Raw genomic sequence first — 57,671 nt, 5'->3', positions numbered from 1 at the left:
CGAGAAAAGATCAGTTCCGAGTGTTAAAACGTTTATTTAAATTTGCTGGATTGTTCAAAAAGCAATTTGGTATCGCAGCTATTTTTGCCATAGTTTTGAGTGTCATTAACGTGTTATTGCCAAGAATGTTGCAGTATTACATGGATCATTATTTGACCAATCAAAGTACTGGCGTACAAATTATTGTTATTTTTGCGATACTTTACGGAATTGGAACTCTGATCAAAGCAGCTGTGCAGTTTATCGAAGAGTTTGCCTTTGCAATGGGGGCTGAACGAACACTCGAACAAATCAGAAGCAAATTATTTCATAAATTACACGCATTAGGTTTAAATTACTTTGACACGACACCTGCGGGTTCAATCGTGTCTCGAGTTACTAATGATACGAAGACACTTTATAACTTTTGGACATTATTCCTGTGGATTCTGATTGCCTTTTTTGCAATGATTTCGGCTTTCATAGCTATGATGTCCGTCAATGTTACGTTAGCTTTGGCAACTGCTCTATTCGTTGTCATTTTGTATTTATTAATTTGGTTATATCAAAAGTTAAGTTTTAAAATATATCAACATTTACGTGAATATTTGAGTCAAATCAATACCAAATTGAATGAATCACTGATGGGAATCAATATTATTCAACAATTTGGGCAACAACAGCGAATGACAGCTGAATTTGAGGACCGTAACGGTGCTTATTTTGAAATGCGCAACAAGATGATCAACGTCAATGCTTTTCTACTATATCCAACAATTAGTTTGATGTTTGTTTTAGCAGAGCTTATTTCGTTGAGTGGTTTTGGCTGGCAGAGTATGCATATGTTAGTTGAGGCTGGTGTGATCTATGCCTTTCTGTCATATCAACAAAATTTCTTTAATCCTTTGGGCGATGTGATGAATTACATGTCATTTTATCAAGATGGCTTAGTTGCTGGGTATCGAATTATGAAGTTGTTTGACAATGAAACGAATGCACCAGCACAAAATGAGGACAGTAAAGCAGCTATTAGTGAAGGTAAGATTGAGTTTCGTCACGTGACATTCAGTTATGTACCTGGCAAACCAGTCTTAAAAGATGTTAACTTTATCGTTCAACCTGGTCAGACTGTGGCTTTTGTTGGCCACACTGGTAGTGGTAAGAGTTCAATCATAAATTTATTGCTACGTTTTTATGAATTTGGTGAAGGACAAATATTAATTGATGATCATGATATTCGGGACTATTCAACACAGGAATTACGCCAAAAGCTGGGTTTAGTTATTCAAGAACCATATTTGTTTTATGGAGATATTGCCAAAAACATTCGAATGTTTGACGATAAAATCACTGATGCTCAAGTTGAACAGGCAGGTCAATTTGTTGATGCAGATGAGTTTATTCAAAAATTACCTGGAAAGTACCATGCCAAGGTTACTGAACGTGGAGCCAGTTTTTCAACCGGACAGAGACAATTGATTTCATTTGCTCGAACAATTGTTAGAAATCCTAAAGTTTTAATTTTGGATGAGGCCACAGCTAATATTGATCCACAAACCGAACAGAGTATTACCAAAGGACTTTCGAAGATGCGGGATGACCGAACAACAATTGCTATTGCTCACCGATTATCAACTGTTCAAGATGCCGATCAGATTTTAGTATTGAGTAAAGGTCAGATCATCGAACGAGGAACTCATGAAGAATTGTTAGCTGCAGGTGGACATTATGCAGAGCTTTATGAACTTCAAGCAGCTAATGAAACTGACTTGTAAGTGATTCAAGTTTAAATACTAAAGGTTGAAAGCATGCCGTTTCCAGAGTTGAGAGTATTCAATTGCTGCGCGGAACGGTCCGAGCCAGAAAGCGGTCTCCAACGCGCCCGGTGGTGTAATTTAAAGCACTAACGCTACTTTCGCTGCAAATGAATACTCTCAGCTCTTCCAACTGGTTTGTTTTTTTAATTGAAGGAATAATAAGACGAAAACTCCTGATTGTTTAAATAAATTAACTCTAGATTTGTAACAATAATGGTTATATTAATTTTTCGCCTTTCAATCTTCAGTTAAATATAGTTTCTTTAGAATTGAGTAAGGGTTCATTAGACTTATATAATTAAAAGACATGGATATCTATCAAGGATAAGTATTTAACATAATTAAACTTAGGATTTAAAATAATATGTAGTCTTGAAGTTATCAGTTTTGGAGACGTCATATTGCGCTACTAATGTGTAGTGCTAGAAAAAAATAATAAAAAGAACAATCAAGGAAGTATAAAATTGAGAAAACAATTTAATGAAGGTTATTTTGATGGTGAACGTCCACTATTTAAAATTCATACCGCAGATATTAAAGATTCGACTTTTGGACAAGGTGAATCACCATTGAAGGAAGTTGATGATGTTACTTTAGATGATGTTGTCTTCAAATGGAAGTACCCACTTTGGTACGCAAAACATATTAAGGTCGATAATAGTATTTTTGAAACAATGTCACGTTCAGGTATTTGGTATACACATGACATTGAAATTAAAAATTCGGCATTACAAGCACCAAAATTGTTCCGTCGTGCTTCAGATATTAAATTGGAAAATGTTCATTTTTCTGATGCTGAGGAAACAATGTGGACATGTAACAAGATTGACCTGAGAAATGTTCAGGTTAACGGAAATTACTTTGGTAAAGATAGTGAAAATATTTATGCCGAAAATTTGGATGTCATTGGAAATTACGTTTTTGATGGTGCTAAAAATGTTGAAGTTCACAATTCAACGTTTGTTTCTAAAGATGCTTTTTGGAATTGTGAAAATGTAACAGTTTACGATTCTAAAATCAGTGGCGAATATTTAGCTTGGAATACTAAAAACTTAACATTGATCAACTGTACAATTGAAAGTGACCAGGGTCTTTGCTATATCGATGGGTTAAAGATGGTCAATTGTAAAGTTTTACGCACGGATTTGGCATTTGAATACTGTTCAAACATTGATGCCGATATCACAACTAATGTTATGAGTATCAAGAATCCTATCAGTGGAACGATTAAGGTTGATTCAGTTGACAATATTATCTTCGATGATCCTGAAATTGATCCAAGCAAAACAGATATTCAAGTAAGCGCCAATCTTTCACAAAGAGGTGCCTAAATGACTTACGATTTTGAAACTTTGAATAAAAAACGTGCTGGAAATTCAGCTAAATGGGATGTTAAAAATGACGAATTGCCAATGACAATTGCTGATATGGACTTTAAAACCGCACCGGAAATTATCGCAGCATTGCAAGAAAAAATTGCTATGGGATTATTCGGATATGAAGAAGTTCCTGCGGAGTATTTCAAGGCTGTGGCTGATTGGTATGAAACAGAACATGGTGTTCGTCCCAATGAAGATTGGATGATTTTTGCCACTGGGGTTGTACCAGCACTTTCTTCGGTAGTACGTCGTTTGACTTCACTTGGAGATAACGTCTTAGTGCAGGCTCCAGTCTATAATATTTTTTATAATTCCATTGTGAATAGTGGTCGTCATGTTGTTTCAAATGACTTGGTTTATAACCCTCAAACACACCAATATAAGATTGATTTTTCTGACCTCGAAGATAAATTACGTGATCCGTTAACGAATCTGATGATTCTTTGCAATCCTCATAATCCAGTTGGTAAAATTTGGAGTGTTGACGAATTAATACAGATTGCTAGTTTGTGTAACAAATATGATGTGAAATTATTTAGCGATGAAATTCACGGCGATTTAACTTTGAACGAATCAGGTTATCATCCAATTTTTGGCCTAGATGCTAAGTATTTGAACAATGTGGTTGTGGCAGTATCACCAAGTAAAACATTTAATGTTGCTGCAATGCACGCTGCAACGATAATTGTTCCAAATGAGAATCTTCGTGGACAAGTGAGTCGTGGTTTAAACAGTGAGGAGCTGGCTGAACCTAATTTTGTTGCTATTCCGGGAACTATTGCTGCTTATACCAAAGGACACGATTGGCTTTTGGCTTTAAAAGATAAATTACGTGCTAATCGAAAATTAGTTTTAGATTTTATGGGAGAAAATATTCCTAAAATCAAATGGGTTGAAGGTGAAGCAACATACTTGTTATGGTTTGATGTTGCAGAAATTACTGAAGACGCCAATGATTTAGCAAAGTTTATTCGTGAAGACAGTGGTCTGATTGTTACACCGGGGTCCGTTTATGGCGGTGATGGTCAACACTTTATTCGGATGAATATTGCAAGTCCAACAAGTATGATTCAAGATGGCTTGAATAGACTACAGAAATCGATTTACGATTATTCAAAATCATAAATTGGCTTCCGTCTTCAGGGATGAGAATATTCACCTGCTATGCGGACCGATTCGAGCCTGAGAAGCGGTCTCGAATCTCGGTTTGAAGACTTTCCATAGACCGGAAAGTCTCCAAACGCGCCCGGTGGTGTAACGGCTAAAGCCGTAACGCCACACCCACAGCGGGTAAATATTCTCATCCCTTCCGACTAATTTGTCTGTTTTATTAGATAAAATAATTTCTGATGGATTCAAATTTTTAAATATAGACGAATCATATAAAAATGAGTTGCATTACACTTAAGGGAATAATTAGGTGTGATACAACTCATTTTTGCTGATTTTAATATTTGGACAATAATTGGCACAAAAGTTTAAAAAATAATTAATCAAATATCCTATAACTGGTTTTAAGTGAGAACTATAAATTATGGGTCTGAGGATAGTAACTTCGAAATATTAAAAATTGGCTTAATTAAAGACTATAATAATAACTGAAAATAGTTTGTCAAAGCAGGTGAATTTATGAATACTGCAGCATCAGTTATTACGAAAACTAGGGCTCAACCACAATTGCAAACCAATGCTAATAAAAAGCATGTGGGTATTCTCAGTGGAGCCTTTAATCCTATTCACAATGGACATTTGATGATTGCTGAACAGGTTTATGAACAATTGGATCTCGATAAAATTTTATTTATTCCTGATAAAATTCCGCCACATCGAGGTATCAGTCGCTATATTCCCAAAGTCAGTGTTGATGATCGAATCAATATGGTCAAATATGGAATTAGGGATAATCCTCATTTTGAGCTTGATATGACTGATATTGACCTCGGTGGTATCAGTTATACGTATGAAACTATCAAGCGCTTAAAAGAACGTAATCCTAATACAGAGTATTACTTGATTGTTGGTTACGATATGGTTGAAAACCTTCCAAAGTGGTCCCATATTGATGAACTTGTGAAAGAAGTTCATTTTGTTGGAGTCTGTCGTAAGGGCTTTGAAAAGAAGTCAGATTATCCAGTTTTGTGGGTTAATACACCAGTGATTGAAATCAGTTCGACGGTTATTCGGCAACGTGTTCGTGATGGAAAATCACTCAAGTACTTTGTACCAGATGACGTTGCTTGGTATATCAAAGATAAAGGAATCTATAAAAAATAAAGAAAATTTGTTTTATGAAGGAACTGGAAATCAGAAAATGATTGCCAGTTTTTTTTGTGTTTATACGTGACAAAGTTACAAGTAAATTTATAAAATATAATTAAGCTAAAAGTAAGTTAAGAAAATCACATAAAGGGAAGTGAGAATATGAGACGGAAAATAATTATGACAGCAACTGGATTATCAATGGGAATATTATTAACTAATTCAGTTGTACATGTACCAATGCTACATAGTTCAGTTAAAACTAGAAAAATACAAGCTACGAGTATAAATGATTTAGATCAGAGTCTTGGAACACTTACTAGAATTGATAATGATGACGTAAAAGATGGTGGAACGGTTCAAGAAGACTTTGATTCAGCAAACATGAATTGGTTGAGTTATGCGGCCTACTTCCATATTTTTGCACGTTCGGCATCTCTGACGGCTCATACTAATGGAAATCTGGCAGTGGGGGTATTAGATGGACAAGTAGATTTTGGAACAAAGAATCACACCCAATCTCTTGAGGAAGATATTCATTATATTCAAGACTTAGACATGATTGCTAAGAGTTCATTTATTGATAAGGATGATATGAGAAGCAACAAGGTCGTTTTTGGGAGTAACCTTAATGTTGATGTTTCGGGAACAAAAATGACAGTTAATGAAATAGATCTTGATCACTTGCAAAGTGATGAAATATATCAGGACAAGGGTAATAATGTGTACATTGATTTTGAAAGTATCTTTGAAGAGTTGAGTGCGAGATCAGTATATTTAATTGAGCACGATGCATACGACTTAAACGAGTATGATCTTGGGGATCGAAATAGTCGCACAGTAAATTTAAAAGATTTTACACCAAATAACCGAAATGAAATTGTTATTAATTTACCTGCACATGTTTTGAATATGGACACACCTCTTACAATTGATGGAATAAGTAGTAAGAAATCGGGAACAACAGTGATTATTAATGTTGATACTGAAGGAGCTTCAGAATATGATATGAGATCGCCTATCAAAATAAAGTATGACGATGGTACATATAGAAGCAATAAAGAAACAGATGTTTTTGATGATAATCATTTGATTTGGAATTTTTATGACAGTAACCAACCTGACAAACTATTCAAAAATTTGATTAGTATGAATGCAACTTTTCAGGGTAGTGTTTTGGCACCCCAAGCAACTGTCGATGTACATCAAAATTTGGACGGAAATATTGTTGCAAATGATGTAAATATAGTTGGAGGAGAAACACACAGGTGGGATCATCAAGATGGTTCATATGAAATTCCACAAATACCAAAACCAGAGACACCAAAACCAGAGACACCAGAACCAGAGACACCAGAACCAGAGACACCAGAACCAGAGACACCAGAACCAGAGACACCAGAACCAGAGACACCAGAACCAGAGACACCAGAACCAGAGACACCAGAACCAGAGACACCAGAACCAGAGACACCAGAACCAGAGACACCAGAGCCAGAGAAGCCAGACCCAGACCCAGACCCAGACCCAGACCCAGACCCAGACCCAGACCCAGATCCAGACCCAGATCCAGATGTAGACATTGAGGATCCAAACCTGAGACCTGATGTAGATGGTGGATCAGAGAGTCCGTTCCCTGAATTAGTTATTGATGGTGAAGACGAAGATACTTCGGACTCAGCACCGAAAATCATTCAGGGTGGCAATGATTCAGTAACTTCTCCGGCAACAACTAGAGTTGAATCACTTGTTAAAGAAACGGCTAGTAACAGTGGTAATGTTTCTACACCGAACAAAGCGATAACAAACGCGGCTAGTGAAGGTTTCTTACCAAAAACGGGCGTTGCTAGAAGTGGAGTCTTAGGTATTATTGGGACGTCATTGTTAGCGATTATTGGAGCCTTTGGATATAAGCGTAAAAAATAATAAAAAAAAGAATCCATGTTTATGGGTTCTTTTTTTTGATTAGATTCAAAGATAGGTTTACTTTATCAGCTAAAGGAAGTGTACCGTCGATAATCAAATCAGCACTATTGCTAATAAAATTTTCATGGTCTAAAAAAATTGGACGTGCAAAAGTTATATATGTTTTTAGCCATTCCATAATTTCCTCAGTCGTTTTGTTTTGATAGTCACGGATAATTTGTCTAGCTAAACAAATATCTAATGGTGTTTTAATATAAACAACTCGGTCAATATAGGGTGCTAGAATTCCATTTTCGTATCCGAACGGAAAATCAATTAGGATAAATGGAATTTGATTATAGAATTTTTTTAAATCAGCTATTAATGCACTGATGTCATACTGATTTACCGCATCTTTGACGGGTGTGTCGATTGGTGGAGCTGACGGCAGAGCATCAATACTGTAATCATCAAAAGAAATAATTTTACTAGGTAATTTCTCATGTAAAGCGTTGATCAAGGTTGTTTTACCGCTGCCCATAATGCCACTAACAACGATGACAAAACTATCTTTCAAAAAATCACCTCAATTCATTTTGCCATTAACTATACAGCTAGAAGCAAAAAAATAACACCCACAAGGGATGTTTAAGAATTGACTCTCTGACGTTGTGTCTGCATATGTGTATCAGCCAACAATAACGTATAGGAATTAACACCGAAGAAGGCGATAATTACCATCAAGCCAGTTAGAAAGAAACCAAGGAACATGAATCCTAATCCTAGAATCAGTCCAAAGATTGCAAAACAACGCATCATATTTTTAGAAATAGTAACTAAACTCTGTTCACTCTTGAAAGCATAGTGATAAATGGTATCAATTTTCTCAACATGATTGTCGATCGGCTCAGCCTTATGGACCATCAAAGTCATTTGGTATGGCTCGAAACAATCAACAACGCTATCCTCGCCATATTCGTTCGTGACAACCTTTTTAAAACTACCACCGGAAATTGCAAGTGTAGGGTACGAATCTTGTGCTAAAGCCAATTTTAAGCCTTTAGTCAAGGGAACTGTTCCAATGTTGATTATTTTGGAATTCCAGAAACGAGCTAAGACATAAACAGTATTATTAGTGACATGTAAGTCGACGTCGGCAAGATCTAAATTCTCAAGTTGATAAATTTTAAAGATAAATTTGTTTTTTAATATTTGTTTATTGTTCAAACCCTCATAAATATCTTTCGGATTAACACCGTGTACGTAATTGATATATTTTTTAACAAATGTTTCCGAATCAGCGGATAAATTGATATTTTTATTAATTAAGATAGTCATAATTCCCCCAAAAGATGTAACAACTAGAAATAGTATAACAAAAATGTATGCGCTTTTGTGGAAATCTATGAAAACGTTTTACTTTATTCACTAATTGATTGACGTAACCAATTTATTAACAACTTACTTACAATATTTTGTTGTTTAGCATTACTGATTGATGCCTTGTTATCGCCACTTTGCTTACCGTAGCTACCGAAGCCAGCGTGATTACCGCCAGAGATTTGTTCATAAACTGTATTATTTGGGAGTAATTTTTTAGCCTTTTTGTAATTGGTATAGTTTAAAACACCGTCATTAGTTCCAGTTAGTGAGATAATTGGTACTTTTATTTCATGTAAATCACCTTTTTTTTCAGGATAACTTGCTAAAAGGAAGACACCTTTAAGTTTTTTAGAATGATTTTTGGCATAACGGCAGGCCATCGTTCCACCTAGAGAATGTCCCCCAATTACATAGTTAGAATTTCCTTGAACCTTAGAAGCTGCGTTAACATTAAGAACTGCTAAATCAAGTGGGAAACGGACGATATAAACGCTGTAACCCGCTTGTGCCACCTTGTTTGCCCAGATACTGTAACTCTTTGGATCAACCAAAGCACCAGGATAAAAGATGACCTTTGGCTTACTATCATCACCGGAAAATTTGATGGTATTGTCCACAATTGTACTATTTTCAGCTGCTGAATTAGCGACTGTGGATGGTTGATACTCCTTATTTTTAACTACAGCCAGCATGATTAATACTAGAACAACGAGTGTAATGACAATGCCAAGTAGCCATTTTACTGATTTTTTCATAAATTTAACCCCATTTTTAAAATATCTATATCAATATGCATGGTGCTAGTTGACAACTTTTCACAAATATTCGCATCAATTGTATTCTATAGTTTACAAGAAGCTGTATAAAAGCAATTGAATATTTTTACATTCAATTAATAAAGATTAACTTAGTCGGAAGAGTTGGGAAATATTTGTGTGCCGTGGAAGTGGTGTTAGAAGACTTACCGGTCTGTGGTAAGTCTCCAAACCGAGGGTCGGGACCGCACTTCAGGCCCGAGCCGGTCCGCACAGCTAGTGAATATTTCCCAACTCTGTAGACGAGATATTTAACTAGCACCACGAGTATATCAATATTGTACTTTACAACCTGTATAAAAATATGCTACATTTAAGAAAATTAATATGAAGTAGATATTAAAAGAAGGAGTACTATATACTTTATCCACAGGGAGTCAAGGATAGTGAGAGCTTGGCGTGTCGGTATATAGGAAAAACATCTTTGTTTTCTTTTTAGCTGAAATTTCGAGAGTAGGCTATTACGTTGACCAGTACGTTATAATTGGCAAGTATTTAATGTACTTTGAGGTGTTTTTTTATAAAAAACTTGGGTGGTACCGCGGAAAGATTTTTCGTCCCTTTTATGGGGATGGAAGGTCTTTTTTTCGTCTATAGTATTCCGAGAATATAAGGAGAAATCAATGCAAAACGTTTTAGTTAAAGATTTATACAAAAAAGAATTTGCTGACGGTGACCAAATCACTGTTTCTGGTTGGATTCGTACAATTAGAGGTTCAAAGCGAGTTGGATTTATCGAATTAAATGACGGATCATTTTTTAAGAATGTGCAAGTTGTTATGACCAGTGATATGGAAAATTATGCTGACGTTGTTAAGTTCCCAATCAGTACAACTATCAAGGTTGTCGGTGAGTTGGCACTAACTCCTAAAGCACAACAACCTTTTGAGATCCATGCTACTGAGATTATTGAAGAAGGTGCTTCTGACGCTGATTATCCATTGCAAAAGAAGGCTCACTCATATGAATTTATGAGATCAATTGCTCATTTGCGTCCTAGAACAAACACATTTTATTCAGTATTCCGTATCCGTTCACTAGCTGCTTTTGCTATCCACGAATACCTACAACACAATGATTTCGTCTATATTCATACACCAATCATCACTAGTTCTGATGCTGAGGGTGCTGGAGAAATGTTCCAAGTTACAACCCTTGATATGAACAATGTACCAAAGACGGATGATGGAAAAGTTGATTATAGCGAAGACTTCTTTAGAAAAGAAACTAACCTAACAGTTAGTGGACAACTAGAAGTTGAACCATTTGCTTTGGCATTCAGAAACGTTTATACATTCGGTCCTACATTTAGAGCTGAAAACTCACATACTGGACGTCATGCATCTGAATTTTGGATGATCGAACCAGAACTAGCTTTCGCTGACTTGAAAGATGAAATGGATTGTTCCGAAGAGTTATTGAAGTATGTTATCAACTACGTAATGGACAATGCTAAAGAAGAACTCGACTTCTTGAACGAAAACGTAGATAACACATTGATTGATCGTTTGAAAGCTACAGCTGGCGAAGAATTTGCCCATGTAACTTATACTGACGCAATCGATATTTTGGAAAAAGCAACCGATGTTGAATTTGAAGTTAAACCATACTGGGGACTTGACCTAGATTCAGAACATGAACGTTACTTGTCAGAACAAGTTTACAAGAAGCCTGTTTTCATCACAGACTATCCAAAAGACTTTAAGGCATTCTACATGCGTGCTAATGAAGATGGTAAGACCGTCGCTGCAGCTGATTTGTTAGTTCCTGAAATCGGAGAGTTAATTGGTGGTTCACAACGTGAGGAACGTCTTGATAAACTAGAAGCAAGAATGGCTGAACTTGATATGAATGAAGACGACTACAAGTGGTACTTAGAGTTGCGTAAGTACGGTGGTACAGTTCATTCAGGTTTCGGTATCGGATTTGAAAGATTGATCATGTACATCACAGGTATGGAAAATATCAGAGATGTCATTGCTTATCCTAGAACACCGGGTAATGCCGATTTCTAGAGAGAGTGGAGACAGGACGGTCAGCTCCCGAGCATTTTCGTAGATATGAGAATTGCACGCCGGTTTTGCGATTGATTTGCATATGTATGAAAAGCGTGTGTAGCTAATTTTAAAGCCACGGCCTATATAAAAAAGAATTTAAAATAATTTACAAAAAATAACCATATCAATCTTTTTTTGATTGATATGGTTATTTTTTGTTGTTGACAATTAATACATCCTATTACATAATACTTTGTATAACGAGGTATGAAGCTTGAATACACAATTAAAAAAAGGGTTACTAGATATTTGCGTATTAGCCGAGCTAGAGCGAAAAGAATCATATGGATATGCCATCATCAACGATTTAGCTCCGTTGATTGAAGTATCAGAGTCGACATTGTATCCAATTTTAAAGCGACTGCTGGCAAAGAAGGCGATTACGACTAAAAGTAAAATCCACAATAATCGCTTCCGAAAGTATTATCAAATAACCGATGTTGGCCGACAGGAGATTGCTGATTTTGTTGGTGAATGGGGACAAGTTGAAAAAATTATTGGTTTTATAAAGGGAGCAGAGATTGATGAATAAACAAATTTTTTTGAAAACATTAAAAAAACAATTACAAAAATTTGGCGTTAAGAACTCGGATGATTATCTGGAATATTATTCAGAATATTTGGATGATTTAATTGAAAACGGATCCACCGAAGAAGAAGCGGTTCAAAAAGTTGGTGGTGTCAAAAAAGTATTAGTTGAAATCATTTCAGACAATGACGTGGAAATTCCACAAACTAGTGATCGTTTAAAGAGTGCTTTATTGATTGGATCATTGCCGGTTTGGGGGCCTCTGTTGTTGGCAGCATATTTGGTACCAATACTTTTACTGCTGGCAGTTTTACTCATTGCTGTAAGTTTTTTGCTAGCTGGTGGATGGACGCTGGTTGGTAGTTTTGTTGTTATGACTAAGGTTGGTTTATTATATGCTGGGTTTCAACTGGGGATTAGTCTGTTATTTTTAGGCGGTGCGCTTTTGATTGAGCAACTCTTTGCATTCTTAACTCAGAAACTTTTCAGTTTTAATAAATATCTATTTAGAAAATTCAATGTTGGGGGAATCAGAAATGGACTTGTTTAAATTTAATTCAAAAATTGCTTTTTGGGGAATAATTCTTGTTGTGGTTGGATTAGTGCTTGCATTCGCAACATTATTCAGTTTGGACTTTGATATCAGTGCCTTAATTAATCACGGTGGTAGCTGGTATGCTCCAATTAAATGGAAATAGGATATATAACTAAAGGTTGAAAGTATATAGTTAAGTATGCCGTTTCCAGAGCTGAGAGTATTCAATTGCTGTGCGGAACGGCCCGAGCCAGAAAGCGGTCTCGAACCTCGGTTGAAGCCTCGCAAACCCACGAGTCTTCAACACGCCCGGTGGTGTAATTGCTGAAGCAATTACACCACTATCGCTGCAAATGAATACTCTCAGCTCTTCCAACTAGTTTATTTTTTTATGGCAGGAACAAATAAAATAAATACCGCAAAATAAATACTTCTGCTTATTTAAATAAACTTGTTTATGCCTGTAACAATAATAGTTATAGTAGTTTTTCACCTTTCAACTTTTAGATATATAAAAATTAGTCAATTTTAGAATATCAAATCAAATAGGCACTGTAATCTTATTTTGAAGGATTACAGTGCCTATTTGATTTAAGGGGGAAAAGTTATTATCTTATTTTAAATATTTATCCTTCTCAACCAAAATCTTTCGAACATCATCAGTGGATTTAGCATCCATCATCGCATTTCGCAAGTCAGTTGCACCCAATTCTGGACGAGCATAGATTTTGAAGAAACGCTTGAGTGAAGGGAATCGTGGCATATCATAATGCTTGGAAAAATCGTCAAAGAGGTTTAATTGCATTTGTAGCAGATCCAATAATTCATTCAGTGAATGTTTCCTGGATTCCTTTTCAAAAGCAAAGGGATTAGCGAACACGCCACGACCAATCATGATGCCATCAAGTCCGGGATGTTCCTGTGCTAGTTTCAAACCAGCTTGATAGTTGGGAATGTCACCATTAATTTGAATCAAAGTTTCTGGAGCAATTTCGTCACGCATCTTTATCATGTCATCAATTACTTCTAAGTGTGCCGGAACTTTACTCATTTCCATCTTAGTTCGTAAATGAACTGTTAAAACGGCAACGTGTTGTTGTAATAGGAAGGGAATCCAATCCTTAAATTCTTCAACTTTACTGTAACCAAGTCGAGTTTTGGCACTGACAGCCAATCCAGAAGTCTTGGCTGCTGCAATTACATCTTGAGCCCATTGATGGTTTCTAATTAAGTCGCTGCCACCGTGATTTTTGATAACAGTACCGTCAGGGCACCCCATATTGATGTCGATAGCCTCAAAACTTTGTTCTCTCAAAGATGCAGCTGCTCTTTCAAAGTCCTCGGCCTCATTACCCCACAGTTGAACCACGGGACGTTTCTTTTCTCGAGAATCAACGTAGAGTCGACCATGAACGGGAAACTTGGTATTAGTATCAGTGATACTTTTTGCATAGACGAATTCACTGAAAAATGTATCTGGGGGACAGGCCTGTGTAATAACTTGACGAAAGACGGTGTTACTGACAGCTTCCATCGGTGCCATAGTAAAGAAAGGACGTTGCTCTGCTTTTGCTTGGTCTGAAATGGTTGACCAAAATGTTGATTCTGTCAAACTAGATTACCTCTTTAATTGTTTAAAAGTGTTTTTTCATATCCTTATATACTACTAGTTTACGACAGTAGAATCTAATGATTGATTTAAAAAAGATACTTCTAAAGTGATAATACCGTTGAAAATGATTATGGAAGCTGATCAATTTGTGTGGCACATTCAGATTTGACTTCGTTGGTGAGTTCAACTGGTGCAGAAATAATTTTAGCACCTGTTCCCAAGAACATCAGCCAACCGACAAAGTCTTCAATACGAGTTTGGTCAGCCGGATCAACGAAACATTCCAGTTTGGCAGATTGTTGAAACGCGTCGAGAAACTGAAGCGGTTCAGTTGGATGTGGATGTTGCTGAAACTTCAAAATAGATTTTCTATTAAATTGAATTGTTATATTATTATCGGGTTTTGATGATCTAATGATTTTCTTTAGTTCAGCATTTGTCAAAGAATCATTAGTTTCCAAGGGCTTTACATCTTTAATATCAGGAATGTATAATTCTTGAAATTTTTTTTCATCCAAGTTCCACGCATCAACGTACCAGCCATTCTCACGCTGGAAAATATGACGTATCCAAGCTGCAAATCTCTGATTTTTTAATGCTATTTCTACTTGTCGATTGACCAAACAAGTATTCAATAGTGTTTTTAACATAGTCGGTGCAAAGTCGACCAGTTCAATTAATCCAGTATTAGCGGGATTAGTGTGTCCAAACACTAGTAATTCTTGTAGGGTCAATAAATCATCCTGTTGATTTTGAGAAGCAATTGCCATTATTTTTTCGGTAAGAGTATTCCGATTTTTAAGATAGGGTAGTTGAGTATTCATAGTCGCGAGAAAACTGACAAATAACGACTTCAACTCTTCATTATTAAACTGAACTGCAGGCAATAACTTGTTTTGCAAGACTGCATAACCGCCGTCACGACCGACTGAAGAAGTCAGTGGCATTCCGAGTTCTTGGATATCATTGAGATCACGAATAGCAGTACTTCTTGAAATATTGAATTGTTCCATCAGCTCTTTAAGGGTAAAATATTGACGATTATTAATATATCTCATAATCGTATTTATACGCGCAGTTTTATTCATTTTGAAATTTTCTCCAAATAGTGTCAGTTTTTGAAACTATTAGTTTGTATACTGAGTCTATCAATTAAGGAGGCCAACAACAATGGCAAATTACACAATCGAAACAAAACCAGCATTTTCAGTTTTAGGATTAGGAACAATTTTAACAGGTGAATATATGGAAATGGGTCAACAGAAGTCAGCATTCTGGGACAAAATAAATTCCGATAAGTTATTAGATAAATTAAATGGATTAAACGATAATCAATACGCGGTCAATGAAGCAATTAATGGGGAATTCCACTATTACGCCGGACGTGAAGTTGCAAATAATTCTGAGGCTTCAACAGATCAACGTTTAATCGAATTTCCAGCTGGGAAGTATTTAGTTGTCAAAGCTTCAGCTGATAATCAAATGGACGTATATAATGCATTGGAAGGTTCAGCCTTTGCTGAGGTGTTACCAAGTCTGTCCGACTATGCCTATGTTGGTGGGCCAAACACATCATTCATCACTAGTAAAGATGATGCTGGGGTTCATGGTGAAATGTTAGTACCACTTGTTGAAAAATAGAAATCAAATAGGAGTAGTAGCTAACCGTAATGGGATTAGCCGCTACTCCTATTTTTTGGAAAAATAATATTTATAGAGCAAGTTTCCGGAGCTGATGGAAAACTCTCTTCAACTCTTACAATTTCATTTTTATTTGATGTAAATAATTATTAAGATTAGATTATTTAAGATTTTCTAAGCGACCATAATAAGCTAAATATGGTCGATGACTTGCATTAGAAATTTTGATTTTTGTAACACTGGCGTTATCCGGTTCAACGATATCTTCAATATTGGGTGCTTTAGTTACCAATTTAACGAATGAGCGAGTAACAAAACCATGGCAGACAATCATGATTTTCTCATCGCCTTTGCCGGTCATATCATTGATGAAATCTTGAACCCGTTTCCAAACCGCTTGATAGGATTCACCATTTTTAGCATACTTAAAGTATTCTTCCGTGATATAGCCGTTTTCGTCAAAGCCATCGGGATGCTCATCAATTACTTCATCAACGGGAAGCCCGTCCCATGAACCGTAATTTATTTCAGCCAAACGATCATCGAGTTGAATTTCATGGACACCCTGATTCAAAATTTCAGCCGTCTCAAAGGCACGTTTTAAAGGGCTTGAGTAAACTTCATCGAAATCATGAATATCGAGATGCTCTTTTAAATAGTTAACTTGTTTTTTACCAGTTTCATTCAAGCTTAAATTAGTCGCAAAGCCATTGATCTTTCCTTGATGATTGGTGTCAGTTTCACCGTGTCTGACAATATATAATTCAACCATAATGGTCCCCCTTAAAGATATGTGTTTAGTATTCCATTAATCCGCTTACATTGCAAATTGAAAAAGGATTTTATCCCGAATAGAGATAAAATCCCTCTAAATTTAAATTCGTTTTCTTAGGGCAACTGGTATGTAAATTATCAACATAACAAGAGTAACCGACAGAATAAATATCGGTAGTGACCAAATAGTACCGTTATGGATAAAACTGACGAGATAAGTTAGAAAACTGACAATCAAGTAATATCCAAAACTAAAGATGCCACTGGCACTACCGATAACATCCTCATAGCCTTTCAAAGCTAAGTTAAGTGTTATCGGTAGTGTTGTATTCAAGCCCAAAAAGATCAGGAAAAATTCCAGGATCAAAAGGTAGGCTTGGTTAAACTGCAAGCTAATTAGTAATAATAATCCTGAGAAGCAACTAAAGGTCAAACCGATAATGGCAATCGTTTCTGACTTGAGGTATTTAACTAGTAGGTTTACTAGAATCGCTCCGAGTAGACTTGCTAAAGCTAAGGTCATACCCAAACTGCCATATTGAACGGACGAATAGCCGAAGTGTTCCATAAAAATGAATGGAGCTTCTGAATAGTAACCGAAGAGAATTCCATTGATGCCACCAATTAGAATTCCATAACTCCAGACTACGGGATCTTTCAACAGACGCCAAGTTACTTTGAGTAGCGATGTTTGTTGAATATTATTGATATCACGTGTTTCAGGCAATCTAGAATAGCTATATAGCAGCACTAGTATTGCCATGAAAATTAAGGCACTGAAGACATTTCGATAACCAAAATAGGTTTCCAAAAAGCCACCAATCAAGGGACCAAAGGCAGGGGACAATGCCATGGCAGCTCCCACCTTTGAGAAAATTTTGGCACCCTCAATGCCGTCAAAACTTTCACGCATAATAGTTTGTGTGATGACGGAACCAACGCTGGCTCCAAAGGCTTGGATGAATCTTGAGGATAATAAAAATTGAAATGTTGGACTGATAAATAACCCAATATTTCCTATTAAGTAGACAACGATACCCAAATTCATTGCCAGACGGCGGCCAATTTTATCTGATAATTGGCCCCAAAATAGAACCCCGATGGCAAAAGCAATGAAGTAAATACTCATTGTCAATTGTGATGTCCCCGCTGAAACATGCATATTAATACTGATTTGCGGTAGGACGGGGGTGAAAATCGATTCACTGATCTGTGGAAATCCCACGAGAACAATAATCAATAAAAGTGATGGTACGGTGTTACGGACGTTTTTCATTTTAGACTCCTAAATTTTATTTTGCTGAAAAACGTCCTACATCATTTGCGGGCATACAAGCCATGATGTTTGTTAATTCCATGGTTTTCACCTAATTTCTTTAAAGTCTAACAAGTATGATATAGATATATTTATGATTTTGCAATACCATTAAAGTATTAGGATATTTAGTATTAATTGGGGGACTAAAGGTTGAAAGTTTAGTTAAGTATGCTGCTTCCAGAGCTGTCAGTATTCATATGCTACGCGGAACGGTTCGAGCCAAAAGGCGGTCTCGAGCCTCGGTTGAAGACTTACCAAAAATCGGTAAGTCTCCAACACGCCTTGTGGTGTAAGAATAAAGTTCTAACGCCACTTTCGCTGCAAATGAATACTGCCAGCTCTTCCAACTAATTTATTTTTTTGTCAGTAACAAATAAAATGAAAACTTCTGCGTATTTAAATAAATTTGTTCTAAGCCTGTAACAACAATGGTTATATTAGTTTTTCACCTTTCAACCTTTAGATGAAGAATAGTAAGAGAGCTTTATTTGTGATAGCTTCTGTTATGTTGTTAAGCGAACTGATGTTAATGAAATTTCAAAATAATTGATTAGTGGAGAATACTTTTGAACAAGCGTAGAAAAATTTGGATAATTGGTATTGGATTGGCAGTGTTATTAATACTTGGAATCGTAATTACTCAAAAACAGTCAAATGGTTACCAGTCTCACAAGACGATTTCCACGGGTCAATTACGTAGAACAACCTTTGCCTTAGTCAGCAGTGCCGAGAATTCCACAACGGATTATCAAAAACAGTACCGATATATTGAAGATATCCAAGATGGCCGTGGTTATACGACTGGTATTATTGGATTTACTTCAGCAAATGGTGATTTAAGACAGGTGGTTTTGGAATATCAAAAATTACGCCCAAATAATCGATTAGTACAGTATTTGCCAGCTTTAAAAAAAGTTGAGGGTACTGCCAGCCATAAGGGACTAGGTGAAGGTTTTGTCAAAGCATGGCATCAGGTTGCTAATGATAAACGATTTATTCAAGCTCAGGATATAATTTTGAATCAACAATATATGCGACCAGTGCTCAAAGCAGCTAAAGCTGATAACTTGGGTCCTTTGGGACAATATATTTATTACGATGCTATAGTCGTTCATGGTCCGGGAAATGATGCTAGTAGCTTTGGTGGGATACGCAAGAAAGCTAAGAAATTAGCTGGTTCAAAGATTCATAATCAGACTGAGTACCTCAAAATATTTTTAAAGATTCGATCAAAGGTTATGAAGCAAGAAAAGGCTCATCAGGATTTATCGCGTATAAATACGCAGAAAAAGTTTATTCGTGAACAGAACTTTCAATTGAAACGACCCTTAAAATGGAAGATGTATGGCGATAAATACGAATTAAAATAAAAATGCAAAATAAAAAGCAGTTGTTATTCACTTAATGGAATAATTTCCAGTGGATAACAACTGCTATTTTCTTATCATCAGTTACAAAGTCATTAGTATGAACTAAGCCTTAATATATCAAGGATTTACATAATCTGTGGGAACAATGTAACATTTTGTCTAGGATAAAAATGAGTCGGAAGAGCTGAGAGTATTAACCAGCTGTGGGTGTAGCGTTACGGCTTTAGCCGTTACACTACCGGGCGAGTTTGGAGACTTTCCGTTCTTTGGAAAGGCTTCAAACCGAGGTCCGAGACCGCATTGTGGCTCGGGCCGGTCCGCATAGCAGGTTAATACTCTCAGCTCTGGAGACGGCAAAGCAGGTTAATACAGTTATACATATTGTTGTGCTTCAGTCTTGTTGTGAACGATATCGGAAAAATCATTGAAAATCAGATGAGGCAAATTTATTCCTTTGACTTTAGCAATGTACCAAGCAAATATTTGAAAAGGAATTACCGCAAGTAAGGGGGATTTTAATTCATCATCAATATTCATTAATTCCAAAGTCTGACCATCATCAATTATTGGCTTTTTTCCGGTAAGACTTATTGTGAAAATATGTGTAGTTGAACGACTCTCATATTGTTTAAGTGATAATTGTTTTTTAACAATTGCAGAATTTGAATTGGTTTCAATAAAGAATTGGCGATGATTCTCATGAACCCCTAAATATGGGCCATGCATAAATGTTTCTAATTCAAATCCATTGGAAGGAATTCTAATTACTTCAGTGAATTTAGTTTGCATCTCCTTTAGTGTACCGAGAACAGCACCGCAGCCAATCGCTGTAAACTGTGGAGCAAGTTGGAAATCCGTTGCAAATCTTTGGAAAAATTCAATAGATTTCTCGATTGTTGGGCTAATATTTTGAACAATGGATTTGAATGCCATTAATTCGGATTGCTCCATGTCTGAATTTATCAAATCTAATTTTGTGGCATAACGTAATCCTAATAGCATTAAAGATAGAACCGTTGCATTGTATCCTAATGTTACATAGCCAACTTTTTCTGATCCCGTAAGGATATCTAGAGTAGTATCTGCAACCATTGGCAATTCAGTGTCAGGACGACTAGTTACACAAATCGAAAAGGGATGGTTCTGTTTAATTACTTTTTTTAAGGCAGAGATGGTTGCTGTACTCTGACCACTCTGAGAAATACCAATAACCAAATCAATATCAGGGTTTATTTTCTCATAGTTCAGGTAGTTGTATGGTTCTTCAATATCTATAAATGCTCCAGTCATTTTTTGCAAATATAATTTAGCGCTGTAGGCAGCATTGATGCTGGACCCTGTTGCCAGAATTAACCAGTGCTTAGTTGCAGGAGCATTTTTTATTACTGGGTCGATCTGTTCGGGATAAGTCGCTAAGATTGTTGACAGTATCTCAGGTTCTTGATTAATGTAAGTGAGCATTGTTGGTTTAGTCATTATGAATAATCCTTTCTGAATTCAAAAAGTTAGCTATGCCATTATTTAAATTAGAGTCAGTAATAAAATTGCCTTGTTTCTTTACTTCTTCAGGGGCATTTCCCATGGCAATTCCGATTCCCGTTTTGAACATTTCCAAATCATTAAGTCCATCGCCGAAGGATAATATTTGTTTTTTATTAATTTTTAATGATTGACAGATTTTTTCAATAGCAGTTGCCTTAGAGACTCCCGCAGGTATTAATTCGAGGTTATTCAAATTTGACGACGAAACAGATATATCCAAGGAATCTAACAGACTTTTAGCCGAAGTTAGTTTCTCAAAATGAGTGTCTTCAATCATGATGGCATTGACGATTTGATCTCCATATTGTTTCAACTGGTCCGACGAATTTACTTTGATATAATCACTTTTATTGGGACTGGCTACCCGATTTTTATCACTGTAGTTGAAATAATCGGGTAGAATTTTGGAATATAAAACGAGGTGATCAGTAAAAAAGAACGTTGCAATATTAGTCTGCAGGCTAATATTTAGAATTTGAGATAAAATGTTTGCGGGAAAGTGTTGAGCATAAGATTTATTGTTCAGTGTGAAAATACCACCATTTGAAGCAATGATTCCGACTCTGGAGTCAAGGTTTTTTTGTACAACTTGTGCTGAACGATACATCCTGCCAGTTGCTAAATAAAATTTAACTTTCGAGTCCAAAAATTTCTTGATGGTATTACTCGTATATTTTGAAATATGTTGATTATCGTCAACTAAAGTTCCATCTATATCCATAAAAATGATTTTAGGATTTATCATTATTTTCTTCCTTTAATTTATGTCCACACGATTCACGAATAATTAGTTCGGGTAAAGGGCTATCTGATTGAAAGGAATCATGGCCTTTTGGTTCAATTAATTGAATTAAGTATTTTACAGCAATTTTAGCCAAGGTTATATTATGATGGTCAATCGTTGTGAGTCGGGGTGTGAAGTAGGCACTATTGGGAAATGCGTCGCAACTTCCAATAGCAATGTCTTGAGGGCAGCGAAGATCATTGTCATTTAGTGCACGAATAGCACCAAGTGCAACTTGATCGTTAATCGTAACCAATGCATCAATCTTAAGATTTTTCTTTATTAGTTCGGACATGCCATCATATCCATCTTGAACATAATAATCATTCAAATAAATAAGTTTAGAATCAAGATTAGAATATGTAGACATCATTTTTTTATAACCTTGTAAACGTTCGTCTGTGATTTCGACATCAGGTTCGCCACCGAGAAATCCGATATTCTGGTAACCAGATGCAAGAAGGTGCTGCGTTATGATTTCGCCACTCATTTCCTGATAACGGGGGACAAATTTGCAGGTTACTGCAGAATTCGGTTGACCCACTATAACCACAGGTATTTGTTCATTCAGTTGGTTTAATGCTTTGATATATAGTTGATCAGGCTTAATTTTATCAATTTCACCACCCAAGATAATAACTCCATCAACTTTTTTTTCTTGAATTGTATGAAAGACTTCTATTTCGGTTGAGACAGAATCATTGGATCTTTGTTTACCGGCAGTCATAGTATTAAAAAGTAGTAGGGAGTAGTTAAGTCCGCGAGTAATCAGTTCAATTTGAGAAATTAAGGCCGTGAAATAAGCATTAGTAATATCAGGAACGATGATTCCCAAAGTATTTGTTTTGTTAGATATCATGCCACGAGCCAACATACTTGGCTGAAATCCTGATTCCTTAATAGCTTGTTGGACTTTGGATTTCTTCAGTGGTGTTACATTTGGTTTATTGTTGATAACTCTTGAGACGGTGGAGACTGAGACTCCAGCCATCCTTGCGATATCTTTTATAGTGATTTCTTTATTCACATTGTCACCTGCTTAGATTGTTATTTTATAATTGTAGTTAAGTATGCCGTTTCCAGAGCTGAGAGTATTCATTTGCTGCGCGGAACGGCCCGAGCCAAAGTGCGGTCTCGAACCTCGGTTGAAGCCTTACCAAATACCGGTAAGGCTTCAACGCGCCCGGTGGTGTAAGAGCTAAAGCTCTAACGCCACTTTCGCTGCAAATGAATACTCTCAGCTCTTCCAACTAGTTTATTTTTTTAATAACAGGAATATTTTTGATGATATTATTTCCGGCTTGTTTTAAATTTTAATTTGCCAAATACAATTTATGCGGATGTTTGCGATAAATTGTTAACTAGCACCACCATGTGTTAATTAAATACGTTTTATGAATTTAGTGTATTGCAGTTATTCGGTAATTTCAATAGTTTTTTGATAACGTTTTCAAAAAGCTAATAATTATATTGACAGCGTTGTATTACCGATATATTATTGACTCGTAAATAAATGAAAGCGTTTTTATATTTGACAACGTTATCAGAACGTACGGAAGTGACATTAATGGAAAATGAAACAATTTTATCGGTTGATCTGGGTGGAACTAAGATTCTGATTGGAGAAGTTTCTGCAGATGGGAAAGTTTTGACGCAGAAAAAATATCATTCAGATGTATCTTCACAATCCAGTGCCTATGAAGGAATAAGAGTGGCCTTGAAAAATTACTTTGCGACTTCAGGTTCACTTCAACAAATTAGAGCTATTAGTATCAGTGCCGTTGGTCGAATTAATGAGAAAAATGGGGATTGGTTTGAAATTGACCCTACAAAAGCTGAGCATATTGAATTAGCACAGAAGTTATCAAAGGAATTCAAGTTACCGGTTTATGCCGCCAATGATGTTTATTGTGCAACTGAAGCTGAATTAATGCTTGGAATTGGCAACGTTACCAAAAACTTTATTTATTTGAATATTGGTACTGGCATAGCTGGTCGAATGGTTATCAACGGTGAAATCATCAACGGTAAACATTTTGATGCGGGTGAAATTGGGCATATGGTGGTCGATATGAATAGCAGTGTTAAGTGTATTTGCGGTCGATATGGTTGTGTTGAACCATTAGCATCTGGTTTAGGGATGAGCAATCGTGCCAAAGATTTATTGAGCTCCCATCCAAATTCACAATTAAGTATTGATGCAAGTGGACGAATTGGGACTGATAAGTTATTTGCGGCATATGATAAAAAAGATCCTGTGGCTGTCGAAGTTGTGGGTACAGCTTTAAAGGGAATTGCAACTTTAGTAATGAATATGGTCAGAGTAACCGATCCTGAAGCTATCATTCTTGGTGGCGGAGTAACTAATGATGGCTGGTTATTGCGACATTTAGACCCCTTACTAGAAAACCAATCTACGATGCGTTTTATCAGTTTAGGAGTTAAGAATAGTAGTCTTGATCCAAATTTAATTGCACTTCGTGGTGCAGGGTTACATGGTTTTAGCAGATTGGAGGAATAGGTCATGAATGTAAATGATGTGCTGGATTCAACAAATGATTTACACGAACCATTAAGGGTAAAAGATAATTCCCAAAAAATAAATATTATTGAACAAACCAATTTTCCATTAAATAGCAGTAATTGTCATTGGGAACAACGTGATAGGGGCAAGGTGATTACAAAAAATACTGAAGATGTGCGCCTGCTTTCAGATTCACGCTATGATACTTGGCCTAAAGGGGCACCCGCTGATGGGGATTATATTCAGTATGGCAGCGTGACAGCACATATGGATTTGAAGAATGAGAATTGGGAACGTTATAATTATTTACTTTTCAAAGTTGACAACTGTTCTCGAAATATCATTAATCCTGCCGTAACAATTGCTTTTAAAAATAATGGGAAGGAAAAAATTCCCGATAAATATTTACGTGATGGATTCCACAATTTGAATCTTAAACCTGGAAAGAATCAATATCGAGTTGATTTAACTGGCTTACCAAGGGATTCTATCACGGGATTAGATATTTCCAGTTCAGCGAATGGATCATATTTAAACTTGCCAGGACAGATTGACTTAAAATTGACTGATTTCAAACTAGCAATTTCCCAAAAATCTGAAATTAATATCGGCTGGAAATTAACTTCTAATCATTTTAGTCAAACACAAGTTGGATTCGCATCTAAGGCAAATAAAAAGATTTTAGTCGATGTAAAAGTCGGTACCGCATATCAAATAATTGATGAATCACAACAAGTCGTTTTTGAAGGTCAGGTTAGATTAGATGATGACCAAGAAACTACTGATTTAGTGGCGATTGCAGATTTTTCTGTACTTGAAAAACCCGGCAAGTATCAAATTATTATTGGAAAATTAAAGTCTTATCCATTTAAAATTAATGATTCATTAAGTCTCTGGACAGAGTCAGTCTATAAAGTTTTGAATTTTATATATTCAGAACGCTGTGGTTACCCGGTTCCTGGAATTCATGGAATTTGCCATACTGATGTAATTGCTAAACATGATGGGCATATTACCAGCTTTAACGGTGGGTGGCATGATGCGGGTGATTTATCTCAACAAACAGTTCATACCGGTGAGGTTGCGGTTAGTTTATTAGAAATTGCTAACAAATATGAAAAAACAGAACCTAAGTTAGCCAAAAGATTAGTTGAAGAAGCTATGTGGGGACTAGATTTTGTGATCAAAACTCGGTTTGGAGATGGCTATCGAGCTACTAGTGCCGGGGTTTCGCGATGGACTGATAATCGAATCGGCACAATGGATGATGCTCAGGCTCGTGTGCATAATAATCCGTATGAGAATTTTTTGTTTGCGGGGTTGTTTGCAAAGGCATCAGCGTTAATTAATGACAGTGTATGGAAAAAACGTTTATTAGATATTTCGAAGGCAGATTTTCAGTTTGCCAAAGATCAGTTTGAAAAAACGCCTTACTTGAAAGAGCCAATCATGTGGGAGCATACCTACAATACTTCGCCAAGTCTTTACAATGCGACAGTTGCCTGGGCGGCAGGTTTGTTGTATCAAAGAACGAAGTTGGCTGAATATTTGAAGCTGAGTGAAAAATTCGGGGAAAAATTATTGTTATGTCAAGAGACTAAAGGTTTGAAGTTAGATGATGGCACAAAATTAATGGGCGCCTTTTATCGTGATGCGAATCATTTAGTTTTTCAACATTTTAACCATCAATCACGGGAGAATATTTATGGTGAAGCGTTAGTAGTATTGAGCGAAAACAATTCTGATGACGCTAAGTGGCTTGAAAGTACAAAGTTATATGGAAATTATTTATTATATTTACAAAAATTTACCTCACCTTATCCGATGATTTCTTCAGGAATTTATCGTGACGATGAGTCTGAAGATCAAGCTAGCTTTTATAAACAGAATTTACTGATTGATGAATCAGCCAAAATGGATTTTAAGCAACAATTATTACAAGGAGTGAAGATAGCGCCACATTTATATATCAGAAGATTTCCTGTTTGGTTCTCATTTCGAGGAAATAACGGGATTATCTTAGCAACAGGTCGTTCGGCCGCAATAGTGGGACAATTTTTGAAGAATAAAAAATTAATTCAATTGGCTGTCAATCAGTTGCAGTGGTTAACAGGTGAGAATCCATTTTCACAATCTTTGATTTATGGATTAGGTGCTCATTATGAGTCACAATATTCAGTCTCGTCTGGTGAAATGATTGGCGAGATTCCAGTGGGAATTGAAACTAAAGATAATAACGATGAACCATATTGGCCACGATTCAGTAATGCCACGTATAAAGAAGTTTGGATTAGTAATGCTGGAAAATGGCTGAGTTTAATTGCAGAAATAATTTAAAAGGAAAAGTGAGGATAGGGTTATGTCAAAAGAGGGAACGGATTCTGCATTTATTACTAAACTGTCGAGTTTTTCAGGTAAATTAACAGCTAACAAATATATCATTTCAATTCGTGATGCTTTCGGAGCGGCGTTACCACTAACAATTATTGCGTCATTCTTTGTTCTAATTAATAATTTGTTATTGGATCCTAAAATTGGTTTATTTAAGAATATTCCGGGCCGGCAGTTCATTACTAATATTGGTATTCAGGCATATAACGGAACCTTAGGAATGATGGGATTGATCGTAACATTTCTCATTGGTTACTATTTGGGAAAGCAGTTGGGGTCAGACGGCGTTTTGGATGGCGTTATTTCGGTGGCTGCACTTGTGACGCTGATTCCCAATATAATTACAATTACTAGTAATAGTGGTAAAGCATTTAAAGCTTCGGCGGTATTGACTCAAACACAGACATCAGCAGAAGGGATGTTCTTGGGCATTTTTGCGGCGTTAATTGCTACTCGATTATTAGAATGGATCAGTAAAAGTGATAAGCTTAAAATTTCAATGCCTGATGGCGTTCCACCGGCAATTGCAAACTCATTTAATGGTTTAATTCCCGCACTATTCGTTATTTCTATTTTTGGTATCTTTGAAGAAACTATCGTGGCATTAACAGGGATGAACGTACCAGATTTGATGATCAAAATTTTACAGGCTCCACTTGTTGGTGGCTTCCAAAACTACTTTGGTATTACTTTCTATGGATTCTTAACATGTTTGCTATTTACTGTTGGTATTCATGGTGATTTTGTCTTGGGTGCTGTTTCAAGTCCAATTTTATTAACGGCATTTCAACAAAATATGTCTGCGGTCAAAGCAGGCAAGGTTGCACCTAATATTGTTACTCAGCCATACGTGGATTGTTATATTTACATCACGATGATTTCATTAGTTATTGCAATTTTTATTGGTTCTCATAAAGCTAATTATCGATCCATTGCCAAGATTGGGGCAGTGCCAGCGTTATTTAATATTAGTGAACCACTCTTGTTTGGTTTGCCAGTTGTCTTTAATCCGATTCTAGCAATTCCTTATGTATTAGTGCCAATTTGTTCATCAACGTTAGCATATTTTGCGACAGCTTTCGGATTAGTTGCCAAAACATATGTTGTCGTTCCATGGGTCACACCAGCCATTCTTTCAGGATTTTTAGCAACAGGTGGAGACTGGCGAGCATCAGTTTTGCAAATCGTAATTATCATCGCAGGGGTATTCATTTACTTGCCATTTGTATACGCTGCCAATAGAGTAAAAGACCCATCATAGGAGATGTTTTGATGCAAATTTCAGCAGAGCTATTTCCGATTTTAGATTATTTTAAATTAAATCCGCAAGAAACACTGTTTAAATTAAAGCAATCTGGATTTTCGGGAATAGAGTTGTACGGTGATCCAATTTTTCCAGCGAATGAATTGAAAAACATGATTCAAAATAGTGGTTTAAAAATTTCTGGATATCAAGTGCCTTGGCGACTAATGCAAAATGGTGGGTTGCAAAATGTGATTCAATATCAGCAGGAATTAGGCAATCAACATATAATAATTGCTGCCCTTGGAGGACCCTGGGAATCTGGGCATAAGGTAAATGAAAATACGATTGATACTTGGGAGAGACATGTCAAAAGAATTGATGAGATGAATCAAACCTTGAGAAAGATTAATCTGGATCTTACTTATCACACACATGATTATGATTTTGGAGAAAAGGTAGAAGGATTAAAGACGTCCTATGAAATTCTAGTTCAAGAAGTTTCTTCTACGGTCAATTTTGAAATCGATACAGGAAACTGTCTTGAGGGCGGCTTAATACCTCAAAAAGAGATTAGAAGAATGCATGACCGAGTTCCATTTATTCATTGCAAACCGCTTTCAAAGTCGAAAGGGTATGAGATTGATTTCGATGATAACCAAGATGAAAATAATTGGGCAGAAATAGTTGAAGCAGCAAAAATATCCGGTACAAAATATTTAGTTATCGAACCAGAGGCAACTGAGTTAGGTGATTCAATGGATTTAATGATTGAAGGGTTTAATTGTTTAAAAAAATATTTATAATGCTAGTGGTACTAGATAATAACTGCTTTTGGAATAACTAATCTATTTGGAAAATTTAGTTTAGAACTGAGGGTTGAAAAGTGAAAAAATTAATCTAATCATTATGTTGCTGCCATAAAAAATTAAACTAGTTGGAAGAGCTGAGAGTATTCATTTGCAGCGAAAGTGATGTTAGGACTTTAGTCCTTACATCACCGGGCGCGTTGAAGACTCGCGGGTTTTGCGAGGCTTCAACCGAGGTCAGAGACCGCTTCCCAGGCTCGGGCCGTTCCGCGCAGCAATTGAATACTCCCAGCTCTGGAAACGGCAAGCCCCACACACTTTACAATATCTCCCATAATTTTTAACAGTACTTTTGAACATAATGCTTGCCTAAACTTCTAAATTACCGTTATAGTTGATAGTATTGTAATTAATTTTGATTGGAAGTGAGAATGTGACCCAGTCAGTCTACTGGAATCGCATCGCAGAGAAGGCTAAGCAAGAGAATCGTCCTTTCTTTAGCTTGGCACCGATGGAAGCTGTGACGGGATCAGTTTTTCGCCGAGTAGTTATGAAAGCTGCGGCACCAGATAATTTTTATACTGAATTTACGAATGCCTTGAGTATTACGCATCCGCTGGCTAAAGAAGCCGCAAAGGGACGATTATATATTGACCCCGAAGAAAATCCTAAGCCTATCGTGCAATTGTGGGGTAACTCCGGTGAAGACTTTGCTAAGGCTGCCAAAGAAGTTGCTAAACAAGGTTATGAAGCAATTGATATCAATACTGGTTGTCCTGATATTGCCGTTATAAAAAACCATAGCGGTAGTGATTTGATTCGTCATTTTGACACAGCCAAAGAAATTATTGATGGAGCTCGTCAAGGTGGATTGCCTGTCAGTGTTAAGACACGTTTAGGTTACAGTCAATTAGAAGAGATGGAAACTTGGATACCATTCCTTTTGAAGCAACAAGTGCCCGTTTTGACCGTTCATGTCAGAACCCGTGAGGAAATGAGCAAAGTACCCGCTCACTATGAATTAATCGATGAACTTGTTCAGATGCGAGATGCTTATGCTCCTGACACTTTGTTGCAGATCAATGGGGACATTGAAGATTATCAAGCTGGAATTCAGTTGGCAAATGAACATCCTGGTGTCGATGGAATTATGATAGGCCGTGGAATTTTCATGAACCCTTATGCTTTTGAAAAAGAACCACGAGAACACTCGAGTCATGAATTATTGGAACTTTTGCGTTATCAATTGGATTTATATGACCAATTTGTTGCCATGGGAATACCGGGACACTTTGCACCGTTGCAACGATTTTTTAAGATTTACGTTCGTGGGATGAAGGGTGCTTCAGCGATTCGAAATGACTTAATGCAAACAAAAACAACTGATGAGGCTCGAGCAGTTGTTGATCGAATTGATCCAGGCGAATAATAGGCGGGATAATTCCTTTTACAACTAGTGACTGAAGGTTGAAAGACGAAAAATTAATATAACCATTGCTGTTACAGACCTAAAATTAATTTATTTGAATAATTAGAATTCTTCGTTTTATCAATCGTGCCATTAAAAAAATAAATTAGTTGGAAGAGCTTAGAGTATTCATTTGCAACCGAGTAACGAGACCACACTTTGGCTCGGACCGTTCCGCGCAGCAATTGAATACGCTCAGCTCTGGAAACGGTATACTCACACAAGCTTTCAACCTTTAGTTAGTGATAAAAAAAGGAGTCATTTCTTACTTGGATATTTCCAAGTGAAAAATGGCTTCTTTTTTGTGCCTAATTCAACGATTCTACAACGTTAATATGTCACTTATTTATAAAAAATCATGGTTATATCAAAAGTTTTCTTCTGCCTTTAAGGCCTTGAGCGTAGATGTTTGAAAGTCCGACAGTAAAACGTGGATATCATTTAGTGAATCTGTTTGACCGTCAATTAGCCACTCTCGCCAAATAGCATAGACGCCAGCACTCATAAAACGTGTCCAATACTTCTTTTGAATAGCAGAAAAATTACTCCAATCAATGACGGCATCATAAAAATTTAACATATTTTCCTTGAAGATATTTTGAATGATAAATTCGTAATTTCTTTTAACTGCTAATTCCATGGTGTCAGATGTTTCAGCAAAAAAGTTTCCTAAGGCAGCAATCTTTTCTTCTGGTGGTACTTTATTGATGATTAGATTAAACTCAGCGTCAATCTTAGGCTTGAAATAGGCAATTAAGACGTCGTTTAACGTCTCAAAATTACGATAGAATGCCATACGACTGACTCCGGCCCTTTTGACAACTTGAGTGACTGTGATGTCGTTTAGATTTTTATTTTTTAATATTTGTAAAAGCGCAGTTATTAAATAAATTTGCGAATCTTGTTTGATTTGTCGTGAATGATTGGTAGCTGCCATTACAATTTCTCCTTTTTGTCACAGATGTCCATGATTTACTTGAGCATTGATTGCTTAGCTATTAATATACAACACATAAGCGTTACATGTGCAACGTTAGTTAAATTAAATCAAAGAATTTTAAGGAGAAATATCAATTATGAAAAAACAATTAGTCGTCGTAACTGGTGGTAGTGGATTTATCGCCATCCACATTATTTTACAATTACTTGGGCAAGGTTATGCCGTCAGAACAACAGTCCGTTCACAAGCTAAAGAAGAAATTGTTAAAGAGATGTTAATGAATGGTGGAATCACAGATTTTACTGATCTATCATTTTCTCAAGCAGATTTAACTTCAGATGACAATTGGGAAGAGACCATGGCAGGCGCTACCTACGTAATGCATGTCGCTTCACCAACACCTAAACTTAACTTCAAGAATGAATCGGAAATGATTCGCCCAGCAGTTGATGGAGTTGTACGTGTTTTAAAAGCGGCTCGTGATAACGGAATTAAACGGGTTGTCTTGACCTCAGCATACGGTGCTATTTTTGGAGGTCATAAGAATCGAACAACACCTTATACTGAAAAGGATTGGACTAATTTGGACGCCAAAAATATTCATCCTTATCAAAAATCCAAGACAATGTCAGAAATGGCTGCTTGGGACTTCATTAGGAAAAACGGTCAAGGGTTGGAACTAGCGACAGTCAATCCTGTTGCAGTAATGGGACCAGTTCTTTCTGCTAAGTATTCTCATTCTAATGTGCAAATTCAAGAAATGCTCGAAGGAAAAATCAAGGCTTTACCAAAGGTCAACTCTGGTTATGTTGATGTTCGAGATGTTGCTAGCTTACATATTTTAGCCATGACTTCAAAAAAGGCCAATGGAGAAAGATTTTTAGCAACGACGGGTGAAACTTTATCAATGATGGATGTTGCCAATATTTTACGCGAAGCTTTTCCAGACTATGCAGATAATTTACCGAATAAATTATTACCAAATGCAGTGGTCAAAGCTGCGGCAGTCACTAATCCTAAATTACGTATGATAGCTTCAATTGTCGGTGGTTATGCAGAGACTAGTAATGAAAAAGCTAAATCAATCTTAGGCTGGAATCCTCGTTCTGCTAAAACTTCAATTATCGCAACGGCTCAGTCAATGATTGATTTAGGTATTGTGAAATAACTAAAGCTTGAAAGTTTATTTAAGTATGCCGTTTCCAGAGTTGAGCGTATTCAACTTTACCTTCAGTTAGAAATAAAGAAAGAAGTCATTTTAAACTTAGCAATTGGCCAAGTTCAAAATGACTTCTTTTTTTTTATGTAACACCTGAAGGATGAAGGGTCAAAAAATTAATAGAACCATTGCTGTTACGGCTCTGGAGAGGGTATATTTTACTATTCATTAATCTCTGATTCGATTCTATATGGACTAATGAATTTCTTTAGTAACACGATTGTTCCCAGAAAAAATAGTGAGGCAATAATCGCTGTGACTGGCAGCATATGGAACATACCAGTGGGTAGGACTAAAGCTAGCAATGGGAAAGCAAAAGCTGCCGGTAATTTGATTTTTAATAATTGTAATAAGACGAAAACTAATGGCAATGATATGGCAGCTGATAGTAACCATGACGCAATCATTAAGTGAATTAAAACGCCGATCGTAGCAGCTCCAACTAAAGCAATGAAATGCTTGCTTGCCATTCTCCAGCTGTAATTTGGTTTTTGTAAAACTTCAAAGAAAACAACCATTACTGGAGGAATCGCTGCCATTTGTGGAAATCCGAAGAACCAAACTGCTGTGACCCAAACGACTGCCATAATTGTGAAGATTATCATATGCTCATTTTTGATTGGGGTACTTGGTGTAGTTCCTTTGTAGTGGCCTTGTAAGTAAACTCCAGTCATTAAAAGTGAAGTGAATAGCAGAATAGCAACGATAAATGACCAGTGAGTTGCGTTGATTATGATTGGCAGTAACCCTGTGGCAAATGATGGTGCCAAATTTGAATGTAAGACACGTAATAAAATAAGCATCAACAGTAACCCTAATAGCACCTTTTCAGCGTAAGTTAGTGATAATTGATTAATTAGAAATCCAATAATAGCGGTTCCTGAGGGAGTAAGAAAAATTTTGATTGGTTGATTGATCCAGCCACCATTTTGATAGATCCAAGTTCCGGCCGTCAAAGCTCCAATTTCTGGTAGGATGATTTCCATATCATTCAAAATTGTAGCACTCGCTACCATAAAAATTATGAAAACAAAGCCAATCAAATAATTGCGCGTTTCAGTAGTTGATAGTCTCATATTATTATTACTAAGCTCCTTTGGTTATTTATATTTGGTAACTAAAGGTTGAAAAGTGAAAAATTAATATAGCCATTGTTGTTACAAGCCTAGAGCTAATTTATTTGAATAAGTAGAAGTTTTCATTTTATTATTCCGTTATTAAAAAATAAATTAGTTGGAAGGGCTGAGAGTATTCATTTGCAGCGAAAGTGGCGTTATGACTTTAGTCCTTACACCACCGGGCGTGTTGAAGACTCGCGGTTTTTTGCGAGGCTTCAACCGAGGTTTGAGACCGCTCTTTGGCTCAAACCGTTCCGCGCAGCAATTGAATACTCTCAGCTCTGGAAACGGCATACTTAACTAAACTTTCAACCTTTAATTTGGTAATGGTATTTGAGGATAGATTGATCAATAGTCAATCATCACTAAATTTGTTTGAGAAAAACTAAATAAGTGTAACATATGAGAATAATTTCTGAAAATGTTAGCCGTTATGAGATTTTATAATTTTAACGTTTTCATTTTACAAAAAGATAATATGTACATTTTGGATAAAAGGCTATCTTTAAAAATAAAAGCTACTAAAATGATGGGTGTAAATAGAGCTAGACTAATAATTCGTATAAAAGAGGAGATTTACTGTGGAAGATAAAACTGATAAGTCACTTAGGACTTACGATATAGATAAGATCGATGATGTTTTGTGTGAATTAGACGACTCCAAGATCCGGATAAATGCTTTGATGGATTATAATTTGAAATTGAGCCGCTTGAATGATGAGCAAATTAATAAAAATATGATGTCACATGAATACAGCCGATTGAGTCCGATTATGGAATTGTTGAATACCGATATTTTTGAATCACTGGAAAAAGCAATTGAAATTCTCGATGCACAACACAAAGAAGTTAAAACAGAACAAAGAGTAAAAGTTGAAAGTGCCAAATAGTTTGAAATAACTGTTTAACTTTTTGGTCGAAGTTGACAGTTGTAATTTTAAAAAATGTAGTAGTATTTTTGAGAGAATCATCTTGATTGAAATGTCAGGATGATTTTTTTTGTTGTTTTTGAATATATCAAATAACAATGGGCATAACCTACTGATAATAAAGACAGTAAGATATACTTATGGAATATCTGAATGAATGGGGAACTACATTATATGAAGGTTTTATTTACTTTGGAAATTTTATTATTGCTTATAGCATTGTCGTATGTTGTAAGGGTTTTTTGGCCAGTTCGAGCACAAGTTTTTAATGGTGATGAAGAAATTATCGTATCAATTAGGAATCGTCATAATTTAAAGATTTGTTTGTGCGTTATTGTTGCTATGACAATGTTGTTGATTCTGCACTAGATGAAAAAGACACCTGAATTTTTTAGGTGTCTTTTTGAATTCAAAACTAAAGATCCAAAAATATAATTATTTTGGACATGCAATTTAAAATTGAGGTAATTTCAATTAAAACCACTTTCCATCCTTGCATAAGGATATTCGTTTCGGCATAATTTAAGTACAAATAGAGTTTTGGAGAAAACAAATATGGTGTTAAAGATTAGTAATGATTTGCGTAGTTTACTATTAGCTACAAATTTAGGACGTAGTCGAGATCATCCTTTGGCGGGATGGAATATTCTAACAATTTTATATGGCAATCGTGCTAGTGCTGATATTCCGAGGACACTGGGCTTTATTGTTGATCAGTATAATTCCACTTTCTTGGATGCTAGAGCCGATGAACGTCAGATAACTGATGCGGTCTTAAAAAGTGTCCTCAAGGTATTGGTCGACGAGGCTAAGTTTATCGAAGTATCGCCACGTAAAATTCGTGTACGGATGGTCAGTGGTACTTATCACATGCAGCAAGCTCCGGTTTATCGAATTAGTAGTCGTGGAATCGAATATCTCACGATGATTCCGAAAGTTTTGGATGCTGAGAGTACCGTTACTGCCAATACCGCTCGAATCGAAGAATATTGTGAATTGATTTCCAAATTGAATCAACCATATTTAAATGCTTCCAATACTAAATTATTCAATGATTTTCATAATATGATGTCAGCCTATTCAGATGTCATGAAAGGGATGCACAAATTGGGTGAGGATTTGGATGAAGTTTCCAATGACTTAGCCTTTAATCACGGTGGGAAAGTTTCTGAACATTTGAATCAAATGCTTAATCAAAAGGCATTGCCAGCCTATACTAAATTGATTTCTCAAGGTTCGTTAATTCAACATTTAGCTAAAGATAATAATTTTCCTGACCAAGTTGCTAGAAGTCGGCATGGTTCTGATAGTTTAGAAGTTGATCAGGCAATAAATAATCAGTTGAAATTAACAACTCAAACTCAACGTGATAAAGAATATGTTCAAAATCAATTACAAATATTATCAACCAGTTTTGAACCGACTGCTACGGCGATTGACAGCAGTTATGATTCAATTTATTTAATTTTCCAAACTATTTTGAGTTCAATAAAATTGTTGAGTATTGAGTATGACCATATCAGAGCGCAAACCGTTGATATTAAACAGTTAACTAAACAAATTAACCAGTTGTTAACCCATTATCAAACAGTCAATGTTTCCAAACAGATTCCACGTCATTTAGCTCAAGATCGGCTAGTAGCTGACCCCAGTGATTTGTTGGAAGCCAGCACTTTAGGACCAATTGTTTACAAAGCAGATGTCGCTAATAAGCGAATCGCTACCCTGGAGGATAATCCAATCGTTGCCGAAGATGATGCAGTGGAAGAAAATGTTCAGAATGCTTTGAGTGAATTTCAGGATTTGGTGATGAAAAGTGCGACAGCAGGCGTTATTGAGCATGACTTAGAGCTGGATTCCTTGATGGCACGTGATGAAATTATGCGTTTGTACAGTGCTACTGGCTATACCCATTATGAAAGCTTTGCGCCATTTGGTAGACAAGTTAAGGATGTAACAGCTATCCCAACAACTGGACCAATTTGGCTACATTGTACGAATGAAAAATATAGTGTTCAGCTGCCTAATGGCTTTCACTTTAATTTTTAGGATAGAGGCAGATAAATGACAACTAAATTAAGCAATTTGGAACGTTTAATTATCAATCAACTAATTGACACAGGTTTATTTACAAGTAGTCCTATCAAACCTACTAATGAGATGACTGACGCAGTATTAGCATTGAAGAAAACAATTGTTCAAAATCATATTAATAATTATTTGAATGATTTAATTGGCATCAACCCTGAAAATATTCAGGAAAATTTGTTGTTAACGCTTGGATCTGATTATGAGTCCCCTGAAACAGTCCATGTGTTGCTGGCGACGCTCAAAGCAGTGATTAATTTACCTGAATTGCAAAACAATACTAGTGACCGAGCAGTTTTAACTCAAACCATCGTTCGTCAAGTACGTAGTGAAGTTGTGGATTTGGATGAAAAAGAAGTTCAACGTTTGATTACAGATTTATTTGTTGAGAGGTTCAAACTCTTTACGGTCGATTTTCCAGATTTGGTACAGAGTGAACAAAATCAAGAAATCTCAGAATATTGGAATATCAGTCCGGACTTTAATTTATTTGCACAGGCAATTATTAATCGGTTAACTAGTAGGCAAGAGATTGTTATGTCAGATGTTCAACGAGTTAATCAGGCTCTTTTGATCAATCGTTATATTAGTCCCAAAATGTCACCACACTTATGGGGAGTATTGCTGGATAAAAAGAATAAGATTGCCGAACAGTGGGAAAATTTAGACCGATTTGATTTGGAATGTGGGGATGACTATGCCTTACTGTTGGATAAAAAGCGACAGCAAGTTAAGTCAAGACCGGCAGTAGTTGCAATCGATGTAGCGCATGAAATTCATGCCGGTATTTCTGAAAATGAATTGAATCAGATGATCAAGGATAATATTGAAAAACTATTTCCTAGTAAAAAAATAACCGTTAGCCAGGTGAAGGAATCCCTAAATAACTTTGATCTGATTAAGGTAAAACATGATTTTGTCTATCCGGCACCAATCATCAAGCGTTTTTCAATAGAAGATAAAATATCGCAGGAGCAGATACATGAATAAAGAAACTTTAAGACCGGTCAGTTTTCATCTAAGAAATTTTAACAATTATACGATGCTAAATATGCCAGCCTCACAGAACGGCAATTTAACGTTGATTGGTGAGAATGCCGCGGGAAAAACAACATTAGCTAACTGTTTCTTTCCAATGTTAATTGATGGGTCAATTGCGACGCCCTCATTTAATCCTGCTAAGGGAACAGACCGCTTAGACAAAACGACCACGCGTAATAGTGCTAATGACACTCGTAACTTTGAAGGGATGCTGTTAGGTTGGGGTAGTGGGGCGATGAAAGTTCGAACCGGTTATAGTTATATGCTAATGGAATCAGAAAAAAGGCAAGTAATTGTGGGTATTGGTGCACATCGTGCTGTCGGTGAAAGTAGAAAACCCACATGGTGGTTTGTAGCAATTAATGAGGATTTGAGTAATGAATTATCAATACAAACAACTGATGAGGTTGGTCGGAGCCTTGAGAAAGATGAATTTATAGATCGTAATCAGGATTTGGCAGGTATTTTTAAGATCTTTTCACAAGTTAATGAATTTCAAAATTATGTCTCAGAAAAAATTTATGGATTTACTAATCCTAAAAGTCTCAATCAATTGGCAATTACTTATCGATTGTTGGCATCTCCAATTCTAACTGCTGGTAATGCCCGTTTGACTCCTATTTTGGAGGCCATGAAAAATGCTCAAGAGGGTATCGATACGCAAGTGATTGATTTCGTGGCCAATACGCAACGTGATGTGAATCGGAAGAAGGCCATTCTTGAAAGGTTGACGCGAGCCGAAAAACGTTTGATACGACTAAAAAAAGAAATATTTTGGCGCAATTTGAATCGACTGAAGGAATTAACGTTAGATCCTTATGGGGATAATCATGACAAATTGACAAAGCAAAGTAACATGAAGGAACATGACCAGCATAAACTTGACGATTACGTAAGACAGTTGGGAATTTTACAACCAATGCTGCAACAGTCTGAAGAATTAGTACAGGATTTGCAGAAGAAAATGGCTGAACAAAAGACTATTGAAGAGTTACGTCATGGTAAACAAGATCAAGTTAAATCTATAATGCAACGTTTGGCAGTTTATGAAAGTTTGAAGAAGCAGTATGACAGACAACAAGCTGAATTAGAAACATCACAGAAAAGAATGGATCAGTTAAAAGCACGCGAGAATGAGTTTATTCAACAAGTGATTCCGTTACAAAACAGAATTACTGACTTAACTGATTTGACACAATTACAACAGGCTACTCAGGGAAATGATCTCGATAAGTTAGTCGTAGGTTTAGACCATTATCTTCGTAGGATTAAGAATCTCAAAGTTAAATATGATGGGATTCAACAGAATCAAAAGCATTTGAGTGAAGACATTGAGATTGTTACTGAAATCCGTGAGAATATGGATGGGAAAATTGATTTACGTACCAATGGACCGGTAGTTGGGCGAATTAGACCAGGATTGCATCAAGATAACTTGGAGGTTCATAATGCTGGTGCCAACAAAATGAGTTTGCGACACGCTGCATTAGAGCAGGAACGAAAGGATTTGTTGGCAACTAATCCTGATTTGCAAAGGTTTCTTAATACTGAAGCCTTGTTTAAAGAATTGAAGGAAATCTCCGAACAGTTGAAGCAATTCAACAAAGACTTGAATAATATTAAATCTGAAATTGATAAGCAGGATTATCAGTTTAATGTAATCAAAAAAGGTCTCGATGAATCAGTTAATAGATTGGAATTGGAATATAAGAATTTTGATATTGATGAACAAAATAAAGAAATTGAGGATTTAAGAATAGAAATTGATGCTTTAGTAATTGATCCGAAATTAGGCAATAAAATTGTGAATGCCAAAGATGCTCAAGCCAAATATCAACAATCAGAACGGGAATTGAATAATAAAAAGACAGCCACTCAAACTAGAATTGAAGGCTTAGTTCAAAGAATTACTGAGTTAGAGAATATTTTAACAAAATTGGCTGATCAAACGGAAGCTGACCTGAAAATTCTGGAGCCATATATGATTGATGGGATTGAATTGGAGAAGATTACTGAAACTATGAGGTTCGTTGACTCTAAACGTAGCGATATCCGTAGTCACAGTTTTAATGATCTTTCTTCAAAAATCAGTTATATCATTCGTCATGATAATGAAAATGGAATTGATCCGTATGCATTAGATTCGATTTTTGAAGATCGTGGGCACACTGATATTGCCAGTTCTATGAGACAACAGCGCTCTATCAATCATGGGGATTTACAAATTGTTCCGTTCGATATTAAGCATGCGCAGAAATTAATTGTGGATGATAAAGAGGCAGTTGAGAAATCGTTGGAGCAATTAAATTCAGGTAACGAAGCGGCCCAGATGACGTATATCGAGGCAGCAGCACATCAAATTTCTGATCAATATGATTTAATTGACGGATATAATGAAGTGTTGGCTCATGGCGTTCAAAAGTCTCAAGGTATTCAATTGAAAGTTTGATTGGATCCTGTTAATGTTGGACAACAAGTCATTGACGAGGCCCGTGACAATACTTTGTCCAATCGTCCGGCACTGTTAAAAGAAGTCCAACAACGTCTAGAAAGACTGGCAAATGATGTCAAGGTTGCCAATGATAATGAACAGTTTATGGAAGAAGCCCATCAACTGCTAGATATCAGACAGTGGTCAGATTTTCAAATTTGGATTCACCGTAAACAGGCAGATGTCGGTGAATTTGAACTGGTAGATGATAAATTCGTTCAATCTGGTGGTTCAGGTGCTGAAAAGGCGCAGGCCATGGTTCTTCCGCTGTTATTAGTCCCTAAGATGGTTCTAAACCGTTCGAAGAAAATTGATGCACCTCATATGGTAATGTTTGATGAGTTTGCGGATAAACTTGATCCAGAGACAGCCAAGTCGTTTGCCAAGACAATTGATCACTTTGGTTTCAACTTTATTGCAACGATGCCAAGCGGTGCTCAAAATAAAGTTTTAGCTGATGGTGTGGAAAACATTGCCTATGACGTAATTGCTCCAGCTAAGAAAAATGACGGTAAATTTCATAAAAATATAGTCCGTGAAGCAATGATTTGGCAAGAGGCATAAAAATGAGTCGTTATACAGAAAAGTATCAAACGGAGACTGGAAAGAGTTTACCTGAAGGTGCAGAAAAGTTAGATGTTTTGTTCGATAAAATAGAACATAATATTTTTTTGCCACCAAGAGGACAGCAGGCAGTTGACCTAGGATTCACTGCTCATACGCTGAATGATCCGAAAGAGAATCCAGCAATTTATCGCTATTATCAGTGGATCTTGAAACATATTTTTGCAGATCATCCGATTAATGAATTGACCTCAAAACTCGTTGGTATGTCTTTCGTCAGTGCCAATATTTTTGAAACTAATTTGCCACAACCGATAACATTGAACCCTTGGCAAATTGAACGGATGACAGAGGTTTCATTAATGACAGACAAGGCAATTATTATTGAGAATAATGGAGTGTTTATTTGGTTGTATAATCGTCACCCTAATTGGCCGTTGATTAATCAATCGGGAAATGATTTTAACGAAGCATACAATCAATTGTTAATCAGATTATCTAATAATAAATTAAAAATGACTTATCTTGGCGATTTGGATAGTAATGGCATAAGGATTGCTGATCATCTTTCAACAATTTTGCATCAAAACATATTTGAAATTCAATCTTCAAAGAGAGTGTTCGATTGGCTTATTAGATTTGGTAAAACCGGTATTCGTCGGACAAAATTACTGGAAGTTAAGAACAAAACTATGCAAGAAGAAATGGAATCCATTCATACACTCCATAAGTTTGTTGAACAGGAACAGTTGATTTCTGAATATGAAACGTTGATAGAACGATGGTTAAAGAAAAACACGTTGGATTAATTTCCAACGTGTTTTTATATAGCATCGATAAATCCGTTATAAATAATATTATATTGTGCCCCTGCCAGACCATACAAGTAGATTTTTTCTTTCATGGTTAATTTATATGGTTTCAAACTAATCAAATGTTTATTCAATTCCTCAAGGTATAAATAAGATAGTCCGGATTTATAAATACTTTTAATTGGATTCTTATATTGTTGAACATAATTTCGGACTTCATCCATATAAGGTGACTCGAAACGTTCTTCAATCGTTTTAGGAGCGTACTTTTTATCAAAATTAATCAAAGCATCATGAATTAAAAATCTAACTAAATCGATTTTGTTAGGAAAGTATCGGTAAAAGGTGGATCTAGCAACACCAGCCTTAGAAACGAGTTCTTTGACAGTAATTCTTGAAAAGTCCTTCTTCTCCATTAAAATTAGCAGGGCTTCTTTTAAAGATTCAAAAATAATTTGTTTTTCTTCGTCGCGCTTGTTCATGGACATACCTCCTTCTTTGTCCCGATTTTTGAAGTTTCCAACTGTTATATTTTAGACATTAAGAGAAGGGAAGTTCAATCATGAATAAAATTATTAAAACCAAACTGACCATTAACAACTTGAAGTTTACCATTCGCGAGTCAGGTGAAGAAAACAAAGGCAGTTTGATTGTGTTTCTACATGGTTTTCCAGAAAGTTCATTGATGTGGGAAAGTACAATGTTATATTTTTCTGACAATGGTTATCGAGTTGTGGCACCAGATCAGCGAGGATATTCTGCAGGTGCTCGTCCGGAAGGAATTGAAAATTATAGTATGGATTTATTGGCCAATGATGTTGTAAGCCTTGCCCAAGAATTAGGATATGAAAAATTTCATTTAGTTGCTCACGACATCGGTTCATTGGTTGGCTGGACAGTTGCTGCCAAATATCCAGAAAAACTTTTATCATGGACTTCATTGTCAGTTCCAGATTGGCCCGCTTATGTTTGGGCGTTACAAAATGATCCAACTCAAAGAGAAAAGGGGGCTTACGTCAGTCGTTTCCAAGTACCTGGTGAATCTGAAAAGTTAATTTCATCAAATGACTATGCAATTTTGAAGAAACTATGGGCTGGATTTGACGAAAGTGAGATAGCATCATACTTAAAACTTTATTCACAAGAAGACATGTTGACGAGTGTTATCAATTGGTATCGTGCCTTATTCCAAATTAAAAATCAGGTCGATTATAGTGTAATCACGACCAATACCGTTTTGATTTGGGGAAACAAGGATTTGGCTATAAGTCGTGCGGGTATTGAACGTAATGCAAGTTATATGAAAGGTAAATATGAGATGGTTGAACTAAACGCCTCTCATTGGTTAACAGAGTTCAATAATGATGAAATTAATGAACTGATTTATAACAATATTTCTGGAAAGGATTTTGGATAATTTTTAGAAAATAATATGTCTGTGTGATGTTATTATATGAAAAAAATCGCTAGTCAATTAAGACTAACGATTTTCTAATAGTCCGGCTTTAAATATTAACATATTTAGCATACTTTATAGAAGCATCTTTCTTTTGCTTACTTGTAATTTCGACGTAAATATTTAATGTCGTTCTATAAGCCATTTTATAATAAGCATGTCATAATTGATTTTGAACGCAGTGGAATCTTTTTCGTCTAAATTTTTTTTATTTCGGTCATTTTATTACTCCTAATTTAGCGTAGGAACGCATACTATGGAGTATAGGTATTTAAAATTGGTAAAAAAATAAGCCTAATGCAGGCTTATTTTTTGTGTGAGAATTAATTATTCGGACATCCAGTCATAAGATTCATTGACTGCGTCATCTAATTTGGTCATCTTATCATTGAAATCATAATAGCTACCATTTGGATATGATACAAAACTTCCTAGTTTTTTAATTCGCAAATAAGCTTTCTCATATCCCTTGGTATCATATTTACCAGTATCATTTGTTTTCATTTTTCCTAAAGCTTTTTTAAGCACATCAAGTTCATCATTTGCATCTGAAATTTTAGCAGAGTTATAAGAAACTGCATCAGCAACCACAGTATCAACGTCGAAATCATCAGAATCATCAGAACTATCAATTTCATCGCCCCAATACTGGTATTCGCTAGTACCAATTTCTTCCATTTTTCCGCCTGCACTCAAATAAGTTTTTGTAAACTTTTCAGATGAAGATTTGAAATTTTTGTTCTTTTGTTTATTAACTCTTTCAGTAGCTGCTTCAGCATTATTTATTTTAGTCGCTGATATTGAAATTGAGATTATACTTAAAGCTAAAAAGGAAGCTGCAATTATCATGCCTATTTTTCCCGTTCTGGTTGGACCTTGCTTTTTTATTATTTTTCCGACTAGCCAAGTAATAAAGAACCCGATCACAACTAACAAAATAAGTATAAAAGCGTATACACTAATTGTTAATAAAGTTTCCATAATTTCCCCCATAACGATATATTTTTAATTTTAAGTATATCAGAAGGAATGTGATAAATTACCAGTCACTTGAATCTTTTAGTGACAAATATTGGTGTAAACAAGATAAACGGCTGAAGCTGAAATATTATTCCAAAAAGTTGGATAGCATGATTTTATATGGTTATTGTACCAATCGAATTCCTCATAAGTTTTTGTCTGCACATCATCAAAAGTATAAAGAATAGAATCACGATATTGTATGTACCATTCTAAATTCAGATTATCTCTATACCGGAAATTGGTAGATAATTTTAATACCAGTGGAAGATAAATATTTTTTCAAAAACTAGATAATTGGGTAATCAAGTATTTAAAGCACCAAATTTTAATTAAGGTCTTTAAGGTAAATAATAAAGGTGGTGGACTTTTTTTGTTTTTTTATTTGTGTAAAACAAATATTAAAAACAAGGATATTAACCAGAGCAAAATCCAAAGTAACAAGAAGAATACACATAAATCCGATGAAAAGAAGAAAGATATTATAGTTAACCAAAAGAAAAGTATACGAACTGATTTGATGACTTTATAATTTGTTAAAGTATATACTACCGACATCATCTTTTTTAACATGCTATTCTAGTTTTCTTTCACGTTTTTTTAGTAATTCTTTTAATTCTGAAATATCATTTAGGGTAGCTCTGTTATTAATAAAACTTTTTGCGGACGATTGTGAACGCAAGTATCTCATACGCTCCTTGTTATTTTCGTTCCATTTTTCATTTGATTTTACACGTGATTCTGGTAATTTATCTGTTATTTTTTTTACCTTACAATTAAATAGATTATTCCAAGAATAAATAAACCAATTACAAACCATTGATACCATTTTGTTGGTTTATTAAGTTCAAATACAATTTTTGTGTTTTCATTTTGATATGTTTTTTTCATGATGCAAAACTCCTCAAATGGATACAATTTAAGTACACAAAGGCTAAGTCCCTGAGGGCTTCCCTTTTTTGATTAGATTGAGAACTTCATTAATTCAAAGAGGTTTATGGTGAACTGGATTTTTAAAGTTCTTTTTGTTTCCCACAATACCGTGCTTGTTACCTTATTCTTATTGCAATACACTACATGCAGTGTGAATACAAGCATATCAGGAAATTAATTTAAAAATATAAAAAAACCCACCAGTCATAATCGACCGATGGCTTTAGGCCAACTCCCACACTTGTCTTTATATTATTTTTAAGGGTCCGGGTAGTGGTCCGGTTTAGTTGAATTACATTGATTTTTATAGAATCCTTAATTTGTGAGAATGTCTATATACCACGATTTAGTGGCGTATAGAAACTTATTGAACTCATACAATTGGGCATATTGGGTTCGAACCAATAAATTGCGGATTCAGAGTCCGCTGCCTTACCATTTGGCGAATGCCCACTAACAGTAAAATGTTATAAAAAAATGACCTTAATGTCAAGGGCATTCAAAATAAATAATTCAATTTAGTGAATTTAGTCGTTTAAATGCTGAATCGCATAGTCAGCTTGATCCACCGTAAACTTCTCATTCTTGTCAGAAATTAAGACCTCACGAATTTTAGCAGGAGAGAATCCTAAGTCACGCTGATAATTTTTAGCTGTAATCAGGGCATTCTGATTGTAATCAACTTGTAAGTTATCCACCGCATATTGAGCTTGCTTAACTGTAAATTTTCCTTTGCTGATAAGTTGATCGTAAATACCCTGTTTTGACATATTTTGAGAATCTGAATATTCTTTTCCTTTCAGCAGCGCGTTTTGATCATAGTCAATTTTCACATGCTTTATGGCATAGTTAATTGCAGACTTTGAATAATGTTTGCTAGTGAGCTGATCCACCAGGTCTTGTTTTGACATATGCATCACGTCAGAATAATTTTGAACTTGCTTTAAGGCCGACTTTCCCCGTTTTGGAACTGGGACTTCCGTTTGAATTCTAGAGGTCGCTGGACTACTAGTAGTAGTTCGTAACGAGAAAATGGCAATAGGTATCAATGCCAAAAAAAGCAAGCTGATAATACACAAAAGGATAATTTGTTTTCGATTTAAATTCTGTCTTTTTTGAGGTTTCAAAATAATTACCTCCACGTATTTTTCAAAATATTTACACTTTAAATTATAGTCGAAAGCTTGTGAAATCACTTGCTTGATTTGCCAAACCGCCAAGCTTTATAATAAATATTTTTATAATGCTTTACGCTTACAACCACAAGGAAAACTCGCTTTTTACGTTTCCGACAAATTGTCAAAATTATTGCTCAATAAATCTCGAGATATAACCATATCGTGGTGTTAATGTGTTACATTATTTAATGGAGTGAAATAATTATTTTTGTGAGGTGAAGTAATGGAGAAAAGCGAGATATTAGTGACGACGACTGAACATGTACCTGGACGTGACTACGAAATTATCGGTGAAGTCTTTGGTTTGACGACACAATCGAAAAACGTAGTTAGAAATATCGGCGCTGGATTCAAAAACATTGTCGGTGGTGAGATTAAAGCTTACACCGAATTACTAACTGAGGCTCGTGATATTGCAATTGACCGTTTGCGTCAAAATGCAATGGATATGGGAGCTGACGGAGTAGTAATGATGCGTTTTGATTCTGACTCGATTAGTGCAGACATGGAAACAGTTGCAGCGTATGGTACCGCAGTAAAATTTAAGTAAGGTGATTGTAATGGCATTAGAATATAATAAAAGTTCTTTATCAGCTTGTACTAGTATTTTGATTGGTAAGAAAGCAACCGTTGATGGTTCAACTATCATCGGCAGAAACGAAGACGCCAAAGCTTCATGGCCTAAGCACTTTGTTATTCACGACCATAAAGAATTTACTGATGATCAAAAATTCGTTTCTAAAGCCAATGACTTTAAAATGGACCTGCCTAAAATTCGCTATAAATATTCTGCTACTCCTGAATGGACCTTTGAAGAAGGATTATTTGAAGAGGATGGTTTTAACGAATATGGCGTTGGAATGAGTGCTACTGAAAGTGCTTATTCAAACCAACGTGTTTTAGGCGTTGACCCTCTTGATAAAAATGGTATTGGCGAAGAAGCCATGATCACAGTTGTTTTGCCTTATGTTAAAACTGCTCGGGAAGGTGTTTTACGACTAGGTAAAATTATAGAAGATCATGGTACTTGTGAGACTAACGGAGTGCTCTTCTCTGATAAAGATGAAGTTTGGTATTTCGAAAGTGGATCGGGTCACTATTGGGTTGCACAACGTATCCCCGACGATAGTTATGCAGTGGTTGCCAACCAACTAGCAATTCAAGAAATTGATTTTAATGATTCTGACAATTTTATGTATCGTAAAGATATTAAAAAATTTGTTACTGAAAATCATTTGAATACTAGACCTGATGGTTTTAACTTCAGAGAAATTTTTGGAACACATAATTTATCTGATGAAATTTACAGCACTCCCCGTGTTTGGTGGGGGCAACAACAATTCTCAGGTCAGACAAATGAGAGTCCTGAGAGTGAAGATTTGGCTTTTGTTAAGAAAGCCAATCGTCTGTTGAGTGTTGATGATGCACAAGATTATTTAGCATCTCATTATCAAAAGACCGAATTCGATCCTTTGAATCATTCTGCTAATAATAAACGGTACCGTCCAATTAGTTTAGCTAAAACTCAGGAGTCTCATGTCTTACAGATCAGACCTGATATGATTCCTGAAATCGCCTGTGTTCAATGGCTAGCCATGGGTGTCGCTTCACAAAGTGTTTATGTGCCATTCTATATGGGGATGACCGACACGCCTGAAGAGTACAAACTTGGTGAGCTACCATATGATAGTAAGTCAGCTTATTGGACTTACAAATTGGCTGGTGTTTTGTTGGACGGTCACTACAAAGAACTTGGAAAAGATTTCCAAGCCAAGCAAGAGGACATCAATATCACACTTCGTAAGAAGTTAAATGATTTTGATCGGGAAGCCTTAAGCAAAGATGATGATAAATTACCTAATTATTTAACTGAAGCGTCATTTGAAATGGCAAAAGTTTCACTTGATGGCTATAAAGAGCTCATTGCTCAATTAATTACGGACTCGACTGATTTTTCACCTCTAAACTTCAAGACAGATATGAATTTATAGAAATTATAATTTTGTACATTGAAAATTAAATGAGGGGTTTTAAAAATGGATGATGGTAATTCGCCGAAGAAGACAATCACATTATTTAGTTTAATAATGATGATCTTTACGGCAATCTTTGGATTTGCTAATACAACTGTTGCTTATGAACAGATGGGATTAGCTAGTATTTTGTGGTATGTATTTGCTGCTGTTTTCTTCTTCCTACCTGTAGGATTTATGATGGCAGAGTATGGTTCCGCCTTTAACGAAGCAAAGGGTGGAATTTATTCATGGATTGATGGAGCTGTTGGTGCAAAATGGGCCTTCATTGGTACATTTATGTGGCTAGCTTCATGGGAAGTTTGGCTAGTGTCAACTTCTTCAAAAGTTTGGATTCCTTTATCGACAATGTTTGCTGGACATGATACAACTCAAACATGGAGTATGTTCGGACTTTCAGCAACACAAGTTATTGGTATCCTTGCGGTACTCTGGATCGTTTTTGTCACATACACAGCAACACAGGGTATGGACAAAATTGCTAAAGTTTCAAATTTCGGGGGAATTATGATGATTGTCTTACAAGTCGTCTTCTTCCTTTTGAGTTTGTCAGTACTCTTTATGTCAGGATTTCATACTGCTGAACCAATTCACGGACTAGATACATTTGTCCACTCAGCAAATCCAGCATTTGCTTCTCCACTAGGCATGGTTTCATTTATCGTTTATGCAATCTTTGCATACGGTGGTATGGAATCTGTCGGTGGTGTTACTGATAGTATGAAGAATCCTAAGAAAGATTTCCCACGTGGTGTTTTGATTTCAGCAATTGCAATTACAGTGCTTTATTCACTAACAATTCTTTGCTGGGCAATGAGTGCTAACTGGAATTCAGTTGTTTCAAAAGGTAATGTTAACTTGGGTAATATTACTTATGTTATGATGAGTAACCTTGGTTATACCTTTGGTACACATATCGGATTAGGTAGTGCTGCCGCTCTTACTTTAGGTGAGTGGCTAGCACGTTTCACAGGCTTTGACATGTTCATTCTTTACATGGGTGCATTCTTCGTTTTGATCTATTCACCATTGAAATCTTTCGTTTTAGGTACTCCCAAAGATTTCTGGCCTGCTAAAGTAACTAAGTTAAACAAACATGGTATGCCTGCGTATGCAATGTGGGTACAAGCTATCGTTGTTATTGTCCTTATCTTGATTGTTGATATGGGTGGTAAAAACGCCAAAGCACTTTATAATGTTTTGACATTGATGGCTAACGTTTCAACTACTGTACCTTACTTGTTCTTAGTTGGTGCATATCCATTCTTTAACTTGAATAAAGATATTGAAAAACCATATTTATTCTATAAAAACAAAAAAGCTATGTGGACAGTTACTACAATTGTCTTCTTAGTCTTAGCTTTCGCAGTTATCTTCACGGTACTTCAACCAATTATGGAAGGTGCCTATACTGATGCACTTTGGACAATGATTGGACCAGTTGTCTTCGGTCTTGTCGGATTCATTTTGTATTACAGATATGAACATAAGCATGGTAAAAATACGGCTCGTGTTGATGCTGAAAATGATTAAATAGTATTTTAAGAAACAGATTTTATCGAAATTTGATAAGGTCTGTTTTTTTGTGTTGTGTTGAAACGTGACAAAGTAACAAGTAATTTTATAAGATAATCTACAAGTTAAATAACTCACAAAAAGGGAGGTGAATGGTATGAAAAGAAAGATAATGATGGCGGCAACTGGATTGTCCGCAGGAACTTTGATGACAACAGCTATGGTGAATCCAAAATTGGTTTCTGATCTGATGAGGGTAGAGACGGTCAGGGCAGAGGAGATTAGTGATAGTTCACAAAATATCAATGAAATCATGCCAGACAGAAACTTGCGAGTTGCTATTGCTGTAATGATAGAGAAACCACTTTCTGCTGATAGATTAACAATGAATGATTTACAAAATTCAAGACTAACGGATTTAATGCTTCGCGGTAATAAATATTACAGTTTGCAAGGAATTGAAAACGTGACTGCATTAAAGCATTTAACGATAAGTAATACATCAATCCAAGATATTTCAATGCTTGATAAAGTGCAGGGATTAAATTATTTATTCCTATCAGGTAATAAGATAACTAATTTTGACGTTTTATCTAATATACGAGGTATTAAACACGTTGATAGTAATGTAAGTGTTCAACAAAATGCCATTCCTTTAGATGCGTATAATTCAGTTCTGAATTTGTCATCGTATGTGGGTAATAATAAAGATGGTGTAATAACAATCAATGAAATAACGATTAATGGTGAGAAGAGAGATTACGTATATAATCAAGATTCAAGAACGATTGAATTCGATGATTTACTCAGTAGTAGTCAAGCTATTGATGGGAATCACTCAGGTGAAATCACGATCGAATTGGTGCAGAAATTGCCTAATCTTGTACTGGGTTCCGGAATGTCAGGAATTACAACAACAATCACACAGCCATATACTATCAATAAGTATGACCCAGTTATCAAAGTAGAGAGTACAGACATAGAAATTAACAGTTCATGGAATGAAAATGATAATTTTATAAGTGCAACGGATGAATTCAATAGACCAATTTCCATTGATCAACTTGAGATTGAAAATAATGTTGATACTTCAAAGGTTGGAACTTATGAAGTAACTTATACGTACAATGGAAATCCGGAAACGGCAGTAACGGCAGAAGTTGAAGTAAAAGATTCTTCAGATACTGGGACAGATACAGATGAAGGAGATTCAAATGTAACTGGAATCGATAAAACAAATATCATGACTGACCAAAAATCATTAAATATTTATAGTTTGAATGGCACCAAAACAGGTGAAAAGAAACTAACAGAAGAAATAACTGATTTTTCTACAAAGGAATTAAACGAAATCAATGGAATTAAGTATTATAAACTTGATGGCAGCGATAACGAATGGGTAAAAGCCGATGATGTCAAAGTATTTTACTTCAATGACTCTCAAATTCAGACCCATGGTGATTCAATTAAAGAATTAACCAAATTTAGAAACTCTGGAGTGTTTGAAGATAGAGCTTTAGGAGAAATGTCTAATTGGTATACAGATCGTTATGCATATTTCCAAGGCGAATGGCATCATAGAGTTTCAACACACGAGTGGGTTCATGATGACCACGTGGTAGAATATCAAAGTGTTAAAGGAACCGTGCAAGCCAATGAAATTGCACAACTCTATAACAGTAAAGGCAAGAAGTCGTCCGATAGAGCATTAGGCAAAGGTGCAGTTTTCTTCACAGATAAGTCAGCAACAATCAATGGAGAAAAAATGTATCGCGTGTCGACAGATGAGTGGGTTGCTGAAAGTTCAGTAACTTTCAAATAATCGAATATGGTTGATAATATACAAAATTAGAAAACTAAAGGTTGAAAGTTTAGTTAAGTATGCCGTTTCCAGAGCTGAGAGTATTCAATTGCTGCGCGGAACGGTCCGAGCCAAAAGGCGGTCTCGGACCTCGGTTGAAGCCTCGCAAAAACCGCGAGTCTTCAACACGCCCGGTGGTGTAATTGCTGAAGCAATAACGCCACTTTCGCGGCAAATGAATACGCTCAGCTCTTCCAACTAGTTTATTCTTTTATGGCAGGAATATTAAAACTAAGACTTGTGATTATTTAAAAAAATTAGATCTAAATCTTTAACAACAATGGTTATATTAGTTTTTCACCTTTCAACCTTTTGTTAGAAAATTAAAATAGAAGTCATTCTTCACTTAGGTAAATTTCCAGAGTGAAAAATGGCTTCTATTTTTTATTATCACTGAATATCTAAGATATATATATTCTTTTAAAAAAATAAATAAATTAGTCGGAAGAACAGAGAGCATTAACCGGCTGTGGGTGTGGCGTTACGGCTTCAGCCGTTACACCACCGGGCGAGTTTGGAGACTTACCGGTCTATGGTAAGGCTTCAAACCGAGATTCGAGACCGCTCCCCAGGCTCGAATCGGTCCGCATAGCAGGTTAATACTCTCTGTTCTGGAGACGGCAGTAATAAATAACCTACCCGCTTCATTTATGTATAATCATTTCAAAAATACAAAATAATATCTAAAATATGAAATTATGTTGCATTTTTAGGCGAGACCACTTATAATTCATCTTGTAGAAAGCGATTACATATACGCAAAAAGGAGATTAATATTATGACAGTTTCTATCGGTATTATTTTAGTTCTATGTGTTTATGTCAGTTTAGCTGTTTTGGATCAAATATCCATGCAGCTCGGTCCTTATTCACCATTATTTGGTGGAGCCATTACTGGTTTAGTAATGGGAGATTTAAAAACAGGTTTGATGGTTGGAGCAACATTACAATTGATGACCTTAGGTGTTGCCACTTTCGGTGGTGCGACTGTTCCTGATTTTCTAACTGGATCAGTTATGGGGACGGCTTATGCAATTCTAGCTAACAAAGGTGCGTCATATGGTATTGGATTGGCAGTTCCAATTGGACTGCTTTTAACACAAACAGATATCTTGGCACGTATGGCAAATACCTTTTTCCAGCATCGAGCAGATAAGTTTGCTGAGGAAGGTAATTATCGAAAAGTTGAAATGCAAAATATCTGGGGGATAATTCCTTGGGTCGTATCACGTGTTATTCCGGTAGCAATCGGATTGTTCTTTGGACAAAGTGTTGTTTCAGCAATTAATAGTTTTATTCCAATGTGGTTCATGGATGGATTGAAGACTGCTGGTGCGATTCTTCCCGCAATGGGTATTGCAATTTTGATGCGTTATCTTCCGATTAAGAAGTACTTCCCATTCTTCATTATTGGTTTTGTCATGATGGCTTATGGTGGTAAGAGTTTTTCAATCTTGGGAGCTGCGTTAGTTGGTTTAGCTATGGCTGCAATTTACGTAATTTTCAAGAGACAACCTGCAACAACTTCTACAGATACAAGTTCAAGCACAGTAAACTCTGATGATGATGACGAGGTAGAAATCGATGACTAAATTAACAGATAAAGACATTAAAAAAGTCTATTGGCGAAATTTATTCGGACTGCAATGGGGCTGGAACTATGAAAGAATGCAAGGATTAGGATATTCATGGGTCGTTATGCCAGCGTTAAAAGTTCTGTATAAAGACGATAAGGAAGCCATGAAAACAGCTTTGAAGACACAGCTAGGTTTCTTTAATACTAGTCAACCAATGTCACATTTGATTATTGGTGCCGATTTAGGTATTGAAGAGAAGACTGGAATGAGCGACCCTGAAGCAATCGTTGGACTGAAAACTGGTCTAATGGGACCTTTTGCCGGTGTTGGAGATACTATTTTCTTAGCAATTTATCGAGCAATTGTTTTTTCAATCGCTTCATATATGGCATTATCAGGTTCGACGTTAGGGATGTTATTACCTATCGTAGCTGGATTAGCAATTTTATGGGTCAGGTATAAATTTACTTGGATCGGTTATAACCAAGGGACTAAATTGGCAACCGAGTTTGCTGGTCGGATGAAGACATTGACCGAAGGCGCATCCATTTTAGGATTAACAGTTGTAGGCGCCTTGATTCCATCAGTTATTAATTATTCCCTTGACCTTAAATATAAAATGGGAAAAGTTACACTGAATATTGATGATATGTTAAATCAAATCTTGCCTGCTTTAGTGCCACTAGCAATCGTAATGTTTTCATATTGGTTATTAGGTAAAAAGAAAATGAATTCAACAAGATTAATTTTTGTACTAATTGCATTAGGAATGGTTCTAGGAAATCTAAAACGTATTTTTGGAATGTAAATAAATTATTAATATGAGGAGATATTATTATGGCAGTTATTCATGCAAGAGTAGATGAAAGATTAATTCACGGACAGGTAGCAACAGTTTGGACAAATTTACTTGGTGCAAATCGCATTATTGTCGTCAATGATCAAGTGGTTCATGATGACATGCAGATCAACGCTTTGAAATTGGCACGTCCCACAGGAGTTAAGTTATCGATCCTTTCGGTGAATAAAGGTATTGTTAACCTACAGAATGGTAAGTATGATGGTGATAACGCCTTTCTAATTACCCGTAATATTCAGGATATGAAGGCATTGATTGACGGAGGAGTCGATCTTAAACAGTTCAATGTTGGTAACATTTCATCAAAGCCAGGGTCTAAAGCAATTAAAAAGTCAGTTGCTTTAACAGACGAAGATATTAAGAACGTTCAGGCCTTACTAGCTAGTGGAATTAAAATCACCGCCCAAATGGTACCTGGTGAAAGTGATGCCTCCATTGAAACTTTTCTAAAATAATAAGTGGGTGTATATAGTGATTCTAGAAAAAATTGAACAACGTTATAAATCGTTGAGTAGACAACAAAAATTATTGGCAGATTATGTTCTAAAAAATCCCAAAGAAGTTATGAATTCAACATCCAAGGAGTTAGCAGAGAAGAGTGGTGTTTCAACTGCGACAGTTGTTAGATTTGCACAACAACTGGATTTAGATTCTTTTGCAGATTTTAAAATTGCGATTGCCAGTCAATTATCTTCTGGAAAAGTAATTGTTGATACTGTGATTGAAAAAGATGATACGTCTAAAATCATGTCTGAAAAATTGGAGCAAGTTTATGCATCAAGCATTCAAAAATCTTTTTCGATGATTAAGGAAGCTGATTTAAATCATGCAGTTGAGTTAATAAATAAGGCGACTCACGTGTACATACTTGGAGTTGGAACATCCGGATTAATTGCATATGACTTGTATCATAAATTGAATCGGTATGGGATAAAAACTTTTTATGAAACTGATGCCCATATGAATTTGGAGTTTTTGACGAATGCCACTAAGGATGATGTTGTTGTTGCAATTTCTTATTCTGGAAAAACTAAAGAAGTTGGTATTGGTGCTGAATATGCCAAAGAACATCATATACCAGTAATAGCGATAACTAGAGAAGATACACCGCTGGTTGAAAATAGTGATGTTTGCCTATGTATACCTGATAATGAACGAACGATTCGTGTTGCCGCAATTGCTTCTAAAATTTCTACTATGTATATAACTGATCTGTTATTTATTAGTGTGATGCAATTGAGATATGGTGGGATGAAGGAATCGGCTATCCGGACCAACCAATTGATAAATAAATTAAAAGAAAAATAGGAATAAGGCCAATGAACGTAGAAGATGTAACAAATTTAAAAACTGAATCTCGTAATCCAAACACCACAAATATCGGAAAAATGAATGGGTATGAAGTTGCTAAATTGATCAATAGTGAAGATTTTGCTATTACCAAAGCTATTGAAAAAGTTACTGATGCAATTGGTATGGCTATTGAACAGGCTGCAACAAATTTTCAAAATAATGGACGATTAATTTATATTGGCGCTGGAACTTCTGGAAGACTTGGCGCTTTAGATGCGATTGAATTGACACCAACCTACGGCGTGCCAGCTACTAGAGCTTTTGGACTTCTTGCAGGGGGCGAGAAAGCTATGTATGCGGCTGTTGAGGGGGCTGAAGATTCAAAAGAATTAGCAATTGAAGATTTAAAGAATGTCAATCTTAATTCTAATGACGTTGTTATCAGTTTGTCAGCAAGTGGTCGTACACCATATGCCTTATCGGCAATCGAATATGGAAACAAAATTGGTAGTCTAACTATTGCCGTTATTTGTAATCCAGACAGTCCCATGGCAAAAGCCAGCGATGTGGCAATTGCACCAGTTGTGGGTCCGGAGGTTGTAACGGGTTCAACTAGAATGAAAGCTGGATCAGCACAAAAGATGATTCTGAATATTTTATCGACCGGAATCATGATCAAATCCGGTTACGTCTATGAAAATCTGATGATCAATGTTCAACCGACTAATGAAAAATTAGTGGCCAGATCAATCAGTATTATTGAACAGATTTTACAAGTTAAAGAAGCAGTTGCCAGAGAAATTTTTAATGACTCACATAAGAATATTGCGGTTGGACTTATTATGTTCAAACTCAATTTATCTTACGAAGATGCTATGAGCTTATTTGAAAAGAATCACCGAAATATCCATAAGATTGTTGGAATGGATAATTAATTAAAATTGGTAACTAAAGGTTGAAAGTTTAGGTAACTATGCCGTATGCCGTTTCCAGAGCTGAGAGTATTCATATGCTGCGCGGAACGGCCCGAGCCTGGGAAGCGGTCTCGAACCTCGGTTGAAGCCTCGCAAAAACCGCGAGTCTTCAACACGCCCGGTGGTGTAATTGCTGAAGCAATAACGCCACTTTCGCGGCAAATGAATACTCTCAGCTCTTCCAACTAGTTTATTTTTTTTATGGAAGAAATAATAAAATGAAAACTTATGAGTATTTAAATAAATTAGCTTCAGGATTGCACCAATAATGTTTATATTAATTTTTCACCTTTCAAACTTGACTTGGCAATTGTGTATTAATTCCCCCCGTTCTTGGGTAGTTAATACACATTTTTTTTGGAATGATAATAATGAAAATTAAAAGGAAGTACCACAAACTATACTTGAGAAAGGCGGTCTCATAAAACGATAATTCCTCCCAGTGTTGAAAACTGGTTTCCTTATCTTGAGATTCTTATGAATAAAATCATCTTGTATGTTTTAGTAATTGTTTTTTCAAATACCGTTGGAGCGATTTCAGGCATGGGCGGTGGTGTAATAATTAAGCCAGTTTTAGATGCTTTGAGTCATGATCCATTAGTGGCAATTAATTTTTATTCAAGTTTTGCAGTTTTTGTCATGTCAATTGTTTCCACAATCAAGAATACTAAGCAAAATATTGATTTTAATTGGGGAGAAGTTTTGTATCTTTCCATGGGGTCACTATTTGGCGGTAAATTAGGTGACTGGTTATTTATGCTTCTCCAAGGCGTTTTGAATAATGACCAACGTTTGAATTTGATTCAAATTATTGTCGTCGTTGTCAGCTTGGTTTTAGCATTATTATTCGCAAAAAAGAGCGGTTGGCAATTCTCCAAACGGATGACCACTATTCTATTTATTTTGAGCGGAGTTTTCTTAGGAACGCTGTCAACATTCTTAGGTATCGGTGGCGGACCAATTAATGTGGCATTATTGATTTTCTTATTTAATTTTGACGCCAAAAATGCCGCAATTTACTCCATCGCTTCAATCTTTTTTTCACAGTTTATGAAGTTGAGTTCACTCGTACCTGTGTTGCATAAATTGCCAATTGATTTACATTTATTACCATTTATAATGATTTCGGCAATTGTCGGTGGGTATTTAGGATCAACTATCAGTGCAAAGGTGTCGAATAAGTTTGTACTCGGTCTGTATAAAGTCGTAGTTATTTTCGTGATTGGATTAAATGTTTATAATGGTTTAGTTATTTTGAATATTATCTAAAGGGTTATGCCGTTTCCAGAGCTGAAAGTATTCATATGCTGCGCGGTACGATTCGAGCCAAAAAGCGGTCTCGAATCTCGGTTGAAGCCTCGCAAAACCCGCGAGTCTTCAACACGCCCGGTGGTGTAATTGCTGAAGCAATAACGCCACTTTCGCTGCAAATGAATACTTTCATCTCTTCCAACTAGTGGAGCGTAGCTCTCACATTTATATTTAATCAACCTTCAAGTTTTGGATAAAGTGAATGTAATTTTATACGTGCATCTGCAGTTGTGAATTGCCAATCTATTGATAAATTTTTAGCATTACGTTCACTACACCATGCTGCTACTTCTTGTTTTAATTGTTCCATTTCTGGAATTCGCCTG

50 protein-coding genes, 1 tRNA gene, 1 pseudogene and 1 other annotated feature (1 of these 53 running past the window's edge) are annotated in these 57,671 nt (G+C 36.0%); of the genes and pseudogenes, 35 read left to right on the top strand and 17 right to left on the bottom strand.

What is annotated here, in order from left to right; translation table 11 throughout:
- From FFM71_RS04050 to FFM71_RS04030, 5 genes are all read left to right on the top strand, one after another.
- Positions 1-1,754, top strand: the 3' portion of a protein-coding gene (locus FFM71_RS04050; RefSeq protein ID WP_137610911.1) for an ABC transporter ATP-binding protein. Its footprint begins 46 nt before the window's first position; 1,754 of the gene's 1,800 nt are visible here — the last part of the coding sequence; its start codon lies beyond the left edge, outside the window; the stop codon is at positions 1,752-1,754.
- Between the two features lie 506 nt (positions 1,755-2,260).
- The gene (locus tag FFM71_RS04045) at positions 2,261-3,127 is read left to right on the top strand and encodes a DUF3737 family protein (protein ID WP_137610910.1); all 867 of its coding nucleotides are present in this window, start codon (positions 2,261-2,263) and stop codon (positions 3,125-3,127) included.
- Complete coding sequence (locus FFM71_RS04040) at positions 3,128-4,300, top strand: MalY/PatB family protein (protein ID WP_137610909.1); 1,173 nt, start codon at positions 3,128-3,130, stop codon at positions 4,298-4,300.
- Positions 4,301-4,804: 504 nt separating this feature from the next.
- Positions 4,805-5,449, top strand: a complete 645-nt coding sequence (locus tag FFM71_RS04035; protein WP_137610908.1) for a nicotinate-nucleotide adenylyltransferase — start codon at positions 4,805-4,807, stop codon at positions 5,447-5,449.
- A 147-nt stretch (positions 5,450-5,596) separates the two neighbouring features.
- Positions 5,597-7,360 (top strand): collagen-binding domain-containing protein, encoded by a 1,764-nt coding sequence (locus tag FFM71_RS04030; protein WP_137610907.1) that lies wholly within the window; start codon positions 5,597-5,599, stop codon positions 7,358-7,360.
- A gap of 19 nt (positions 7,361-7,379) precedes the next feature.
- Here the strand turns inward: FFM71_RS04030 and FFM71_RS04025 are convergent, their stop codons facing one another.
- The 3 genes from FFM71_RS04025 to FFM71_RS04015 form a co-directional block, all read right to left on the bottom strand.
- Entirely contained in the window at positions 7,380-7,916 is a 537-nt protein-coding gene (locus FFM71_RS04025) for a nucleoside/nucleotide kinase family protein (protein WP_137610906.1), read from the bottom strand.
- Positions 7,917-7,987: 71 nt separating this feature from the next.
- Positions 7,988-8,677 (bottom strand): hypothetical protein, encoded by a 690-nt coding sequence (locus tag FFM71_RS04020; protein WP_137610905.1) that lies wholly within the window; start codon positions 8,675-8,677, stop codon positions 7,988-7,990.
- 83 nt (positions 8,678-8,760) lie between these two features.
- Positions 8,761-9,477 carry an alpha/beta hydrolase gene (locus FFM71_RS04015; RefSeq protein ID WP_137610904.1) on the bottom strand — a complete coding sequence of 239 codons (717 nt, stop codon included), beginning with the start codon at positions 9,475-9,477 and terminating at the stop codon, positions 8,761-8,763.
- 389 nt (positions 9,478-9,866) lie between these two features.
- Positions 9,867-10,102, top strand: a binding site (T-box leader).
- Positions 10,103-10,160: 58 nt separating this feature from the next.
- Between FFM71_RS04015 and asnS the strand changes: the two genes are divergently transcribed.
- The 4 genes from asnS to FFM71_RS13365 all read left to right on the top strand — a co-directional run bounded on the left by asnS (position 10,161) and on the right by FFM71_RS13365 (position 12,821).
- Positions 10,161-11,552 (top strand): asparagine--tRNA ligase, encoded by a 1,392-nt coding sequence (asnS, locus tag FFM71_RS04010; protein WP_137610903.1) that lies wholly within the window; start codon positions 10,161-10,163, stop codon positions 11,550-11,552.
- 256 nt (positions 11,553-11,808) lie between these two features.
- Positions 11,809-12,126: a PadR family transcriptional regulator gene (locus FFM71_RS04005; protein WP_137610902.1), complete on the top strand. Its 318-nt coding sequence runs from the start codon at positions 11,809-11,811 to the stop codon at positions 12,124-12,126.
- Complete coding sequence (locus FFM71_RS04000; RefSeq protein WP_137610901.1) at positions 12,119-12,673, top strand: DUF1700 domain-containing protein; 555 nt, start codon at positions 12,119-12,121, stop codon at positions 12,671-12,673. Before FFM71_RS04005 ends, FFM71_RS04000 begins: the two co-directional genes overlap by 8 nt.
- Entirely contained in the window at positions 12,660-12,821 is a 162-nt protein-coding gene (locus FFM71_RS13365) for a hypothetical protein (RefSeq protein ID WP_171000464.1), read from the top strand. Before FFM71_RS04000 ends, FFM71_RS13365 begins: the two co-directional genes overlap by 14 nt.
- A 450-nt stretch (positions 12,822-13,271) precedes the next feature.
- On the opposite strand, the gene FFM71_RS03995 is transcribed toward FFM71_RS13365, so the two are convergent.
- Together FFM71_RS03995 and FFM71_RS03990 are read right to left on the bottom strand one after the other, a co-directional pair.
- A complete protein-coding gene (locus FFM71_RS03995; protein WP_137610900.1) occupies positions 13,272-14,270 on the bottom strand; it encodes a tRNA dihydrouridine synthase in 999 nt (332 codons plus the stop codon).
- 128 nt (positions 14,271-14,398) lie between these two features.
- On the bottom strand, positions 14,399-15,358 hold the full coding sequence (locus tag FFM71_RS03990; protein WP_137610899.1) for a helix-turn-helix transcriptional regulator: 960 nt from the start codon (positions 15,356-15,358) through the stop codon (positions 14,399-14,401).
- Between the two features lie 82 nt (positions 15,359-15,440).
- On the opposite strand from FFM71_RS03990, the gene FFM71_RS03985 reads away from it, so the two are divergent.
- The gene (locus tag FFM71_RS03985) at positions 15,441-15,911 is read left to right on the top strand and encodes a GyrI-like domain-containing protein (RefSeq protein ID WP_137610898.1); all 471 of its coding nucleotides are present in this window, start codon (positions 15,441-15,443) and stop codon (positions 15,909-15,911) included.
- Positions 15,912-16,071: 160 nt separating this feature from the next.
- Here FFM71_RS03985 and FFM71_RS03980 read toward each other — a convergent pair whose 3' ends face one another.
- Entirely contained in the window at positions 16,072-16,683 is a 612-nt protein-coding gene (locus FFM71_RS03980; RefSeq protein ID WP_137610897.1) for a histidine phosphatase family protein, read from the bottom strand.
- Between the two features lie 102 nt (positions 16,684-16,785).
- The gene (locus tag FFM71_RS03975; protein WP_137610896.1) at positions 16,786-17,961 is read right to left on the bottom strand and encodes a multidrug effflux MFS transporter; all 1,176 of its coding nucleotides are present in this window, start codon (positions 17,959-17,961) and stop codon (positions 16,786-16,788) included.
- A 608-nt stretch (positions 17,962-18,569) separates the two neighbouring features.
- Here FFM71_RS03975 and FFM71_RS03970 point away from each other — a divergent pair.
- Positions 18,570-19,373, top strand: a complete 804-nt coding sequence (locus FFM71_RS03970; RefSeq protein ID WP_223876475.1) for a chitosanase — start codon at positions 18,570-18,572, stop codon at positions 19,371-19,373.
- A 372-nt stretch (positions 19,374-19,745) separates the two neighbouring features.
- On the opposite strand, the gene FFM71_RS03965 is transcribed toward FFM71_RS03970, so the two are convergent.
- The 3 genes from FFM71_RS03965 to FFM71_RS03955 are packed head-to-tail and all read right to left on the bottom strand — an operon-like array spanning position 19,746 to position 22,726.
- The gene (locus FFM71_RS03965; RefSeq protein WP_137610895.1) at positions 19,746-20,849 is read right to left on the bottom strand and encodes an SIS domain-containing protein; all 1,104 of its coding nucleotides are present in this window, start codon (positions 20,847-20,849) and stop codon (positions 19,746-19,748) included.
- Positions 20,842-21,660 (bottom strand): Cof-type HAD-IIB family hydrolase, encoded by an 819-nt coding sequence (locus tag FFM71_RS03960; protein WP_137610894.1) that lies wholly within the window; start codon positions 21,658-21,660, stop codon positions 20,842-20,844. The genes FFM71_RS03965 and FFM71_RS03960 overlap by 8 nt, the downstream gene beginning before the upstream one ends.
- The gene (locus FFM71_RS03955; RefSeq protein ID WP_137610893.1) at positions 21,647-22,726 is read right to left on the bottom strand and encodes a LacI family DNA-binding transcriptional regulator; all 1,080 of its coding nucleotides are present in this window, start codon (positions 22,724-22,726) and stop codon (positions 21,647-21,649) included. The genes FFM71_RS03960 and FFM71_RS03955 overlap by 14 nt, the downstream gene beginning before the upstream one ends.
- A 540-nt stretch (positions 22,727-23,266) precedes the next feature.
- Between FFM71_RS03955 and FFM71_RS03950 the strand changes: the two genes are divergently transcribed.
- From FFM71_RS03950 to FFM71_RS03930, 5 genes are all read left to right on the top strand, one after another.
- A complete protein-coding gene (locus tag FFM71_RS03950; protein WP_137610892.1) occupies positions 23,267-24,220 on the top strand; it encodes an ROK family protein in 954 nt (317 codons plus the stop codon).
- A gap of 3 nt (positions 24,221-24,223) precedes the next feature.
- Positions 24,224-26,560, top strand: a complete 2,337-nt coding sequence (locus FFM71_RS03945; RefSeq protein ID WP_137610891.1) for a glycoside hydrolase family 9 protein — start codon at positions 24,224-24,226, stop codon at positions 26,558-26,560.
- A gap of 22 nt (positions 26,561-26,582) precedes the next feature.
- Positions 26,583-27,875 carry a PTS sugar transporter subunit IIC gene (locus tag FFM71_RS03940; protein WP_137610890.1) on the top strand — a complete coding sequence of 431 codons (1,293 nt, stop codon included), beginning with the start codon at positions 26,583-26,585 and terminating at the stop codon, positions 27,873-27,875.
- Positions 27,876-27,886: 11 nt separating this feature from the next.
- Positions 27,887-28,663, top strand: coding sequence for a sugar phosphate isomerase/epimerase family protein (locus FFM71_RS03935; protein WP_137610889.1), 777 nt, complete (start codon positions 27,887-27,889; stop codon positions 28,661-28,663).
- A gap of 436 nt (positions 28,664-29,099) precedes the next feature.
- The gene (locus FFM71_RS03930) at positions 29,100-30,095 is read left to right on the top strand and encodes a tRNA dihydrouridine synthase (protein ID WP_137610888.1); all 996 of its coding nucleotides are present in this window, start codon (positions 29,100-29,102) and stop codon (positions 30,093-30,095) included.
- 406 nt (positions 30,096-30,501) lie between these two features.
- Here FFM71_RS03930 and FFM71_RS03925 read toward each other — a convergent pair whose 3' ends face one another.
- A complete protein-coding gene (locus FFM71_RS03925) occupies positions 30,502-31,071 on the bottom strand; it encodes a TetR/AcrR family transcriptional regulator (RefSeq protein WP_137610887.1) in 570 nt (189 codons plus the stop codon).
- 139 nt (positions 31,072-31,210) lie between these two features.
- On the opposite strand from FFM71_RS03925, the gene FFM71_RS03920 reads away from it, so the two are divergent.
- Positions 31,211-32,242, top strand: coding sequence for an SDR family oxidoreductase (locus FFM71_RS03920; RefSeq protein ID WP_137610886.1), 1,032 nt, complete (start codon positions 31,211-31,213; stop codon positions 32,240-32,242).
- Positions 32,243-32,454: 212 nt separating this feature from the next.
- On the opposite strand, the gene FFM71_RS03915 is transcribed toward FFM71_RS03920, so the two are convergent.
- Entirely contained in the window at positions 32,455-33,369 is a 915-nt protein-coding gene (locus tag FFM71_RS03915; protein WP_137610885.1) for a hypothetical protein, read from the bottom strand.
- Positions 33,370-33,992: 623 nt separating this feature from the next.
- Between FFM71_RS03915 and FFM71_RS03910 the strand changes: the two genes are divergently transcribed.
- The 7 genes from FFM71_RS03910 to FFM71_RS03880 all read left to right on the top strand — a co-directional run bounded on the left by FFM71_RS03910 (position 33,993) and on the right by FFM71_RS03880 (position 41,333).
- A complete protein-coding gene (locus FFM71_RS03910) occupies positions 33,993-34,301 on the top strand; it encodes a hypothetical protein (RefSeq protein ID WP_137610884.1) in 309 nt (102 codons plus the stop codon).
- 213 nt (positions 34,302-34,514) lie between these two features.
- A complete protein-coding gene (locus FFM71_RS03905; RefSeq protein WP_137610883.1) occupies positions 34,515-34,709 on the top strand; it encodes a hypothetical protein in 195 nt (64 codons plus the stop codon).
- 186 nt (positions 34,710-34,895) lie between these two features.
- Positions 34,896-36,389 carry a hypothetical protein gene (locus FFM71_RS03900; RefSeq protein WP_137610882.1) on the top strand — a complete coding sequence of 498 codons (1,494 nt, stop codon included), beginning with the start codon at positions 34,896-34,898 and terminating at the stop codon, positions 36,387-36,389.
- A gap of 15 nt (positions 36,390-36,404) precedes the next feature.
- Entirely contained in the window at positions 36,405-37,418 is a 1,014-nt protein-coding gene (locus FFM71_RS03895) for a hypothetical protein (protein ID WP_137610881.1), read from the top strand.
- The gene (locus tag FFM71_RS03890) at positions 37,411-39,918 is read left to right on the top strand and encodes a hypothetical protein (protein ID WP_137610880.1); all 2,508 of its coding nucleotides are present in this window, start codon (positions 37,411-37,413) and stop codon (positions 39,916-39,918) included. Before FFM71_RS03895 ends, FFM71_RS03890 begins: the two co-directional genes overlap by 8 nt.
- Positions 39,919-40,524, top strand: a complete 606-nt coding sequence (locus tag FFM71_RS03885; protein ID WP_137610879.1) for an SbcC/MukB-like Walker B domain-containing protein — start codon at positions 39,919-39,921, stop codon at positions 40,522-40,524.
- 2 nt (positions 40,525-40,526) lie between these two features.
- The gene (locus tag FFM71_RS03880; RefSeq protein WP_137610878.1) at positions 40,527-41,333 is read left to right on the top strand and encodes a DUF2399 domain-containing protein; all 807 of its coding nucleotides are present in this window, start codon (positions 40,527-40,529) and stop codon (positions 41,331-41,333) included.
- 14 nt (positions 41,334-41,347) lie between these two features.
- On the opposite strand, the gene FFM71_RS03875 is transcribed toward FFM71_RS03880, so the two are convergent.
- Entirely contained in the window at positions 41,348-41,818 is a 471-nt protein-coding gene (locus tag FFM71_RS03875; RefSeq protein WP_137610877.1) for a TetR/AcrR family transcriptional regulator, read from the bottom strand.
- An 80-nt stretch (positions 41,819-41,898) separates the two neighbouring features.
- Here FFM71_RS03875 and FFM71_RS03870 point away from each other — a divergent pair, with 80 nt between their 5' ends.
- Positions 41,899-42,753 (top strand): alpha/beta fold hydrolase, encoded by an 855-nt coding sequence (locus tag FFM71_RS03870; RefSeq protein ID WP_137610876.1) that lies wholly within the window; start codon positions 41,899-41,901, stop codon positions 42,751-42,753.
- Between the two features lie 366 nt (positions 42,754-43,119).
- On the opposite strand, the gene FFM71_RS03865 is transcribed toward FFM71_RS03870, so the two are convergent.
- The 3 genes from FFM71_RS03865 to FFM71_RS03850 all read right to left on the bottom strand — a co-directional run bounded on the left by FFM71_RS03865 (position 43,120) and on the right by FFM71_RS03850 (position 45,872).
- Positions 43,120-43,773: a hypothetical protein gene (locus FFM71_RS03865; RefSeq protein ID WP_137610875.1), complete on the bottom strand. Its 654-nt coding sequence runs from the start codon at positions 43,771-43,773 to the stop codon at positions 43,120-43,122.
- A gap of 1,353 nt (positions 43,774-45,126) precedes the next feature.
- Positions 45,127-45,198 (bottom strand) — tRNA-Gln (locus FFM71_RS03855).
- A 74-nt stretch (positions 45,199-45,272) separates the two neighbouring features.
- A complete protein-coding gene (locus FFM71_RS03850; RefSeq protein WP_137610874.1) occupies positions 45,273-45,872 on the bottom strand; it encodes an Ltp family lipoprotein in 600 nt (199 codons plus the stop codon).
- Positions 45,873-46,146: 274 nt separating this feature from the next.
- On the opposite strand from FFM71_RS03850, the gene FFM71_RS03845 reads away from it, so the two are divergent.
- The 10 genes from FFM71_RS03845 to FFM71_RS03800 all read left to right on the top strand — a co-directional run bounded on the left by FFM71_RS03845 (position 46,147) and on the right by FFM71_RS03800 (position 57,303).
- A complete protein-coding gene (locus FFM71_RS03845; protein WP_137610873.1) occupies positions 46,147-46,473 on the top strand; it encodes a heavy metal-binding domain-containing protein in 327 nt (108 codons plus the stop codon).
- Positions 46,474-46,483: 10 nt separating this feature from the next.
- A complete protein-coding gene (locus tag FFM71_RS03840; RefSeq protein ID WP_137610872.1) occupies positions 46,484-47,914 on the top strand; it encodes a C69 family dipeptidase in 1,431 nt (476 codons plus the stop codon).
- A 45-nt stretch (positions 47,915-47,959) separates the two neighbouring features.
- Positions 47,960-49,489: a glutamate/gamma-aminobutyrate family transporter YjeM gene (gene yjeM / locus FFM71_RS03835; protein WP_137610871.1), complete on the top strand. Its 1,530-nt coding sequence runs from the start codon at positions 47,960-47,962 to the stop codon at positions 49,487-49,489.
- Positions 49,490-49,628: 139 nt separating this feature from the next.
- Complete coding sequence (locus FFM71_RS03830; protein ID WP_137610870.1) at positions 49,629-51,293, top strand: bacterial Ig-like domain-containing protein; 1,665 nt, start codon at positions 49,629-49,631, stop codon at positions 51,291-51,293.
- A gap of 817 nt (positions 51,294-52,110) precedes the next feature.
- Positions 52,111-52,923 (top strand): PTS mannose/fructose/sorbose/N-acetylgalactosamine transporter subunit IIC, encoded by an 813-nt coding sequence (locus FFM71_RS03825; RefSeq protein WP_137610869.1) that lies wholly within the window; start codon positions 52,111-52,113, stop codon positions 52,921-52,923.
- Complete coding sequence (locus FFM71_RS03820; protein WP_041500786.1) at positions 52,916-53,716, top strand: PTS system mannose/fructose/sorbose family transporter subunit IID; 801 nt, start codon at positions 52,916-52,918, stop codon at positions 53,714-53,716. Before FFM71_RS03825 ends, FFM71_RS03820 begins: the two co-directional genes overlap by 8 nt.
- Before the next feature lie 29 nt (positions 53,717-53,745).
- Positions 53,746-54,222 (top strand): PTS sugar transporter subunit IIB, encoded by a 477-nt coding sequence (locus tag FFM71_RS03815; protein ID WP_137610868.1) that lies wholly within the window; start codon positions 53,746-53,748, stop codon positions 54,220-54,222.
- Positions 54,223-54,238: 16 nt separating this feature from the next.
- On the top strand, positions 54,239-55,075 hold the full coding sequence (locus tag FFM71_RS03810) for a MurR/RpiR family transcriptional regulator (protein ID WP_171000463.1): 837 nt from the start codon (positions 54,239-54,241) through the stop codon (positions 55,073-55,075).
- A gap of 11 nt (positions 55,076-55,086) precedes the next feature.
- Positions 55,087-55,995, top strand: a complete 909-nt coding sequence (gene murQ, locus FFM71_RS03805; RefSeq protein ID WP_137610866.1) for an N-acetylmuramic acid 6-phosphate etherase — start codon at positions 55,087-55,089, stop codon at positions 55,993-55,995.
- A 516-nt stretch (positions 55,996-56,511) separates the two neighbouring features.
- Positions 56,512-57,303, top strand: coding sequence for a sulfite exporter TauE/SafE family protein (locus FFM71_RS03800; protein WP_137610865.1), 792 nt, complete (start codon positions 56,512-56,514; stop codon positions 57,301-57,303).
- Between the two features lie 217 nt (positions 57,304-57,520).
- Here FFM71_RS03800 and FFM71_RS13595 read toward each other — a convergent pair.
- A pseudogene (locus FFM71_RS13595) lies at positions 57,521-57,671 on the bottom strand (IS630 family transposase); the annotation flags it as partial.

It is taken from the genome of Companilactobacillus huachuanensis (assembly GCF_005404815.1).
GTDB classification, from domain to species: Bacteria; Bacillota; Bacilli; order Lactobacillales; family Lactobacillaceae; genus Companilactobacillus; species Companilactobacillus huachuanensis.
Note: the sequence above shows the minus strand (reverse complement) of the source record. Positions and strands in the feature narration are given on the sequence as shown.

What these genes read in the sequence shown, in the direction of transcription:
- FFM71_RS04040 (WP_137610909.1), top strand. Translation starts at nt 3,128, where the DNA reads ATGACTTACGATTTTGAAACTTTGAATAAAAAACGTGCTGGAAATTCA.
- FFM71_RS04035 (WP_137610908.1), top strand. Translation starts at nt 4,805, where the DNA reads ATGAATACTGCAGCATCAGTTATTACGAAAACTAGGGCTCAACCACAA.
- FFM71_RS04030 (WP_137610907.1), top strand. Translation starts at nt 5,597, where the DNA reads ATGAGACGGAAAATAATTATGACAGCAACTGGATTATCAATGGGAATA.
- FFM71_RS04020 (WP_137610905.1), bottom strand. Translation starts at nt 8,677, where the DNA reads ATGACTATCTTAATTAATAAAAATATCAATTTATCCGCTGATTCGGAA.
- FFM71_RS04015 (WP_137610904.1), bottom strand. Translation starts at nt 9,477, where the DNA reads ATGAAAAAATCAGTAAAATGGCTACTTGGCATTGTCATTACACTCGTT.
- asnS (WP_137610903.1), top strand. Translation starts at nt 10,161, where the DNA reads ATGCAAAACGTTTTAGTTAAAGATTTATACAAAAAAGAATTTGCTGAC.
- FFM71_RS04000 (WP_137610901.1), top strand. Translation starts at nt 12,119, where the DNA reads ATGAATAAACAAATTTTTTTGAAAACATTAAAAAAACAATTACAAAAA.
- FFM71_RS13365 (WP_171000464.1), top strand. Translation starts at nt 12,660, where the DNA reads ATGGACTTGTTTAAATTTAATTCAAAAATTGCTTTTTGGGGAATAATT.
- FFM71_RS03990 (WP_137610899.1), bottom strand. Translation starts at nt 15,358, where the DNA reads ATGAATAAAACTGCGCGTATAAATACGATTATGAGATATATTAATAAT.
- FFM71_RS03985 (WP_137610898.1), top strand. Translation starts at nt 15,441, where the DNA reads ATGGCAAATTACACAATCGAAACAAAACCAGCATTTTCAGTTTTAGGA.
- FFM71_RS03980 (WP_137610897.1), bottom strand. Translation starts at nt 16,683, where the DNA reads ATGGTTGAATTATATATTGTCAGACACGGTGAAACTGACACCAATCAT.
- FFM71_RS03975 (WP_137610896.1), bottom strand. Translation starts at nt 17,961, where the DNA reads ATGAAAAACGTCCGTAACACCGTACCATCACTTTTATTGATTATTGTT.
- FFM71_RS03965 (WP_137610895.1), bottom strand. Translation starts at nt 20,849, where the DNA reads ATGACTAAACCAACAATGCTCACTTACATTAATCAAGAACCTGAGATA.
- FFM71_RS03960 (WP_137610894.1), bottom strand. Translation starts at nt 21,660, where the DNA reads ATGATAAATCCTAAAATCATTTTTATGGATATAGATGGAACTTTAGTT.
- FFM71_RS03950 (WP_137610892.1), top strand. Translation starts at nt 23,267, where the DNA reads ATGGAAAATGAAACAATTTTATCGGTTGATCTGGGTGGAACTAAGATT.
- FFM71_RS03945 (WP_137610891.1), top strand. Translation starts at nt 24,224, where the DNA reads ATGAATGTAAATGATGTGCTGGATTCAACAAATGATTTACACGAACCA.
- FFM71_RS03940 (WP_137610890.1), top strand. Translation starts at nt 26,583, where the DNA reads ATGTCAAAAGAGGGAACGGATTCTGCATTTATTACTAAACTGTCGAGT.
- FFM71_RS03935 (WP_137610889.1), top strand. Translation starts at nt 27,887, where the DNA reads ATGCAAATTTCAGCAGAGCTATTTCCGATTTTAGATTATTTTAAATTA.
- FFM71_RS03925 (WP_137610887.1), bottom strand. Translation starts at nt 31,071, where the DNA reads ATGGCAGCTACCAATCATTCACGACAAATCAAACAAGATTCGCAAATT.
- FFM71_RS03920 (WP_137610886.1), top strand. Translation starts at nt 31,211, where the DNA reads ATGAAAAAACAATTAGTCGTCGTAACTGGTGGTAGTGGATTTATCGCC.
- FFM71_RS03915 (WP_137610885.1), bottom strand. Translation starts at nt 33,369, where the DNA reads ATGAGACTATCAACTACTGAAACGCGCAATTATTTGATTGGCTTTGTT.
- FFM71_RS03905 (WP_137610883.1), top strand. Translation starts at nt 34,515, where the DNA reads ATGAAGGTTTTATTTACTTTGGAAATTTTATTATTGCTTATAGCATTG.
- FFM71_RS03900 (WP_137610882.1), top strand. Translation starts at nt 34,896, where the DNA reads ATGGTGTTAAAGATTAGTAATGATTTGCGTAGTTTACTATTAGCTACA.
- FFM71_RS03895 (WP_137610881.1), top strand. Translation starts at nt 36,405, where the DNA reads ATGACAACTAAATTAAGCAATTTGGAACGTTTAATTATCAATCAACTA.
- FFM71_RS03890 (WP_137610880.1), top strand. Translation starts at nt 37,411, where the DNA reads ATGAATAAAGAAACTTTAAGACCGGTCAGTTTTCATCTAAGAAATTTT.
- FFM71_RS03880 (WP_137610878.1), top strand. Translation starts at nt 40,527, where the DNA reads ATGAGTCGTTATACAGAAAAGTATCAAACGGAGACTGGAAAGAGTTTA.
- FFM71_RS03875 (WP_137610877.1), bottom strand. Translation starts at nt 41,818, where the DNA reads ATGAACAAGCGCGACGAAGAAAAACAAATTATTTTTGAATCTTTAAAA.
- FFM71_RS03870 (WP_137610876.1), top strand. Translation starts at nt 41,899, where the DNA reads ATGAATAAAATTATTAAAACCAAACTGACCATTAACAACTTGAAGTTT.
- FFM71_RS03865 (WP_137610875.1), bottom strand. Translation starts at nt 43,773, where the DNA reads ATGGAAACTTTATTAACAATTAGTGTATACGCTTTTATACTTATTTTG.
- FFM71_RS03845 (WP_137610873.1), top strand. Translation starts at nt 46,147, where the DNA reads ATGGAGAAAAGCGAGATATTAGTGACGACGACTGAACATGTACCTGGA.
- FFM71_RS03840 (WP_137610872.1), top strand. Translation starts at nt 46,484, where the DNA reads ATGGCATTAGAATATAATAAAAGTTCTTTATCAGCTTGTACTAGTATT.
- yjeM (WP_137610871.1), top strand. Translation starts at nt 47,960, where the DNA reads ATGGATGATGGTAATTCGCCGAAGAAGACAATCACATTATTTAGTTTA.
- FFM71_RS03830 (WP_137610870.1), top strand. Translation starts at nt 49,629, where the DNA reads ATGAAAAGAAAGATAATGATGGCGGCAACTGGATTGTCCGCAGGAACT.
- FFM71_RS03825 (WP_137610869.1), top strand. Translation starts at nt 52,111, where the DNA reads ATGACAGTTTCTATCGGTATTATTTTAGTTCTATGTGTTTATGTCAGT.
- FFM71_RS03820 (WP_041500786.1), top strand. Translation starts at nt 52,916, where the DNA reads ATGACTAAATTAACAGATAAAGACATTAAAAAAGTCTATTGGCGAAAT.
- FFM71_RS03815 (WP_137610868.1), top strand. Translation starts at nt 53,746, where the DNA reads ATGGCAGTTATTCATGCAAGAGTAGATGAAAGATTAATTCACGGACAG.
- murQ (WP_137610866.1), top strand. Translation starts at nt 55,087, where the DNA reads ATGAACGTAGAAGATGTAACAAATTTAAAAACTGAATCTCGTAATCCA.
- FFM71_RS03800 (WP_137610865.1), top strand. Translation starts at nt 56,512, where the DNA reads ATGAATAAAATCATCTTGTATGTTTTAGTAATTGTTTTTTCAAATACC.